61 protein-coding genes, 1 pseudogene and 1 riboswitch (2 of these 63 only partly in view) are annotated in these 52,432 nt (G+C 67.6%); of the genes and pseudogenes, 15 read left to right on the top strand and 47 right to left on the bottom strand.

Annotated elements, in window-relative coordinates; genetic code table 11:
• From CXK94_RS09045 to nifE, 9 genes are all read right to left on the bottom strand, one after another.
• Nucleotides 1-73, bottom strand: the start of a protein-coding gene (locus CXK94_RS09045; protein ID WP_102894059.1) for a hypothetical protein. 302 nt of this gene lie to the left of the window's left edge; 73 of the gene's 375 nt are visible here — the first part of the coding sequence; it begins with the start codon at nucleotides 71-73; the stop codon falls past the left edge of the window.
• On the bottom strand, nucleotides 73-570 hold the full coding sequence (locus tag CXK94_RS09040; RefSeq protein WP_102894058.1) for a hypothetical protein: 498 nt from the start codon (nucleotides 568-570) through the stop codon (nucleotides 73-75). The genes CXK94_RS09045 and CXK94_RS09040 overlap by 1 nt, the downstream gene beginning before the upstream one ends.
• Before the next feature lie 3 nt (nucleotides 571-573).
• On the bottom strand, nucleotides 574-894 hold the full coding sequence (locus CXK94_RS09035; RefSeq protein WP_037041255.1) for a 2Fe-2S ferredoxin: 321 nt from the start codon (nucleotides 892-894) through the stop codon (nucleotides 574-576).
• A 12-nt stretch (nucleotides 895-906) separates the two neighbouring features.
• A complete protein-coding gene (gene fdxB / locus CXK94_RS09030; RefSeq protein WP_020307288.1) occupies nucleotides 907-1,203 on the bottom strand; it encodes a ferredoxin III, nif-specific in 297 nt (98 codons plus the stop codon).
• Nucleotides 1,204-1,285: 82 nt separating this feature from the next.
• Nucleotides 1,286-1,495 carry a CCE_0567 family metalloprotein gene (locus CXK94_RS09025; protein WP_011912514.1) on the bottom strand — a complete coding sequence of 70 codons (210 nt, stop codon included), beginning with the start codon at nucleotides 1,493-1,495 and terminating at the stop codon, nucleotides 1,286-1,288.
• Between the two features lie 14 nt (nucleotides 1,496-1,509).
• Nucleotides 1,510-1,989: a NifX-associated nitrogen fixation protein gene (locus CXK94_RS09020; protein ID WP_037041258.1), complete on the bottom strand. Its 480-nt coding sequence runs from the start codon at nucleotides 1,987-1,989 to the stop codon at nucleotides 1,510-1,512.
• Between the two features lie 28 nt (nucleotides 1,990-2,017).
• Nucleotides 2,018-2,497 carry a NifB/NifX family molybdenum-iron cluster-binding protein gene (locus CXK94_RS09015; RefSeq protein WP_102894057.1) on the bottom strand — a complete coding sequence of 160 codons (480 nt, stop codon included), beginning with the start codon at nucleotides 2,495-2,497 and terminating at the stop codon, nucleotides 2,018-2,020.
• 3 nt (nucleotides 2,498-2,500) lie between these two features.
• The gene (nifN, locus tag CXK94_RS09010; protein ID WP_102894056.1) at nucleotides 2,501-3,880 is read right to left on the bottom strand and encodes a nitrogenase iron-molybdenum cofactor biosynthesis protein NifN; all 1,380 of its coding nucleotides are present in this window, start codon (nucleotides 3,878-3,880) and stop codon (nucleotides 2,501-2,503) included.
• 10 nt (nucleotides 3,881-3,890) lie between these two features.
• Nucleotides 3,891-5,312: a nitrogenase iron-molybdenum cofactor biosynthesis protein NifE gene (gene nifE, locus CXK94_RS09005; RefSeq protein WP_102894055.1), complete on the bottom strand. Its 1,422-nt coding sequence runs from the start codon at nucleotides 5,310-5,312 to the stop codon at nucleotides 3,891-3,893.
• A 668-nt stretch (nucleotides 5,313-5,980) separates the two neighbouring features.
• Between nifE and CXK94_RS22835 the strand changes: the two are divergent.
• Nucleotides 5,981-6,244 (top strand): annotated as a pseudogene (locus CXK94_RS22835) (REP-associated tyrosine transposase); the annotation flags it as partial.
• A gap of 236 nt (nucleotides 6,245-6,480) precedes the next feature.
• Here CXK94_RS22835 and CXK94_RS08990 read toward each other — a convergent pair.
• The 7 genes from CXK94_RS08990 to nifH form a co-directional block, all read right to left on the bottom strand.
• Complete coding sequence (locus CXK94_RS08990; RefSeq protein ID WP_102894054.1) at nucleotides 6,481-7,221, bottom strand: 4Fe4S-binding leucine-rich repeat protein; 741 nt, start codon at nucleotides 7,219-7,221, stop codon at nucleotides 6,481-6,483.
• Between the two features lie 9 nt (nucleotides 7,222-7,230).
• Complete coding sequence (locus CXK94_RS08985) at nucleotides 7,231-7,500, bottom strand: DUF6129 family protein (protein WP_042921681.1); 270 nt, start codon at nucleotides 7,498-7,500, stop codon at nucleotides 7,231-7,233.
• Nucleotides 7,497-8,231 carry a dinitrogenase iron-molybdenum cofactor N-terminal domain-containing protein gene (locus tag CXK94_RS08980; protein WP_102894053.1) on the bottom strand — a complete coding sequence of 245 codons (735 nt, stop codon included), beginning with the start codon at nucleotides 8,229-8,231 and terminating at the stop codon, nucleotides 7,497-7,499. The genes CXK94_RS08985 and CXK94_RS08980 overlap by 4 nt, the downstream gene beginning before the upstream one ends.
• Nucleotides 8,232-8,234: 3 nt before the next feature.
• Nucleotides 8,235-8,456, bottom strand: a complete 222-nt coding sequence (nifT, locus tag CXK94_RS08975; protein WP_003297996.1) for a putative nitrogen fixation protein NifT — start codon at nucleotides 8,454-8,456, stop codon at nucleotides 8,235-8,237.
• Nucleotides 8,457-8,547: 91 nt separating this feature from the next.
• Nucleotides 8,548-10,119 (bottom strand): nitrogenase molybdenum-iron protein subunit beta, encoded by a 1,572-nt coding sequence (gene nifK / locus CXK94_RS08970; protein WP_102894052.1) that lies wholly within the window; start codon nucleotides 10,117-10,119, stop codon nucleotides 8,548-8,550.
• Nucleotides 10,120-10,221: 102 nt separating this feature from the next.
• Nucleotides 10,222-11,703 (bottom strand): nitrogenase molybdenum-iron protein alpha chain, encoded by a 1,482-nt coding sequence (gene nifD / locus CXK94_RS08965; RefSeq protein WP_102894051.1) that lies wholly within the window; start codon nucleotides 11,701-11,703, stop codon nucleotides 10,222-10,224.
• Nucleotides 11,704-11,814: 111 nt separating this feature from the next.
• Entirely contained in the window at nucleotides 11,815-12,696 is an 882-nt protein-coding gene (nifH, locus tag CXK94_RS08960) for a nitrogenase iron protein (RefSeq protein ID WP_102894050.1), read from the bottom strand.
• 416 nt (nucleotides 12,697-13,112) lie between these two features.
• Between nifH and CXK94_RS08955 the strand changes: the two genes are divergently transcribed.
• On the top strand, nucleotides 13,113-13,964 hold the full coding sequence (locus CXK94_RS08955; protein ID WP_102894049.1) for an SIR2 family protein: 852 nt from the start codon (nucleotides 13,113-13,115) through the stop codon (nucleotides 13,962-13,964).
• A gap of 22 nt (nucleotides 13,965-13,986) precedes the next feature.
• Nucleotides 13,987-14,556 carry a hypothetical protein gene (locus CXK94_RS08950; protein ID WP_102894048.1) on the top strand — a complete coding sequence of 190 codons (570 nt, stop codon included), beginning with the start codon at nucleotides 13,987-13,989 and terminating at the stop codon, nucleotides 14,554-14,556.
• A 569-nt stretch (nucleotides 14,557-15,125) separates the two neighbouring features.
• Here the strand turns inward: CXK94_RS08950 and CXK94_RS08940 are convergent.
• From CXK94_RS08940 to rsxA, 9 genes are read right to left on the bottom strand one after another with little or no spacing between them, the layout of a single operon-like run.
• Complete coding sequence (locus CXK94_RS08940) at nucleotides 15,126-15,524, bottom strand: NifB/NifX family molybdenum-iron cluster-binding protein (protein WP_014596161.1); 399 nt, start codon at nucleotides 15,522-15,524, stop codon at nucleotides 15,126-15,128.
• Entirely contained in the window at nucleotides 15,521-16,252 is a 732-nt protein-coding gene (locus CXK94_RS08935; protein WP_102894046.1) for a dinitrogenase iron-molybdenum cofactor biosynthesis protein, read from the bottom strand. The genes CXK94_RS08940 and CXK94_RS08935 overlap by 4 nt, the downstream gene beginning before the upstream one ends.
• A 40-nt stretch (nucleotides 16,253-16,292) precedes the next feature.
• Nucleotides 16,293-16,553: an RnfH family protein gene (locus tag CXK94_RS08930; RefSeq protein WP_011912500.1), complete on the bottom strand. Its 261-nt coding sequence runs from the start codon at nucleotides 16,551-16,553 to the stop codon at nucleotides 16,293-16,295.
• A 23-nt stretch (nucleotides 16,554-16,576) separates the two neighbouring features.
• Nucleotides 16,577-17,296, bottom strand: a complete 720-nt coding sequence (locus CXK94_RS08925; protein ID WP_037041281.1) for an electron transport complex subunit E — start codon at nucleotides 17,294-17,296, stop codon at nucleotides 16,577-16,579.
• Complete coding sequence (locus CXK94_RS08920; protein ID WP_102894045.1) at nucleotides 17,293-17,967, bottom strand: RnfABCDGE type electron transport complex subunit G; 675 nt, start codon at nucleotides 17,965-17,967, stop codon at nucleotides 17,293-17,295. The genes CXK94_RS08925 and CXK94_RS08920 overlap by 4 nt, the downstream gene beginning before the upstream one ends.
• Complete coding sequence (locus CXK94_RS08915) at nucleotides 17,964-19,064, bottom strand: RnfABCDGE type electron transport complex subunit D (RefSeq protein ID WP_102894044.1); 1,101 nt, start codon at nucleotides 19,062-19,064, stop codon at nucleotides 17,964-17,966. The genes CXK94_RS08920 and CXK94_RS08915 overlap by 4 nt, the downstream gene beginning before the upstream one ends.
• Complete coding sequence (rsxC, locus tag CXK94_RS08910) at nucleotides 19,061-20,524, bottom strand: electron transport complex subunit RsxC (protein WP_102894043.1); 1,464 nt, start codon at nucleotides 20,522-20,524, stop codon at nucleotides 19,061-19,063. Before rsxC ends, CXK94_RS08915 begins: the two co-directional genes overlap by 4 nt.
• Nucleotides 20,525-20,566: 42 nt before the next feature.
• A complete protein-coding gene (locus tag CXK94_RS08905; RefSeq protein WP_102894042.1) occupies nucleotides 20,567-21,091 on the bottom strand; it encodes an RnfABCDGE type electron transport complex subunit B in 525 nt (174 codons plus the stop codon).
• Nucleotides 21,092-21,128: 37 nt separating this feature from the next.
• Nucleotides 21,129-21,701: an electron transport complex subunit RsxA gene (gene rsxA, locus CXK94_RS08900; RefSeq protein ID WP_037044052.1), complete on the bottom strand. Its 573-nt coding sequence runs from the start codon at nucleotides 21,699-21,701 to the stop codon at nucleotides 21,129-21,131.
• Between the two features lie 426 nt (nucleotides 21,702-22,127).
• On the opposite strand from rsxA, the gene nifL reads away from it, so the two are divergent.
• Both nifL and nifA read left to right on the top strand, forming a co-directional pair.
• Nucleotides 22,128-23,678 (top strand): nitrogen fixation negative regulator NifL, encoded by a 1,551-nt coding sequence (gene nifL, locus CXK94_RS08895; protein ID WP_102894041.1) that lies wholly within the window; start codon nucleotides 22,128-22,130, stop codon nucleotides 23,676-23,678.
• 13 nt (nucleotides 23,679-23,691) lie between these two features.
• Nucleotides 23,692-25,257, top strand: coding sequence for a nif-specific transcriptional activator NifA (gene nifA / locus CXK94_RS08890; RefSeq protein ID WP_102894040.1), 1,566 nt, complete (start codon nucleotides 23,692-23,694; stop codon nucleotides 25,255-25,257).
• Nucleotides 25,258-25,309: 52 nt separating this feature from the next.
• Here the strand turns inward: nifA and CXK94_RS08885 are convergent, their stop codons facing one another.
• Nucleotides 25,310-26,521 (bottom strand): MFS transporter, encoded by a 1,212-nt coding sequence (locus CXK94_RS08885; protein WP_102894039.1) that lies wholly within the window; start codon nucleotides 26,519-26,521, stop codon nucleotides 25,310-25,312.
• A gap of 213 nt (nucleotides 26,522-26,734) precedes the next feature.
• On the opposite strand from CXK94_RS08885, the gene CXK94_RS08880 reads away from it, so the two are divergent.
• Nucleotides 26,735-27,508, top strand: coding sequence for an AraC family transcriptional regulator (locus CXK94_RS08880; protein ID WP_014596152.1), 774 nt, complete (start codon nucleotides 26,735-26,737; stop codon nucleotides 27,506-27,508).
• Nucleotides 27,509-27,616: 108 nt separating this feature from the next.
• Here CXK94_RS08880 and CXK94_RS08875 read toward each other — a convergent pair whose 3' ends face one another.
• Nucleotides 27,617-28,018 (bottom strand): RidA family protein, encoded by a 402-nt coding sequence (locus CXK94_RS08875; protein WP_014596151.1) that lies wholly within the window; start codon nucleotides 28,016-28,018, stop codon nucleotides 27,617-27,619.
• 143 nt (nucleotides 28,019-28,161) lie between these two features.
• Between CXK94_RS08875 and CXK94_RS08870 the strand changes: the two genes are divergently transcribed.
• Nucleotides 28,162-29,085 (top strand): LysR family transcriptional regulator, encoded by a 924-nt coding sequence (locus CXK94_RS08870; protein WP_102894038.1) that lies wholly within the window; start codon nucleotides 28,162-28,164, stop codon nucleotides 29,083-29,085.
• Between the two features lie 29 nt (nucleotides 29,086-29,114).
• On the opposite strand, the gene CXK94_RS08865 is transcribed toward CXK94_RS08870, so the two are convergent.
• Nucleotides 29,115-29,594, bottom strand: a complete 480-nt coding sequence (locus CXK94_RS08865) for a VOC family protein (protein ID WP_011912486.1) — start codon at nucleotides 29,592-29,594, stop codon at nucleotides 29,115-29,117.
• A 197-nt stretch (nucleotides 29,595-29,791) separates the two neighbouring features.
• Between CXK94_RS08865 and CXK94_RS08860 the strand changes: the two genes are divergently transcribed.
• The 7 genes from CXK94_RS08860 to grxD all read left to right on the top strand — a co-directional run bounded on the left by CXK94_RS08860 (nucleotide 29,792) and on the right by grxD (nucleotide 33,960).
• Complete coding sequence (locus CXK94_RS08860) at nucleotides 29,792-30,184, top strand: GFA family protein (RefSeq protein WP_102894037.1); 393 nt, start codon at nucleotides 29,792-29,794, stop codon at nucleotides 30,182-30,184.
• Between the two features lie 267 nt (nucleotides 30,185-30,451).
• Complete coding sequence (gene nifB / locus CXK94_RS08855) at nucleotides 30,452-31,966, top strand: nitrogenase cofactor biosynthesis protein NifB (protein ID WP_102894036.1); 1,515 nt, start codon at nucleotides 30,452-30,454, stop codon at nucleotides 31,964-31,966.
• An 11-nt stretch (nucleotides 31,967-31,977) separates the two neighbouring features.
• Nucleotides 31,978-32,256 (top strand): 4Fe-4S binding protein, encoded by a 279-nt coding sequence (locus tag CXK94_RS08850; protein WP_014596147.1) that lies wholly within the window; start codon nucleotides 31,978-31,980, stop codon nucleotides 32,254-32,256.
• A 10-nt stretch (nucleotides 32,257-32,266) separates the two neighbouring features.
• The gene (locus tag CXK94_RS08845) at nucleotides 32,267-32,713 is read left to right on the top strand and encodes an ArsC/Spx/MgsR family protein (RefSeq protein WP_102894035.1); all 447 of its coding nucleotides are present in this window, start codon (nucleotides 32,267-32,269) and stop codon (nucleotides 32,711-32,713) included.
• Nucleotides 32,710-33,267: a nitrogen fixation protein NifQ gene (locus tag CXK94_RS08840; RefSeq protein ID WP_102894034.1), complete on the top strand. Its 558-nt coding sequence runs from the start codon at nucleotides 32,710-32,712 to the stop codon at nucleotides 33,265-33,267. The genes CXK94_RS08845 and CXK94_RS08840 overlap by 4 nt, the downstream gene beginning before the upstream one ends.
• Entirely contained in the window at nucleotides 33,264-33,623 is a 360-nt protein-coding gene (locus tag CXK94_RS08835; RefSeq protein ID WP_102894033.1) for a thiosulfate sulfurtransferase GlpE, read from the top strand. Before CXK94_RS08840 ends, CXK94_RS08835 begins: the two co-directional genes overlap by 4 nt.
• Before the next feature lie 4 nt (nucleotides 33,624-33,627).
• Nucleotides 33,628-33,960 (top strand): Grx4 family monothiol glutaredoxin, encoded by a 333-nt coding sequence (grxD, locus tag CXK94_RS08830; protein WP_102894032.1) that lies wholly within the window; start codon nucleotides 33,628-33,630, stop codon nucleotides 33,958-33,960.
• A 203-nt stretch (nucleotides 33,961-34,163) separates the two neighbouring features.
• On the opposite strand, the gene CXK94_RS08825 is transcribed toward grxD, so the two are convergent.
• The 12 genes from CXK94_RS08825 to btuB form a co-directional block, all read right to left on the bottom strand.
• Entirely contained in the window at nucleotides 34,164-34,901 is a 738-nt protein-coding gene (locus tag CXK94_RS08825; protein WP_102894031.1) for an adenosylcobinamide-GDP ribazoletransferase, read from the bottom strand.
• A gap of 12 nt (nucleotides 34,902-34,913) precedes the next feature.
• Nucleotides 34,914-35,498, bottom strand: coding sequence for an alpha-ribazole phosphatase family protein (gene cobC, locus CXK94_RS08820; protein WP_102894030.1), 585 nt, complete (start codon nucleotides 35,496-35,498; stop codon nucleotides 34,914-34,916).
• Nucleotides 35,495-36,544, bottom strand: coding sequence for a nicotinate-nucleotide--dimethylbenzimidazole phosphoribosyltransferase (gene cobT / locus CXK94_RS08815; protein WP_102894029.1), 1,050 nt, complete (start codon nucleotides 36,542-36,544; stop codon nucleotides 35,495-35,497). The genes cobC and cobT overlap by 4 nt, the downstream gene beginning before the upstream one ends.
• Nucleotides 36,544-37,062, bottom strand: a complete 519-nt coding sequence (gene cobU / locus CXK94_RS08810; RefSeq protein ID WP_102894028.1) for a bifunctional adenosylcobinamide kinase/adenosylcobinamide-phosphate guanylyltransferase — start codon at nucleotides 37,060-37,062, stop codon at nucleotides 36,544-36,546. The genes cobT and cobU overlap by 1 nt, the downstream gene beginning before the upstream one ends.
• A gap of 72 nt (nucleotides 37,063-37,134) precedes the next feature.
• Nucleotides 37,135-38,586: a cobyric acid synthase gene (locus CXK94_RS08805; protein ID WP_102894027.1), complete on the bottom strand. Its 1,452-nt coding sequence runs from the start codon at nucleotides 38,584-38,586 to the stop codon at nucleotides 37,135-37,137.
• Nucleotides 38,583-39,572 (bottom strand): threonine-phosphate decarboxylase CobD, encoded by a 990-nt coding sequence (gene cobD, locus CXK94_RS08800; RefSeq protein WP_102894026.1) that lies wholly within the window; start codon nucleotides 39,570-39,572, stop codon nucleotides 38,583-38,585. The genes CXK94_RS08805 and cobD overlap by 4 nt, the downstream gene beginning before the upstream one ends.
• The gene (gene cbiB, locus CXK94_RS08795) at nucleotides 39,565-40,476 is read right to left on the bottom strand and encodes an adenosylcobinamide-phosphate synthase CbiB (RefSeq protein WP_102894075.1); all 912 of its coding nucleotides are present in this window, start codon (nucleotides 40,474-40,476) and stop codon (nucleotides 39,565-39,567) included. Before cbiB ends, cobD begins: the two co-directional genes overlap by 8 nt.
• Nucleotides 40,473-41,123 (bottom strand): 5,6-dimethylbenzimidazole synthase, encoded by a 651-nt coding sequence (bluB, locus tag CXK94_RS08790; RefSeq protein WP_102894025.1) that lies wholly within the window; start codon nucleotides 41,121-41,123, stop codon nucleotides 40,473-40,475. The genes cbiB and bluB overlap by 4 nt, the downstream gene beginning before the upstream one ends.
• Nucleotides 41,120-42,412, bottom strand: a complete 1,293-nt coding sequence (locus tag CXK94_RS08785; protein WP_102894024.1) for a cobyrinate a,c-diamide synthase — start codon at nucleotides 42,410-42,412, stop codon at nucleotides 41,120-41,122. The genes bluB and CXK94_RS08785 overlap by 4 nt, the downstream gene beginning before the upstream one ends.
• A 109-nt stretch (nucleotides 42,413-42,521) precedes the next feature.
• Complete coding sequence (gene cobO, locus CXK94_RS08780) at nucleotides 42,522-43,124, bottom strand: cob(I)yrinic acid a,c-diamide adenosyltransferase (protein ID WP_102894023.1); 603 nt, start codon at nucleotides 43,122-43,124, stop codon at nucleotides 42,522-42,524.
• Nucleotides 43,124-43,699, bottom strand: coding sequence for a hypothetical protein (locus CXK94_RS08775; RefSeq protein ID WP_102894022.1), 576 nt, complete (start codon nucleotides 43,697-43,699; stop codon nucleotides 43,124-43,126). Before CXK94_RS08775 ends, cobO begins: the two co-directional genes overlap by 1 nt.
• Before the next feature lie 27 nt (nucleotides 43,700-43,726).
• On the bottom strand, nucleotides 43,727-45,589 hold the full coding sequence (btuB, locus tag CXK94_RS08770) for a TonB-dependent vitamin B12 receptor (RefSeq protein WP_102894021.1): 1,863 nt from the start codon (nucleotides 45,587-45,589) through the stop codon (nucleotides 43,727-43,729).
• A 118-nt stretch (nucleotides 45,590-45,707) separates the two neighbouring features.
• Nucleotides 45,708-45,921: riboswitch (cobalamin riboswitch) on the bottom strand.
• Between the two features lie 149 nt (nucleotides 45,922-46,070).
• Here btuB and CXK94_RS08765 point away from each other — a divergent pair.
• Complete coding sequence (locus CXK94_RS08765; protein WP_102894020.1) at nucleotides 46,071-46,877, top strand: metallophosphoesterase family protein; 807 nt, start codon at nucleotides 46,071-46,073, stop codon at nucleotides 46,875-46,877.
• A 51-nt stretch (nucleotides 46,878-46,928) separates the two neighbouring features.
• On the opposite strand, the gene nhaD is transcribed toward CXK94_RS08765, so the two are convergent.
• The 7 genes from nhaD to CXK94_RS08730 form a co-directional block, all read right to left on the bottom strand.
• The gene (gene nhaD / locus CXK94_RS08760) at nucleotides 46,929-48,191 is read right to left on the bottom strand and encodes a sodium:proton antiporter NhaD (protein WP_102894019.1); all 1,263 of its coding nucleotides are present in this window, start codon (nucleotides 48,189-48,191) and stop codon (nucleotides 46,929-46,931) included.
• Between the two features lie 154 nt (nucleotides 48,192-48,345).
• On the bottom strand, nucleotides 48,346-48,861 hold the full coding sequence (locus CXK94_RS08755; protein WP_102894018.1) for a C40 family peptidase: 516 nt from the start codon (nucleotides 48,859-48,861) through the stop codon (nucleotides 48,346-48,348).
• Between the two features lie 88 nt (nucleotides 48,862-48,949).
• Nucleotides 48,950-49,582, bottom strand: coding sequence for a C40 family peptidase (locus tag CXK94_RS08750; RefSeq protein WP_102894017.1), 633 nt, complete (start codon nucleotides 49,580-49,582; stop codon nucleotides 48,950-48,952).
• 214 nt (nucleotides 49,583-49,796) lie between these two features.
• On the bottom strand, nucleotides 49,797-50,081 hold the full coding sequence (locus CXK94_RS08745; protein WP_037039680.1) for a cyd operon YbgE family protein: 285 nt from the start codon (nucleotides 50,079-50,081) through the stop codon (nucleotides 49,797-49,799).
• Nucleotides 50,071-50,196, bottom strand: coding sequence for a cytochrome bd-I oxidase subunit CydX (cydX, locus tag CXK94_RS08740; RefSeq protein ID WP_037039682.1), 126 nt, complete (start codon nucleotides 50,194-50,196; stop codon nucleotides 50,071-50,073). The genes CXK94_RS08745 and cydX overlap by 11 nt, the downstream gene beginning before the upstream one ends.
• Before the next feature lie 47 nt (nucleotides 50,197-50,243).
• Entirely contained in the window at nucleotides 50,244-51,386 is a 1,143-nt protein-coding gene (gene cydB, locus CXK94_RS08735) for a cytochrome d ubiquinol oxidase subunit II (RefSeq protein WP_102894016.1), read from the bottom strand.
• A 10-nt stretch (nucleotides 51,387-51,396) separates the two neighbouring features.
• Nucleotides 51,397-52,432, bottom strand: partial view of a cytochrome ubiquinol oxidase subunit I gene (locus tag CXK94_RS08730; protein ID WP_102894015.1) — the 3' portion only. Its footprint extends 548 nt past the window's final position; only the last 1,036 of its 1,584 coding nucleotides appear in the window; the start codon falls outside the window, past its right edge; it ends in the stop codon at nucleotides 51,397-51,399.

Genomic DNA, 52,432 nt, shown 5'->3' with positions numbered 1-52,432 from the left:
CCTGCAGCGCGCGCTGGATTTCGCCGAACAGCGGCCGTGCCGCCTGCAGGCGTGCTTCGAACGATGGCGCCATCAGTTTTCCTCCTCGAAGGCGCGGGCGATCTGCAGGAACGCCTCGCCGCCGATCTCGTTGCCCGGATCGAGCTCCAGCAGCTTCTCCAGCACCCGCCGCGCGTTGTCCACCTTGCCACGGCGCAGGCGGATCACGCCCAGCGCCTTGAGGCTGAACAGATACAGCCGCTCGGCACCGCGGCGCGTCTGCCAATCGGCGCTGGCAGGGTGCAGGCGCCGGTAGTTGCGGCTGAAGCCGGCACAGGCCGCGGCCCGCCGCAGGGCTTCCCATACGGCGGCTTCGGCCTCCGCGTAGCGGGCCTGGAGAAAGTAGAACTTGTACAGGCCGACATGTGCGTCCGGCTCCTCGCTCCAGCGCCGCCGGGCCTCCAACAGCAGGGCTTCGACCGCCGCCGGATGCTCGAGGCCGCGCGCGCTGTTCAACAGGTAGCGCAGCCCGGTCGGCGTGCGGTCGGAAAAGAACGCCCGTTCGGGCTCCAGCAACAGCACCTCACCCATGCCTCACCAGAGTTCCGCGGGGGTGAGCTTGTCGGCGAAGGGCTCGCCTTCGAGCAGATGCGTGAGGATGGTGTCGGCGTCCGCCGGCTCCACCCAGCTGTACATCAATGCGCCCGGGTAGATCAGCACATTGGCGCCGGCCTGGCAGGGCCCCAGGCAGCCGGTGCCGGTCAAGGCGATGCGGCCGATCAGGTTGCGCCGGATCAGGGCCTGGGAGAAGGCGTCGAACAGGGCTTCGCCGCCCTTCGCAGCGCAACTGCCGCGCGGGTGCCCCTCGGCGCGGCGCTGCAGGCAGAGGAAGATGTGGTAGTCGGGTCTTGGCATGTCAGCAGCTCCTCAACCGGCCAGGGCCTGATGGGTATGGCATTGTTTCGGGCAGACCGCCGCACAGGCCTTGCAGCCGATGCAGTCGAGGCCGTCGGCGATGGCCATGACCATCATCTCGTCGTCCTCGTCGTAGAGGTCGTCGTCTTCGTCCACCATGCCGGAGCGCTCCACCAGCTCGAACACGTCGCGCGGGCACACCTTGTAGCAACGCCCGCAACCGATGCACTTCTGCGCATCGACGGCGGTGACGAACTGCGGCACCCATTCGGCGCCACCGCGCGTACGCCCGGTTATCACTGCTTCCATCTGTCATCTCCTGCCCGCCAATAGCATGGCGGCGGCCTACGGTTAGGGATACGGCGGGCTCGGGCCCGCTCTGTATTGGCGGTCAGGCGTTGCCGGCCGCTTCCAGCCGGGCGTTGGCCTCGGCCCAGTCGAGGCAGGCCTGGTGCGCCTGCGTCGCCAGTTCCGGCAATTGCCGGTAATCGATCAGCAGCCGGTCCTCGACCAGATCGTGGATCTGCGACGCCCATTCGGTGGCGATGCGCTTCTTCTGGCTGACTTCCTTCTTCAACGCCTTGAGTTCCTCTTCGGTCATCGGCTCGCCTCCCCTTACAACTCGGCGACCGCACGGTGCTCGGCGACCAGCGCGGTCGCCTTGCCCAGCAGCTTCTGCGCGTCGAGCGACAGCGCCTCGAGCGATTCGAAGCCGAAGCGGTGGACGTCGCGCAGGGTCTTGTCCAGCGCCACCAGCTTGCCGACCAGGATCAGCGCGCGGCCGAAGCCCTCGTGGGTGATGTTGATCACCGGTACCGCGAGCAGCCCGGTCTCGCGCTCGATCATCTGCGCCAGGGCGTTGTAGAAGGCCTTGACCCGCGACAGGGTGACCTCGTCCGGATCACCGACGATGGGGATCGCCCGGCGCCGCTCGCGGGTCAGCACCAGCGGGTCGAGCACCCGCGCGTCGCTCCAGGTGTCGTAGGTGCCGTAGCTGTCCATGGCGCGCAGTTGCACCACCATCTGCTTGATCACCGGGTCCTGCAGGGCCGGGTCGTCGTCGCGCACGACCGCCTGTTGTTCTTCTGCATACATAACGCTGTCCTCGATTGCGGGTGTCGGGCTATTCGTCCCAGGCCTCGCCGGCCATGGCCTCGAAACGTTGCTGGTCCGGCGTGCCACGGGTGCGCCGGATCGCCTTGGCCAGCCAGGCCGAAGGGCCTTCGCGCAGCTCGGCCTGCAGCGTTTCGATCAGTTCGGCGATGCTCTCGGCCTCACTGACCTTGACCGGCTGCACGCCGATCGCCAGCAGCTGGCGTACCGCCGAGGCGCCGCAGGCGCGGCAATACACCGCGATGCAGCCGTCGAGCAGTTCCAGCTTGGCCGCCAGCTTGTCCTCGTTGCCGTCCTGGTCGAGCTCGCCGAACTCCACCACCGATTGCAGCTCGGCCCGCTCGGGGTCGATGCCGTAGAACACGAACGACCGCGACGAGCCGAAATGCTGGTCGACCGTGCGCCGATCGGACGAGGCGAAGGCCACCTTGAGCAGCGTGCCGTCGTTCTCGCCGTCGAGTACCTGCAGTTGTCGGATGGGGCTGGCCATGGCTCAGTGGCTCCATTGCGAATGGTCGGAGGCGGGTTTCTGCGCATAGATCGAGCGATACGGCGCGATACCCTGATGGTGTTCGGTGAGCAGGTTGGCCAAGTCGAACAGCGCCTGCGCACTGGCCCGGTAGCCGCTCCAGCAGCGCTGGAAGCCGCCCAGCAGGTCGTACTGCGGAAAGCCCACGCGCAGCAGCGGAATGCCCAGGCGGTCGGCGCTGGCCAGCGCGTGGCTGTTGCCGAGCAGCAGTTGGGCACCGCCGTCGCGGGCGGCCTGCTCCAGGTCATCCAGGTCGCCGACCTGGATGCGCGCCAGCGGCGCATCGGCCAGCGCCGGCGCGCGCGCCGGCACCACGGCGGCCACCAGTTGCGCGCCCATGCCGCGCGCCAGGGTGGAGAAACCGAGCAACAGGTCGGGATCGGCGGCGATGCCCAGACGCGCGTCGCCGAGCATGAAATGGGTATCGAGCATGGCGTCCTGCAGCTGCCGGCGCTGGCGCTGCCAGCGCTCCGGCACCGGGTTGCCACTGATCTCGCTCAGCGCCATCAGCCAGGCATCCACCGCTTCCAGGCCCAGCAGCAAACCGAAACGCCGGTCCGGCACGCCGCTGCGGGCGGCCAGCGCATCGGCGGCGGCGGCCAGGCTCTGGCCGACCACCAGGGTGGCGGCGCTCTGCCCGGCGCTGGCCAGCTCGTCGAGGGTCAGCCCGCCGGTGGTCAGCGGGTTGAAGGCCGCCTCGTCGAGATGGCCGTCCAGCGAGCCGGACAGGTCGGGGATCAGCAACGGCCGCAGGCCGAAGCTCTCGATGCTCTCGGCGACGAATTCCAGGTCGCCGGGTGTCAGGCTGGCGCTGCACAGCACGTTGACCTGGCGCGGCCGCAGGCCGACCTGGTCGCGGCGCTCGGGCACCAGCGCCTCGATCATCGCCTTGAGCGCGGCGGCGAAGCCGCTTTCGAAGCAGCCACTGAAGTCCGGGCTGTTCACCGACACCACGGCCACGTCGCCGTACTCGGGATATTCGCGGCGGAACTGATGCACGGCGCTGTGCAGGTCGCAGCCCTGGGTCTCCGCCAGCGCGGTGCTGAGCAGGCCGATCACCGCTGGATGCTGCTTGTCGCAAATGGTGCGCAGCGCCTCGACCACGTTCTCGTCGGCGCCCATCACCGAGCTGACCTGGTCCATCGCCGTGGTCTGCAACGGCACCGGCTCGCGGAAGTGCCGGACGAAGAACACCTTGGCGAACGCCGTGCAGCCCTGCGAACCGTGCAGCAACGGCATGCTGCGCGCCAGGCCGAGGAAGGCCAGCGCGGCGCCCATGGTCTGGCTGGCCTTCAGCGGGCTGACCGCCAGCGCCTTGTTGCGATTGATGATCTGCGGCGCCATCACGTTCTCCTCAGGCGTTCGCCAGCACGGGAGCCGGCGCCTCGGCCGGCACGGCGCGCCGCTCCCACGGCGCCGGCTGGCGCACCGCCTGCCACACCGGGCTCTCGAGGGTCAGGCACAGCTGGCGCACCAGTTCCCGCATGCCGTCGTAGCCGGCATAGCCGAATTCGCGTTCCTGGTTGATGTCGAGGAAGGGAATGCGCCCCTTGAGCGCGGTGTACATGTTGCGACCACCGGCGATGAGGATGTCGGCGCGGTATTCCTCCACCGTGCGCAACAGCGCGCGCGGGTTGCCCTCGTCGAGCATCTTGACGTCGTCGCCCATCAGCTCGCGGATGCGCGCCTTGTCCTCCTCGGTGGATTTCTTGGTGCCGGTGGCGACCACCTTCATGCCCAGGTCCTGCAGCGCGGAGATCACCGACCAGGACTTGACCCCGCCGGTGTAGAGCAGCACGCGCTTGCCGGCCAGGCGTTCGCGCCAGGGCTCCAGCGCCGCGCGAATCTTCGCTTCCTCGCGCGCGATCAGCGCTTCGGTGCGTGCGGCGAGGTCGGCGTCGCCGATCAGCCGGGCGAAGTCGCGCAGCGCCTGCGAGGTGTCGGTGATGCCGTAGAAGCTGCCCTCGAACCAGGGCGTGCCGAAGCGCTCCTGCAGCTTGCGCGCGACGTTGAGCATGGCCTTGGAGCAGACCATCATGTTCACCTCGGCGCGGTGCATGCTCTGCACCTCGCGAAAACGCGCATCGCCCGACAGCGTGCAGAGCACGCGCAGGCCCAGCTCGTCGAGCAGCGGCAGCACGTGCCAGAACTCGCCGGCGATGTTGTATTCGCCGATCAGGTTGACGTCGTGCACGCGGATGCCGGCTCGCGCGCTGCCGGCCGGCAGCGGGTCGGGCTCGCGGGTGCCGATCACGTGCTTGACCATGGCATCGCCGGCGATGCGGTTGCCGAGGTTCTTGGTGCCGTAGAAGCCGGCGCCGTCCACCGGCACCACCGGGGTGGCGAAATGTTCGCTGGCGGCCTTGCACACGGCATCGAGGTCGTCGCCGATCAGCGCCGGCACGCAGGTGTTGTAGACGAACACCGCCGGCGGCGCGTAGCTCTCCACCGCCTGGCGGATGGCGTGGAACAAGCGCTTCTCGGCGCGCCCCATGATCACGTCCTGCTCGGAGAGATCGGTGGTCATGCCGATGCGGTACAACTGCGGGCCGCTGGAGCGGGTCCCGCGGTTGTCCCAGGAACTGCCGGCGCAGGCGATCGGCCCATGGACGATGTGCGCCACGTCGGCGATCGGCAGCAGCGCGATCTGCGCGCCGTCGAAGGCGCAGCCACCATCGGTGGCGCCCGGCGTCGGCTTGGCGCAGCCGGACTTCTCCTTCTTGTTGTGCGTGCAGGCGGGCTCGTCGAGCAGCTCGGCAATGTCCTTGGCTTTCATCGCACCCTCCGGTCGTCGTGGTCATGCGCAACGAGGTGGGTGCAATGCCTGTACCAAAAAGCAATTTATTGATTTTTAAAGGATTTCATTGAAATCGGATTGTCGCAAACATCTCCGGATGTCGGGTTCGCAACAAAGGATTCGGCAGGTGACCGTAGGTTGGGTCGGGCGGCGATCCGCTGAGCCGCGCAGCGGCGAAGCCCAACATCGCTCCGAGGCCAAGGTGAATCTCCGGAACGTCCAAAAGCGCAACGCCGTGACGAATCCGTGCCGGACGCCGCGCACGTTGGGCTTCGCTTCGCTCAACCCAACCTACAACCACCAGCCGACCGATCGGGATTACATTTTTCGCTAGGGTCTGTTGCCGTTTCATTCGCGGCCGCGCCGGAGCCTGTTTTACCGCGAGGCAAGGCACGAGATGCGAAGTTTAGTCGCCTAAATGAGCCATCGAGTAACGCCGCATCGCGGTAAAACAGGCCCGGCCCTTCGGGTTGCGCGGGAAATAGCCCCCGCTGTCGTTGCAGGACTTGGCAAGGGAATGACCATTACCTGCGTCCTGCGCCTAACCGGGGGCTATTTCTCGCAGCAACGCGGCTCGCGATGAAACGGCAACAGACCCTAACGAGTTGCCCTATATTTCGCCAAGCCAATTCATCAAGGACGATGAGATGCACTATCGACGCGCTTTCGTGCCGGGCGGCACGTTCTTTTTCACCCTCGGGCTGGCCGATCACAGCCAGTGCCTGCTCACCGAGCATATCGACGCGCTTCGCGCCGCCTTTCGCCTGGCCAAGGCCCGACATCCGTTCGAGATCGTCGCGCAGGTGGTGTTGCCGGATCACCTGCACGCCGTATGGCGACTGCCCGAGGGCGATGCCGACTACCCGCTGCGCTGGGCGTTGATCAAGAGCAGCTTCTCCCGTCGCCTGCCCGCATACGAGGCGATTCCGTTGTCGCGCCGACGCAAACGTGAGCGCGCCGTCTGGAGGCACGTAGGTTGGGTCGGGCGGCGCTCCGCTGAGCCGCGAAGCGGCGAAGCCCAACATCACGCCGGGGCCAAGGCGAATATCCGACGTGCCGAAGCTCAACGCCGTAACGATTGCGTTACCCGATGCCTCGCTCGTTGGGCTTCGCGGAGCTCAACCTCGGCGGCCCCACCCAACCTACCTCAACCCAACCTACCCAATCGCTCTTCGATCGCGCTCCGGACTTCGGGATCGTCTTCGTTCAGCTCGCGCAGGGCGTCGAGCGGGGCGTTTTCCACGGCGGCCAGGCGTACCGTCCAGTCGGGGTCGTGGAGCATTTCCAGCACGTCCTCGCCATGCAGGCGCGCGGCGACCAGGCGGCGGACTTCCGGTTCGGGGTCGGTGACCATCAACCCGAGGCTTTCCTCGGGCAGGCGCTGGGCGACGAACTTGCGCACCTGGCGGTCCTCGTCGCGGATGAAGCGGAACAGCCGCCCCGGGGCGATGCGCTGGACCACGTAGGCGCGCACCAGGTAATCCGGGTCGGCAGCCATCCGCTCCAGTTGCTCGGCCGGCAGGCGGTCGGCGACGGTGATGCGCACTTCCCGATCCGGGTCGCGCATGAGTTCGCCCAGGCGCTCGCGCGGCAGGCGGTAGGCGACGGCACGGCGCACCGCTTCGTCGACATCGTGGATCATCGGCAGCAGCGCCTCCACCGGGGCGTAGCGCACGGCGATGGCGCGCCGCTCCCAGAACGGATCGGCCAGGTAGTGCACGGCCAGCTGCGGATTCTGCCGGAAGAAACGGTCGATCTGCCGGCCGCTGTGGATCGCCACGCAGCGGTCGCCCGGCGTGCAGCGGCCGCTGGGCAGCAGGTCGCCGCGAAAGCTGCAATCGCGGCAGTCCGCCAGGGGGGTGATGTCCTCGCTACCGTCGTTGTGCATGGGTGCTCTCTAATCGGCGATGACTTCGGCCAGGACGATGCCCGAGGCGGCGTCCAGGTCGTTGCTCAGCACCGAGCAGTGCTGGCTGGAGTTGACCAGGTAGACGTTGAACCCCGGCCGCTCGGCAACCGGCTTGGCATTGACCACCACGTCGTCGTCCATGCAGCAGGTGAAGTGGATGCCAGGGTGCTCGCTGCGCAGCCTGGCGAGCAGCGCCTCGTCCAACGGAGCGTTCTCGGCCTGGCGGATGACCGCGTCGAGCTGGGTCTGGCTGATCATGGGGTGTCCTCTCTTTCAGACGTGGAAACGCGGGGAGCCGGCTCGCTGCCCATGGCCTTGGCCAGCCAGGGCGGCGGCGCACTGGCCAGTACCTGTTGCAGTTCCTCGACGATCTCGCGGGCCGGGATCGGCCGCATGACCTTGATCGGGTGGGTGCCGACGCGAATCACCTTGGCCGCCGCCGGCCCGCCGATGCTCAGGGTGTAGAGCAGCTGGCAGTCGTGCAGCAGTTCGGCGCGGCGGGCATGGCGATCTTCGTGGGGCGCGACCGGCCCCGGCTCGCGCAGGTCGACCAGGCGGCTGGCGCTCGGCGAGATCTGGTAGACGAGAAAGCGCGCGCAGCTGCCGAAGCTGCCGTCCAGGCGCTCGCCGCCGTCGGAGGTGCAGGCGATGCGGATCGAATCCGGCAGCTCGCCTTCGCGATAGGGCTCGATGGTCGGCAACGGCTCCTCGGGCATCCGTACGCCACGCCCCTTGAGCAGGCCGAGCGCACGTTGCAGTTGCCGCTCGCTGAGCGTCGGCGGCGGCCCGTCGACGCTGCTCAGCAGGCGGTTGCGCAGGCGGTTGAGGCGCAGCCTGGCCAGCCGCGCCTCGGTGATCGGCTCGCCGGTGACGCTGAGCAAGGTGCGCAGCAGTTGCCCGGTATTCACGCCGTTCAGCTCGCGCGCCGCCAGGGCGATGCGCAGGGCCAGATGAGCCGGCAGCGGAACCCGTCCGTTGCGGGGCGCCATCGTTCAGCCCTCGCCGGCCCGTTTGGCGCGCAGGGTGATCGGCAGTTTCGGCGGTGCCGAGAGGGGTTCGAGGTAGTAGCTGGAGCCGTCGGCCAGGGCAACTTCGCCGCCCCAGCGCTCGGGGCTGTCGTGTTCCAGGCTGACGACTATTTCTTCCTGGTCCTTCTTGGCGATGTAGAAGGTCAGCTGGCCATTCTTGTTGCGGCTGATCATGACACTGGGCATGGGAGGCTTCCTGAAAATAGGGCTGGCCGGCCGACGACCGTTGCGGTGCGCCGGCCGGCCAGGATGGGGAGGTCGCCCTCCCCGCTCGCGGTCAACGAACCAGGTCGTAGTTGTAGTCGGTGCTCTGCATGCCGCGGGTCTCGTCGTCGAGGCGCTCGAGCACGGCGTTGACGAGGGTGGTCAGCATCTGCATGGCGCCTTCGTAGCCCAGGGTGGTCTGGCGGTGCAGGTGGTGGCGGTCGAAGATCGGGAAACCGAGACGGATCAGCGGCACCTCGAATTCCTTGCCCTTGTGCAGCGTGTCGCGCTGGATGAACTTGCCGTAGCTGTTGCCGATCATGAAGTCCGGCTTATCGGTGAACACCAGCGAGCGCATGTGCCAGAGGTCCTTGCCGATGTACACGGTGCAGTTCTTGCCGTAGGGCGAGGACTCCAGGATCGCGTCCATGGCCTTCTTCCAGCGCTTGTTGCCGTTGTGGGCGAGGATGTGCACCGGCTCGGCGCCCAGCTCCAGGAGGAACTTGGCCATGCCCATGACGAAATCCGGATCACCCCACAACGCGAAGCGCTTGCCGTGCAGCCAGGTGTGCGAGTCGGTCATCATGTCGACCAGGCGGCCGCGCTCCTTGGCCAGGCTTTCGGGGATCGGCTGGCCGCTGATCTCGCTGACCTTCATCAGGAACTCGTCGGTCCAGTCCAGGCCCATGGGGATGCTCAGCTTGGGCGTCTCGTGCTTCCAGGTGCCTTCGACGAACTTCTTGGTCTTTTCCAGCTGCCAGGGTTGCAGCAGCAGGGTGTTCAGGGCGTTGGGCGCATCCTTGATCTCGTCCTGGGTGGTGCCGCCGGAGTACATGCGGAACTGGCCGTCGGCCGGGGTATCGAGCACTTCTTCCGGATCGGAGAGCAGGCTGTAGCCGACGTCCATTTCCTTGAGCATGCGCTTGATCACGCGGAAGTTGCCCAAGTAGGTCTCGAAGCCGGGAACGACGTTGATCTTGTGGTTGCTACCGACCACCTTGTCGTCCATGTGATTGAGGGTGAAGTAGCGGGCGATGCCCTCGAACATGTTGTCCCAGCCGGTGACGTGGCTGCCGACGAAGCTCGGGGTGTGGGCATAGGGGACCGGGTAGTCCTCGGGGATGAAGCCCTCCTTCTTCGAGTTGTTGATGAAGGCGTTGAGGTCGTCGCCGATGACCTCGGCCATGCAGGTGGTGGACACGGCGATCATGTCCGGCTTGTAGGTGGCCTTGCAGTTGGCCAGGCCGTCCTTCATGTTCTGCTGGCCGCCGAACACCGCCGCGTCCTCGGTCATGGAGTCGGACACGCAGGACACCGGCTCCTTGAAGTGGCGGTTGAAGTAGGTGCGGAAGTAGGCCACGCACCCTTGCGAGCCGTGCACGTAGGGCATGGTCTTCTCGAAGCCCAGGGCGCAGAGCACCGAGCCCAGCGGCTGGCAGGCCTTGGCCGGGTTGACGGTCAGGGCTTCGCGCTGGAAGTTGAGTTCCTGGTACTCCTGGGTGGTGGTCCACTGGAAGACTTCGTCGATCTTGTCCTGCGGATGCTTTTCTTCGAAGGCGTCGCGCTTGCGCGCGAGCATGTCCTTGTACTCTTCGTCGCGGAACAGCGGGTAGCTGGGTTTGATGTTATCGACTTGCTGGCTCATGACTCTCTCCTTCGCCTCACTCATCTGTGAACGGCGATCACGGATATCGGCGGCGACCGACCTGCGCCGGCCGCCGCGGACGTTGCGTACGACTGCGGACCATCAGGCGCTGGCGGCGACCTTCTCGGCCGATTCCTCGGCCTTCTGCCAGGGCGCCTGCAGCTTCTTCCAGCACGGGTTGTTCAGGGTCATGTCCATGTCACGGGCGAAGATGGCGAAGCCGTCGAAGCCGTGGTACGGGCCGGAATAATCCCAGGAGTGCATCTGCCGGAAGGGAATGCCCATCTTCTGGAAGATGTACTTTTCCTTGATGCCGGAGCCGATCAGGTCGGGCTTGATGCGCTTGACGAACTCCTCGAACTCGTAGCCGGTGACGTCGTCGTAGAGCAGCGTGGCGTTGCCCATTTCCTTGAGGGTGCGGTCGTAGTCGTCGTTGTGGCCGAACTCGTAGCCGGTGCCGACCACTTCCATGCCCAGGTCCTCGTAGGCGCCGATCACGTGGCGCGGACGCAGGCCGCCGACGTAGAGCATCACGCGCTTGCCTTCCAGGCGCGGGCGGTACTTGGCGATCACCGCCTCCCACTCCGGCTGGTACTTGGCGATCACTTGCTCGCACTTGGCCTTGATGCTGTCGTCGAAATGCTCGGCGATGGCCCGTAGCGACTCGGCGGTCTTGGTCGGGCCGAAGAAGTTGTACTCCATCCACGGAATGCCGTACTTCTCTTCCATGTGCCGCGAGATGTAGTTCATCGAGCGGTAGCAGTGCACCAGGTTGAGCTTGACCTTGGGCGTCAGCTCCATCTCGGAAATCGTGCCGTCGCCGGACCACTGCGCCACCACGCGCAGGCCCATTTCCTCGAGCAGGATGCGCGAGGACCAGGCATCGCCGCCGATGTTGTAGTCGCCGATGATGGAGACGTCGTAGGGCGTGGTCTCGAAGCTGGTGTCGTCGTCACGCTTGTCCAGCACCCAGTCGCGGATGGCGTCGTTGGCGATGTGGTGGCCGAGGGACTGCGACACCCCGCGGAAGCCTTCGCAACGCACCGGCACCACGGTGGTCTCGTGCTCGGCGGCCTTCTTCTTGGCGACCGCCTCGATATCGTCGCCGATCAGGCCGATGGGGCATTCGGACTGCACGGAGATGCCCTTGTTCAGCGGGAACAGCGTCTCGATCTCGTCGATCAGCTTGGCCAGCTTCTTGTCGCCGCCGAAGACGATGTCCTTCTCCTGGAAATCCGAGGTGAAGTTCATGGTGACGAAGGCGTTCACACCGGTGGTGCCGATGTAGTAGTTGCGCCGCCCGGCGCGCGAGTACTGGCCACAGCCCACCGGCCCGTGGGAAATGTGGATCATGTCCTTGATCGGCCCCCAGACCACACCCTTCGAGCCGGCGTAGGCGCAGCCACGGATGGTCATCAGCCCCGGCTGGGACTTCTTGTTGGAGGTGATGCATTTCTTGGATTGCTCAAGCGCCGGGTCGTTGGGCGACAAGTGCTTGGCGCGGTCCTTGCGGGCCTTCTCCGGATAGACTTCCAGGACTTCCTGGATGAGGGATTCCACCTCTTCGCGGGACATACCGGTCATGATTGACCTCCTCTTGCGTTCATGTGCGGGTCACGGGCGCACCGCACCGTGCCGGGCACGGTGCGACACCCCGGCAGGGCCCATCCGCCCTGCCCCGTTCTGCTGAAGCGATCAGGCAACGACTTCCTCGGCGGCGGTCTTGCCGACGATGCTCATGTCTTCCTCGTCCATGATCCCGAACTCCATGAGCAGGGCTTCCAGCTCGTCCATGCTGATCGGGGTGGGGATGACCAGTTTCTTGTTCTCGACGATCTTCTTCGCCAGGGTCCGGTACTCGTCGGCCTGCTTGGCGGCGGGGTCGTACTCGATGACGGTCATGCGGCGGATTTCGGCGCGCTGCACGACGTTGTCGCGCGGGACGAAGTGGATCATCTGCGAACCCAGCTTGTCGGCCAGGGCCATGATCAGCTCGTCCTCGCGGTCGGTGTTGCGGCTGTTGCAGATCAGCCCGCCGAGGCGCACGCTGCCGGAGTTGGCGTACTTCACGATGCCCTTGCAGATGTTGTTGGCGGCATACATCGCCATCATCTCGCCGGAGCAGACGACGTAGATCTCCTGGGCCTTGTTCTCGCGGATGGGCATGGCGAAGCCGCCACAGACCACGTCGCCGAGCACGTCGTAGAAGACGAAGTCCAGGTCATCCTCGTAGGCGCCTTCCTCTTCGAGGAAGTTGATCGCGGTGATCACGCCGCGACCGGCGCAGCCCACGCCCGGCTCCGGACCGCCCGACTCGACGCACTTGATGTCGCCGTAGCCGGTCTTGAGCACGTCCTCGAGTTCCAGGTCTTCCACGGTACCGGCCTCGGCGGCCATTTCCATGATGGTGTTCTGCGCCTTGGAGTGCAGGATCAGGCGAGTGGAGTCGGCCTTGGGGTCGCAGCCGACGATCATGACCTTCTTGCCGAGTTCGGCCAGGGCCGCCACGAGGTTCTGGGTCGTGGTGGACTTGCCGATTCCACCCTTCCCGTAAATAGCGCATTGACGCATTGCCATAATTAAGTTCCTCAGGTTTCGTTACCACTTGACGTGGGCTATAGGCACGAACAAGCCTGCGCAACAGGGCAATAGCAGCCTTTGTGCCAGCGCTTCCAAAAGAACCTAAACACTTGTTTTAATTAAAATAATTTTATTAATGGCAACATTCTCCGGCGGTTCGATAGTTAACAACCGACAGGCCTGACTGTTGCAATGGCGACAAAAAGATCGACCGGGACAAGCGCCGGTTTTTCACACTTGCGGCAACTGTTGCGAACATGACAATTGTCATGTTCGATACTTTCGGAAACACCTGAACGGCAACTATCGCCGCATTCAAAGCCCCATATATCAAGGGCTTGCATGCACGCTCCCGGCTGGCTCGGTTATTGCGATCGGCTATCGGTAAATCCACTGGCCGCAGGAGATTTGCCGTGAACGATCCTTTGCAGGAAATCGCCGATCGCCTCGTCGCCCATGAACTGGTGCCCTACTTGGGGCCCGGTGTGCTGGGCGGCGTGGTCGACCGCGACACCGGTCAGCCGATGCCGGCCGACAATGAAAGCCTGATCCTCGCCATGACCGGCGGGCAGCCGATGGCGCCGCGGCTGATGTACGAATTCCCGCGTGCCGCCATGCACCTGGAGAACAAGAAGGGCCGCAGCTTCATCGAGCGCTTCCTGACCCAGACCTACGGCGGCGACAACTGGACGCCCGCGCCGCTGCACCGCTGGCTGGCCGGGCTGAACCTGCCCTACGTCATCGACTGCAATCGCGACACCCAGCTGCAGCGCTGCTATGCCGACCGTCCGCATACGCTGGTGGTCGGCGCCGCGCGCATCGCCGCCAGCCCCTACCGCTTCGACATCTATCGCTTCGACGCAGGCCGCTACCAGCGCATCGACCAGAGCGAGGTCGACCCCGCGCTACCGGTGCTGTTCAAGCCGCTGGGCACGCCGCTGCCGAGCCCTTCCTACGTCGCCAGCGACGCCGACTTCGTCGACTACATCACCGAACTGATGGGCGGCTTCGCCATTCCCGGCTGGCTCAAGCAGCAGCGCAAGGAATGCCACTACCTGTTCCTCGGCATGCAGTTCAACCGCGACACCGAGCGCATGCTGATGAGCGACCTGATCCACGATGCCGCCACGCCCGCTGGCTGGGCGCTGATCCCCTCGCCGACCGCGAAGGACCGCAAGGTCTGCCTGCGCAAGCAACTGGAACTGGTCGAGACCGACTGGCACGACCTGCTCGGCCTGGCCCAAGGCGCCCCGCAAGTCGCCTGACCGTTTTTTTCCACGAGAGAGCATGACCATGCTGTTGAAAACCTACGAAACGCAAAACCTGCTGTGCAACGTCAGCGTCAATGGCGCGACCACGAAGCCGGACACCTATGCCTTCCGCGGCGACCTGGTGCTCGAAGAAGGCGAGATCGCCGATGCCTCCGGCCGCCGCCTGCCGCCGACCGCCGTGGTCAAGCAGGCAGTCATGCTCGAGCAGCAGGGGAAACTGGCGATGATGGCCGGCGCCCTGATCGAACTGGCGCACCTGCCGCTGTTCCTCGAGCGCTACCGCGGCGACCTGGCCGACGGCGCACCGGTGATCTTCTACGTGGAGAACCTCGGCCAGTCGCTGTACACCGAGCTCGACGGCGTGACCCTGCTGCTGCAGGCGCACGAGGAAGGCGCGGTGTGGAACACCCTGGCCGACGACCTGCGCCTGGACAAGGAAGACTTCAAGGGCCAGAGCGCCGAGGACAAGGTACTCACCGTCTACGCCGCGCTGTGCGACTACCGGCCGAAACTGGAGACGCTGAGCTACGAGGCTGCCCTTGGCTGCACCGTCGCCCATCGTCGCGAGGCGCGCGGGCCGATCTGAATCCACCCATGGGCGTATTGGGCTTGGCCAGCATGGGGCTCGCTTCCACACCCTGGGTTGCCCTGGGCTCCACAGAGCCCGGGCGCAGCCCGGGTCACGTGCAACGGTTTGACATCCCCATATTGGCGATGAGCCACTCCCCTGCGCTCCCAGGGGAGTTTTTTTGTGATCTGCCGTCCCTGGCGATCACCCTTCGGGCCGTCGCAAGCGACGTCAAAAAATAGCTCCCAACCATTTTTCTGGGGAGCCCGCTTCCGGCTTTTCAGGCTCCAGGTTTCCAGCTCCGAGCGCAGGCCTTTGGCAGTCCTTCGGCCTACATCGCCGCGAGGGCGCGCCTCCCACAGGGGGCTGTGCGGGACTTGTTGCTTTTGTGGGAGGCCCGACCTCGGGGCGATGCTTTTCAGGCTTTCAAGCTCCGGGCCTCAGGCCTCTGGCAGTCCTTCGGACTGCATCGCCGCGAGGTCGCGCCTCCCACAGGGTTCGGCGTGCGCCGGCTGCCTTTGTGGGAGGCCCGGCCTCGGGGCGATGCTTTTCAAGCTTCAGGCCTTTGGCAGTCCGCCAATCCACGATTACGGATGCCGATGCCCCTCGCCGCCGCAGCCCGGCTCCTCGTGGGGCAAGCCTGGTGGCAAGCTGCCGGCGAGCCAGGCCTGCACGGCACACGACGGATCGTTTTCGGCGGTGGTCAGCAAGGTCACGCCGCGCTCGCCCAGGCGGCGCAGCACGCCGTCGCCGGCGCTGGCGGCGATGGCCACGTCCACCGCGTGCAGCGGATGACGTTCGGGCTGGGCGCTGACATGCCATTCGTGCAGGCATGCCTGGTCGTCCAGCACCAGGCGGTAGACGGGCTCCGGCGCCTCGCCGGGCCAGATGTCGTACACCTGCCAGTGGTGTGCCCGGCCGGCATGCCCGGCGACTTTGCCGTGGCGGTCGATGGCCACGGCGACCAGCCTGCGCGCGTCGCTCATGCCCAGGCCGCCTCGTCGTCGGAGCGCTCGAAGCGCACCCGCTGCTCGGCCCGCACGCCCAGCAGCTTGGCCAGCCACGGCGGCGGATTGCCAGCCATGACGCCTTGCAGATCGGCGAGAATCTGCCGCGCCTCGCCACCGGCCTTCTTGATCGGATAGATCCCGGACTTGACCACCTTGGCCGCCGCCGGGCCGCCGATGGAGACCACGTAGAGCACCTGGCAGTCGCCGATCAGCTCGGCGCGTGCGCCATTGCGGTCCTCGGCGAACTCGGTATCCAGCGCCGAGCGCACGTCCACCAGCGCCAGGCTGTCGACGCCGACCTGGTAGACCAGGAAGCGCAGGCACGAGCCGAAGTGGCCGTCCAGCCGTTCGCCGTTGTTGGAGGCCACGGCCACCCGGATCGAGCCTTCCGGCACGACGTCCAGGGCCACCGCCTGCGGCAGGTCCTCGCCGACACCCTCGCCCCAGAGGATGCGCACCGCTTCCTTCAGCGCCGGCAGGCCGATGCCGATGTCTTCGCCGTCCTCCTCGCCGTCGGCGCTGGCGAAAGCGGTCTTCAGGTCGGTGACGGTCACGCGCTGCAGGCTCTCCTGGTCCAGTTCGCCTTCGATCCGCTGGTGCAGGATCTCCAGCAACCGGCCGACGCCCACCTCGGGCAATGCCCGGGCGGCCAGGGCGATGCGTAATGCGGTTTCACGGTTCATGCTCGGGGGCTGGCTGTTCATCGGTCGCTCCTCTCTCGGCTATGGTCATCCGCGGCGGCTGTCAGTCGTCGTCATCGTCGTCTTCATCCAGCACGCGCGTGATGCGTTGGTAGATCTCCACCCGATCGCCCTCCTTCAGCGGGCTGTCGAGTTTGACGAACTTGCCGTAGACCCCGACCTTCTGCTTGCTCAGGTCGATGTCCGGGCAGTAGCGCAGCACCCCGGAGTGCTCGATGGCCTCGGCCACGCTGGAGCCTTCCGCCACCCGGCAATCGAACAGCAGGGGCTGCCGGGGTGCGGCGTATACAACGGAAATCTTCATGGTGCGCTCGCTCCTCGGTCGGCTCACTGCAACACGATCAGTTCGCCGTGGGTCCTGACCCGCCGCTCGGCGCGGCGGCGATCGATCACCCGCTTGAACGCCAGCACGAAGCCCAGAACGATGAACGCCCCGGGCGGCAGGATCGCCAGCAGAATGCCCTGGAAGTCAGGAAAGACGGTGATTTCCAGCCAATGGAAGTGCTCGCCGAGCAGCAGCGAGGCCTGCGCGAACAGCGTGCCGCTGCCGAGGATCTCGCGTACCCCGCCGATCACGATCAGCACCCAGGTGAAGCCGATGCCCATGCCGGCGCCATCGAGGATCGAGGGCAGCACCGGGTTTCGGCTGCTGAAGGATTCGGCGCGGCCGAGCACCGCGCAGTTGGTCACGATCAACGCGATGAACAGGCCCAGTACCTTGTACAGCTCATGCATCCAGGCGTTCATCGCCATGTCGATGAGGGTCACCACGCCGGCGATGATGCCGATCATCAGCGGGTTGCGCACCGCCGGCGAGATGCTGTGGCGCAGCGCGGAGATGATCGCGTTGGTGATCATCAGCACCAGGGTGGTGGCCAGGCCCATGCCCAGGCCGTTGGTGGCGGTGGTGGTCACCGCCAGCGCCGGGCACAGCGCGAGCATCTGCACCAGGGCGACGTTGTAGTCCCACAGCGCCGAGCTGAAGTAGCTGAACAGCCCCTTGGGCTTGGGCGCTGCGACATCGGCTGATCCGCAATGGCTGCTCATGGCCGGTTCTCCTCGGTTGACTGGCGGGCCTGGAACTCGAGCGCCCGGACCACGCCCTTGACGATGGCTCGCGGGGTGATGGTGGCGCCGGCGAACTGGTCGAACCGGCCGCCGTCCTTCTTCACGGCCCATTGCGCCCTCGGCGTGTTGGCCAGCGACAGGCCGTCGAAGGCCTTGATCCAGTCGCTGCGGGTGACTTCGATCTTGTCCGCCAGGCCGGGGGTTTCCTTGTGGCTGAGCACCCGCACGCCGAGGATGCGGCCTTCGCTGTCGAGGGCGATGAACTGGACGATCGGGCCGCCGTAGCCGACGGTGCTGACCTGGAAGGCGGTGGCCGTCAGTTGCCCCGCGCGCCGCGCCGGGTACACCTCGATCAGGCCCAGCTCGGCATCCTCGACGTCGAAGGCATCGGCCAGCGGATCGTTGTCGTAGAGCGCCTGCGGCAGTACCTGGCGCAACACGGCGAGGCGGTCCTGCAGCTCGGCATCGACAATCCGCTGGTGGGTCAGCTGGTTGCCGAGCAGCAGCGCCACGGCCACCAGGGCGCAGACCAGGCCCAGCGACAGCGCCTGGTAGGAAACCCGCTCGCGCCAGGTCTCGAGCAGGCCGGGCCGGGTGAGCGGCGGTTCGTTGCCGTCTGCCACGGGCGGCGTCTGGGTCAGTTCGTTCATACCTTGTCGACCTCCTTCACCTGGCGGGTCCACTTCGCCGCCACCAGCGGCTTGCCGCGCGCGTTGCGGCCATAGGCGCGCGGCCGGCAGACGCGGTCGATCAGCGGCACCAGGGCGTTCATGAGCAACACGGCGAACGCCACGGCTTCGGGGAAATTGCCCCAGCTGCGGATGACGAAGACCAGCGCGCCGCAACCGATGGCGAAGATCAGCCGGCCACTGCGGCTGATCGGCGAGGTCACCGGGTCGGTGGCGATGAACAACGCGCCGAGCAGCAAGCCGCCCGAGGTCAGGTGGAACAGCCCGCCGCCATGAACCTGCGGGTCGATCTGGTGCGCCAGCGCCGCCAGCGCGCCCACCGTCAGCAGCATGCCCAGCGGGATCTCCCAGTGGATGATGCGCAGCGCCAGCAGCCAGAGCCCGCCGAGCAGGATCAGCAGCTCCGAGGTCTCGCCGAGGCTGCCGCCGCTGTAGCCGAGAAAGGCCGGCAGCAGGGCGAAATGCCCGTCGAGGATCTGCGCGGCACTGTGCCCCAGGGTCAGCTCGGTCTGCAGGTGGCCCAGCGCGGTGGCGCCGCTCAGGCCATCGGCCAGCGCCCCGCCGGCGAAGGTGATGCGCAGGCCTTCGAGCCAGCCAGGCGCGCCCTCCGTACCCAGCGGCAGGGGCAAGGCCCAGGTGGTCATCTGCAGCGGAAAGGCGATCAGCAGCGCCACCCGCGCCAGCATCGCCGGGTTGAACACGTTCTGCCCGACGCCACCATACAGTTGCTTGCCGATGCCGATGGCGAAGACGCTGCCACCGACGGCGATCCACCAGGGCGCCCAGGGCGGCAACGTCAGCGCCAGCAGCCAGCCGCTGAGCAATGCGCTGCCGTCCAGCAGGCGGCGCAGCGGCCGGCCGAGCAGGTACAGGCAGGCGGCCTCGCAGGCCACCGCACTGGCACAGGTCAGCAGCCACAGGTAGATCGCCGGCCAGCCGAACAGGTACAGGCCCCAGGCCGTCGTCGGCAGCAGCGCCAGGCAGACGTGCAGCATGATGCGGTCGACCGAGGAACGATCATGGGCGAACGGCCCCGCCGCGATACCCTGCGCGCTCATGGCGATACCTCGCTGGCGGCCGGCGCCGCCGTCTTGCGTTTCTTCGCCGCCTTGGCCGCCGCCTTGGCCGCTTCCTCCTCGGCCAGGCGCGCCGCCCGCGCCTCGGCAAGCTGCTTGACGTAATCGTTCTTGCGCGCAGCGCTGCGGCGCTCGTCCTGCTGGCCGACGGCGTACTGGAAGTACTGCACCAGCGGGATGTGCGAGGGACAGACGTAGGCGCAGCAGCCGCAGAGGATGCAGTCGCGCAGGCCGTATTCGCTGGCACCGTCGAAATCGTCGACGCGGGTGCGCGCGGCCATCTCCAGCGGCGCCAGGCCCATCGGGCAGGCATCGACGCAGCGCGCGCAGCGGATGCACGGCGCGCTGTCGCTGCGCGGCACTTCGCCGTGGTCGAGCGCCAGCAGCCCGGTGGCACCCTTGATCACCGGCACCGCCGTGGATGGCAGCAGCATGCCCATCATCGGCCCGCCGAGCAGCAGTTGCTGCGGCTCGCGCAGCAGCCCGCCACAACTGTCGAACAGCGCCTGCACCGGGGTGCCGATCAGGGTCTCGACGTTGCGCGGGTTGCTCACGCAGCCGCCGGCCACCGTCACCACCCGCGAGATCAGCGGGCGGCCGTGGCGCAGCGCCTGCTGGATCGCATACACCGTGCCGGCGTTGTGTACCAGCACGCCGACGTCGGTACTGCGCCCGCCGGCCGGCACCTCGCGGCCGGTGACCTGGCGGATCAGCTGCTTGGCCGAGCCCATCGGGTAGAGCGCCGGCACCGCCACCACCTCGATGGCGCCGTAGGGTTCGCTCGCCGCACGCATGGCCGCCAGCGCCGCCGGCTTGTTGTCCTCGATGGCGATGACGATGCTGTAGGCACGCAGGATGTGCTGGATCAGCCGCGCACCGTCGACCACCGCCTCGGCGCGCTCGCGCATCAGCCGGTCGTCGCAGCTCAGGTACGGCTCGCATTCGCTGCCGTTGACCAGCACGGTCTTGATCTCGTGCCGGGCGCCCTGCTTGAGCTTCACCGCGGCCGGGAAGATCGCCCCGCCGAGCCCGACCACGCCGGCATCGGCGACGCGCTGTGCGAGCCGCTGCGGGTCCTCGGCGAAGGGGTCGGCCGGTACGTCCAGCTCGATCCAGCGCTCCTCGCCATCGCATTCGAGGACCATGCCGTTGACCTTGAGCCCGGACGGATGCGGCGCGTCGATCGGTCCGATCGAGAGGATGCGCCCGGAACTCGGCGCATGGATCGGCGCCGAGAGCTCGGTGGGCGAGCCGGCCAGCAGCTGGCCCTTGAGCACCCGCTCGCCCGCCTTCACCAGCGGCAAGGCCTCGGCCCCGGCATGCTGGCGCAACGGCAGGTACAGGCGCGGCGGCAGCGGCTGCACGGCGATGCCGAGGGCAGCCGAGCGGTCCTTGTGGGCGGCGGGATGGATGCCGCCGCGAAAATGCGCGAGGTTGAACATTGTCGACTCCCGGGGTCTGACGCCCCTGTTCATCAGGCGAAATCAGGCGGCCCTGGGTTTGGCCCAGCGCCAGTGGTCCAGCGTCGGCGCCTGGGGCGCGAGGGCGATGCAGTCCTCCGGGCAGGCCTCCAGGCATTTGCTGCAGCCGGTGCAGGCGTTGCTCAGCACGCAATGGATCTGCCCGTTGGCGCCGACGATGGCGTCGGTCGGGCAGGCGCGGAAACAGCGCGTGCAGCCGGTGCACTCGGCCGCGTCGATGCGCGCCAGCATGGGCGCGGCGAGCGCACTGGCGTCCAGCGGCACGCCGAGCAGTTCGGCCAGGCGCTCGGCCAGCGCGGCCCCGCCGGGCGGGCAGCAGGTGACCGCGGCGCTGCCCTCGACCAGGGCGTCGGCCGCCGCACTGCACCCCGGGTAGCCGCATTGCCCGCACTGGCTGCCGGGCAGCAGCGCCTCGATTTCCTTGATCAGCGGGTTCTCCTGCGAAACCGCCAGGTAGCGCGCCGCCAGGCCGAGGCCGCCGCCCAGCAGCAGGCCCATCAGTGCAAGAACCAGAATTGCGCCCAGCATTGCTCCTCCTTCGCCAGCCTCGCCGGCGGCGTGCGTTTCAGATCAGGCCGGCGAAGCCCATGAAAGCCATCGCCAGCAACCCGGCGGTGACGAAAGCGATCGGCGCGCCGGCGAAGGCCGCCGGCACGCTGGCCAGCGCCAGGCGTTCGCGCAAACCGGCGAAGATCACCATGACCAGGGTGAAGCCCAGCGCCGAACCCAGGCCGAACAGCCCCGCCTCGGCCAGCCCGTGGCCTTCGCGCACGCTGATCAGCGGCACGCCCAGCACGGCGCAGTTGGTGGTGATCAGCGGCAGGTAGATACCCAGCGAGCGATACAGCGGCGGGCTGACCTTGCGGATGATCATCTCGATCAGCTGCACCAGGCCGGCGATCACCAGGATGTAGGAGAGGATGCGCAAAAAGCCGATGCCCAGCGGCTGCAGCACGTAGTGTTCGAGCAGCCAGCTGCTGATGCCGCCCAGGGTCATCACCAGGGTCGTCGCCAGGCCCATGCCCAGCGAGGGGTCGAGCTTGCCGGAGACGCCCATGAACGGGCACAGGCCGAGGAAGTAGACCAGCACCACGTTGTTGACCAGCACGGTGCCGATCAGAAACAGCGCATATTCCATAACCCCTCCCAGCCTATTGGCAGCGCTTGCACCGTTGTCGGGCAAAGGCCTCGTTGCGAGGGGTTTTGCATCAAGCATGCCACGCCCAGCCAGAGCGCCGACGGCGCCCAAAGAGCCCGGAATTCGTTGATGCAGATCAATGAATGATGCGATAGCGCCCCACCGGCAAAGGCGCCGCCTGACGGGCTTTGTGGGGTTTGCGACAGCCCGCCGGGGACGCACGCGCCTCCCTGTGGGATTTGCAACAGCCCGGGCGGCAATCGGCGGGTGAAAATCCGCCGCCATCACGCGTTCAGGGCCTCACAGGCCCGTCGACGCGGGCGGCGCTCAGCGGCACGCCCTTTGCAAAACCCCATTTACCGTATGGCTTTGCCGCGGATACCGGCGCACAGACGCCGGCTTCGCCGCATCGATGAGGAACTGCACATGACCCAGGCCACCTCCGACTTGGATGCGGGGCAATCCACTGCGTCCGACGGATTGGCGCCCGAGGTGTTCCAGCAGGCTGTGGAGCACGCGCCAATCGCCATCTCCATCACCGACCTGAAGGCCAACATCCTCTATGCCAACCGCGCCTTCAGCAGCATCACCGGCTACGACAGCCGCGAGGTGATCGGCAAGAACGAATCGGTACTGTCCAACGGCACCACGCCGCGGCTGGTCTACCAGGCGCTCTGGAGCCGCCTGGCACAGAAGAAGGCCTGGTCCGGGATGCTGGTCAACCGGCGCAAGGACGACAGCCGCTACCTCGCCGAGCTGACCGTGGCACCGGTGCTCGACGAGCACGAGCAGACCGTCTACTACCTGGGCATGCACCGCGACAGCAGCGACCAGCACAAGCTCGAGCAGCGCGTCAGCAACCAGCGCCTGATCATCGAGGCGGTGGTCGACAGCGCACCGGCCGCCATCGTGGTGCTCGATCACGCCCGGCAGATCCGCCTGGCCAATCCCAGCTTCAACCGCCTGGCCGCCGAGCTCGGCGAGCAATCCACGCCCAGCCAGCTGGTGAACCTGCTCGAGGAGAGCCTCGGCGGCGCCATCGAAGCGCTGAAGCTGCAGGGCCAGGCCTTCACCGGCAAGGAAGTCACCTTCGACCTCGGCGGCCGCACGCCGCGCTGGTTTTCCTGCCACGGCCGCGCCATCCGCATCGAGGGCGAGCACGCCGACGACTTCTTCGACCCGGGCGAGGAAAACTACCTGCTGCTCACGGTCAACGACATCACCGCGCTGCGCCAGCAGCAGCAGGCTTCCCAGCTCAACGCCCTGAAGGTGCTGATGGCCGAGGAAGAACTGCTCGACGGCATGCGCGAGACCTTCAACGGCGCCATCCACCGCCTGCAGGGGCCGGTCAACCTGATCAGCGCGGCGCTGCGCATGCTCGAACGGCGCCTGGGCGACAGCGCCGAAGGCGATCCGGTACTCAGCGCCATGCGCGAAGCCAGCCAGGCCGGCATGGATGCGCTGGAAAGCCTCAGCGGCTCGATCCCGCTGCGCCAGGCCGGCAGCTGCGTGCCGGTCAACGTCAACCAGCTGATCCGCGAAGTGGTCAGCCTGATGACCGACCAGTTGCTCGCCCAGGGCATCGTCGTCGACTGGCAGCCGGCGCTGCGCCTGCCCTGGGTGATGGGCGCCGAAGGCCGGCTGCGCAGCATGATCAAGCAATTGCTGGAAAACGCCATCGAGGCCATGAGCCAGAACCAGGACAACCCGCGCACGCTGTCGATCGTCACCCGCATCCAGGGCCAGCGCGTGGTGCGCCTGGAGATCGCCGACAGCGGCCCGGGCATCGCGCCGGAGCTGGCGCTGAAGGTTTTCGAACCCTTCTTCAGCACCAAGCCACCGCACAAGGCCGGCCGCGGCATGGGCCTGGCCATGGTGCAGGAAACCGTCACCGAGCACGCCGGCACGGTGCATATCGACACCGGCTACGAGCAGGGCTGCCGGATCGTCGTCGAACTACCCTTCTCGGCCAGCTGACAGGGGGAGCCGCATGAACGCCACATTTGCCGAACGCCCCGTCGCCCCGACCCGCAGCGAACTGCTGGATTGCCAGCTCCAGGCCCTGGCGCAGATCGCCCGCATCCTCAACCGCGGCCGGCCCATCGAGGAGCTGCTGGCCGAGATCCTCGCCGTGCTGCACGAAGACCTCGGCCTGCTGCACGGGCTGGTTTCCATCTGCGATCCGAAGAACGGCACCTTGCAGGTCGGCGCCGTGCACACCGACTCCGAGGCGGTGGTGCGCGCCTGCGAAAGCACCCGCTACCGCATCGGCGAAGGGGTGTTCGGCAACATCCTCAAGCATGGCAACAGCGTGGTGCTCGGCCGCATCGACGCCGAACCGCGCTTTCTCGACCGGCTGGCGCTGTACGACATGGACCTGCCCTTCATCGCCGTGCCGATCAAGGCCGTCGACGGCACCACCATCGGCGTGCTGGCGGCCCAGCCCGACCGCCGCGCCGACGAGCTGATGCCCGAACGCACCCGCCTGATGGAAATCGTCGCGCGGCTGCTGGCGCAGACCGTGCGCCTGGTGGTGAACATCGCGGACGGCCAGGAAGTGGCCGACGAGCGCGACGAACTGCGCCGCGAAGTCCGCGCCAAGTATGGCTTCGAGAACATGGTGGTGGGCCACACCGCCTCCATGCGGCGGGTGTTCGACCAGGTGCGGCGCGTCGCCAAGTGGAACAGCACCGTGCTCATCCTCGGCGAATCCGGCACCGGCAAGGAACTGATCGCCAGCGCCATCCACTACAACTCGCCGCGTGCGCACCAGCCGCTGGTACGCCTGAACTGCGCCGCGCTACCGGAAACCCTGCTCGAATCGGAGCTGTTCGGCCACGAGAAAGGCGCCTTCACCGGCGCCGTGAAGCAGCGCAAGGGCCGCTTCGAACAGGCCGATGGCGGCACCCTGTTCCTCGACGAGATCGGCGAGATCTCGCCGATGTTCCAGGCCAAGCTGCTGCGCGTGCTGCAGGAAGGCGAGCTGGAGCGCGTCGGCGGCACCCAGACGGTGCGGGTCAACGTACGCATCGTCGCCGCCACCAACCGCGACCTGGAGCACGAGGTGGAGCAAGGCAAGTTCCGCGAGGACCTCTACTACCGCCTCAACGTCATGGCCATCCGCGTCCCGCCGCTGCGTGAGCGCAGTGCCGACATCCCGGAGCTGGCCGAATTCCTCCTCGACAAGATCGCCCGCCAGCAGGGCCGCCCGCTCAAGCTGACCGACAGCGCCCTGCGCCTGTTGATGAGCCACCGCTGGCCGGGCAACGTGCGCGAACTGGAAAACTGCCTGGAGCGCTCGGCGATCATGAGCGAGGACGGCACCATCAGCCGCGACGTGGTCTCGCTCACCGGCCTCGACCATGACGCCACGCCGCTGGCACCGGTCCCCGAGGTCAACCTCGCCGACGACAGCCTCGACGACCGCGAACGGGTCATCGCCGCCCTGGAACAGGCCGGCTGGGTCCAGGCCAAGGCCGCCCGCCTGCTCGGCATGACGCCCCGGCAGATCGCCTACCGGGTGCAGACGCTGAACATTCACATGCGCAAGATCTGAAGGCTTCGGCGCTCAGCCCTGCCGAAGCGAGCGGGATTGCCGACACAACGCCTCAGGCGCGCCCGGTGGAAGGCAGCAGGATCGTCAGGATGCCGAGCAGCGGCAGGTAGGCGCACAGCCGGTACACGTACTCGATGCCGTGGAGATCCGCCAGGTGGCCGAGCAGCGCGGCGCCGATACCGCCGAAGCCGAACATCAGGCCGAAGAAGACCCCGGCGATCATGCCGACGTTGCCTGGCACCAGTTCCTGGGCGAAGACCACGATGGCGGAGAACGCCGAGGCGAGCACGAAACCGATGACCATGCTCAGGATGCCGGTCCAGAACAGATCGACGTAGGGCAGCGTCAGCGTGAAGGGCGCGACGCCGAGGATGGAAAACCAGATCACCTTCTTGCGGCCGATCCTGTCGCCGATGGGGCCGCCGAAGAAGGTGCCCGCCGCGACGGCGCCGAGGAACAGGAACAGGTAGAGCTGGGAGTTGGCCACCGACAGGCCGAACTTCTCGATCAGGTAGAAGGTGAAGTAGCTGGTGAAGCTGGCCATGTAGAAATACTTGGAGAACACCAGCAGCGCCAGTATCACCAGGGCGAAGCGCACCCGTCCCTTGGAAAGCCCATGGGTGGCCTGGCCGCCCTGCTTGAGCCGGAACAGGCTCAGGTGGTTGCGATACCAGCGGCTCAGGCCGTAGAGCACCCCGATCGCGAACACCGCGAACAGGCCGAACCAGGCGACGCTGCCCTGCCCGTAGGGAATGACAATGGCCGCCGCCAGCAGCGGGCCGAAGGCGCTGCCGGCGTTGCCGCCGACCTGGAAGGTCGACTGCGCCAGGCCATAGCGGCCACCCGAGGCCAGGCGTGCCACGCGCGAGGTCTCCGGGTGGAAGGTCGAGGAGCCGATCCCCACCAGGGCCGAGGCCATGAGGATGGCGGCGAAGGAGCCGACGAAGGCCAGCAGCAGGATGCCGATCAGGGTGCAGAGCATGCCGGCGGGCAGCAACCAGGGCTTGGGATGGCGGTCGGTGTGGTAACCGACCCAGGGCTGCAGCAGCGAGGCGGTGAGCTGGAACGTCAGCGTGATCAGGCCCACCTGGGTGAAGCTCAGGCCGTAGTTGGCCTTGAGCACGGGATAGATCGACGGCAGCACCGCCTGGATCAGGTCATTGATCAGGTGCGCCAGGGCGCAGGCGCCGATCACGCGCATCACCAGGGGGCTGGCTTGGCTGGCGACCGAGGCGGTCACCGAAGGGGTGGTACTGCTGGACATCGCATGTCATCCGCACAGGCAAGAGGGGCGCCGGGTCGATCAGCGAGCGGCAGCGCTCGGGGCTGCACGCGTCGCTGAAACGACCGGACATGGGAACAACCAATGGCTCGACCGCCTTCGCAGGTGCCGTCTGAGCGCTGGCGCTATCCTAGGCACCCGGTAAATTGCCTGTCTCGCTCGATTTAGGCAGACACCCTCGCGAAAAAGGAAATCATGCCCAGACCATTGGAAAAACTGCTGGCGGAAGTGGACGAAGCACCCTGGGCCGTCGTGAGCAGCGCGACCGACTACCCGGAAGGCTGGTTCATCGAACCGCACTGCCACGCCAAGCATCAGCTGATCTACGCCATCGAAGGCGTGATGGTGGTGCACACCGCATCGAGCCAGTGGACCGTGCCGCCCAGCCGGGGCATCTGGATGCCCTGCGGGCAGGTCCACTCGATTCGCTGCGTGGGTTCGCTGAAGATGCGCAGCGTCTTCGTGCGCACCGACGCGGTTCCGCACCTGCCGCACGAGACCCGGGCCGTGAGCATTTCCGCGCTGCTGAGCGAGCTGATCAAGAGCTCCATCGGCATCAGGGCGCCCTACGCCCCCGACTCGCGCGAGGCCAGGATCATGCGCCTGATCCTCGACGAGCTCAGCCTCCTGCCGGCCTTGCCCCTGCAACTGCCGCAGCCGGCCGATCGACGGATCGGCACGATCTGCTCGACCTTGCAGAACGATCCGGGCGACGGCTCGACGCTGGCGGACTGGAGCGAGCGGCTGAACCTCGATGAAAAGACCATCCAGCGGCTGTTCCGCAAGGAAACCGGCATGACCTTCGGCCGCTGGCGCCAGCAGGCCCGGCTGCTCCTGGCACTGGAACGCATCGCCGTGGGGGAGCGGATCATCGACGTCGCGGGCGCCCTGGGCTACGACAGCCCGAGTGCGTTCGCCACCATGTTCAAGAAACAGTTCGGCACGACGCCGAGCCAGTTCTTCAGATGAGGTACCGCCCGGGGATTTGCAGGAGCCAGCTTGCTGGCGATCCGCCGCACGCCGCTGATCGCCGGCAAGGACTCGGCGCGTCCCCGGGCTCCTACGGGGTCACCACGCTCACCCTGCCTCCGGCAACCTCGCGATCACCTTGACCTCGAACTGGAAACCATAGAGCCAGGTCACGCCCACGGCGGTCACCGTCGGGTGTGGCGCCTCGCCCCAATACTCGGACAACACCACCTTCCAGGCCCGCTCGAAGATCGCCTCGGGGTCGACCATGAAGAGGGTCACGTCGACCACATCGTCGAACGTGCAACCCGCTTCTTTCAGGATCGCGTTCAGGTTGTCGAAGGCGCGCCGGACCTGCGCCTCCAGTTGCGGCTCGGGTGAGCCGTCCTCGCGGCTGCCGACCTGCCCGGAAACGAACAGGAATCCGTTGGAACGGATCGCCGGCGAATAACGATTGAGCTCGTAGAGCGCCTGGCGCCCGGCTGGGAAAACGACGTCACGCTTGGCCATGAGAGTTCCTCCATCGATGGGCCGTGCCGGCCCGTGATTGACCATGGAGGGGACTGTAGGCCGGCCCAGCGCCTGGATAAACTCGCAAGCCCAGCCAACACTGTTTGCAGATTCCAAACAATCGACGGGCAACAGGAGCAGCGATGGACCGTTTCGATGCGATGCAGGCCTTCGCCCGTGTGGTGGAAACCGGCAGTTTCACCAAGGCGGCCGAGACCCTGCACATGAGCAAGACCAGCGTCACGCAGCTGGTGCAGCAACTGGAGGCGCGGCTGCGTGTCCGCCTGCTCAATCGCACCACGCGCAAGGTCAACGTCACCGCCGACGGTGCCGCCTACTACGAGCGCGTGGTGCGCCTGCTGGCCGACATGGACGATGCCGAGACCAGCCTGTCCAGCGCCTCGACCTTGCCCCGGGGGCGCTTGCGGGTGGACGTGCCCAGCCCGCTGGCGCGCATGATCCTGGTGCCGGCGCTACCGGCCTTCCACGCACGCTACCCCGATATCCAGCTCGACATGGGCGTGAGCGACCGCCGGGTCGACCTGATCGACGAGAACGTCGACTGCGTGGTGCGCGGCGGCGACATCACCGACCAGTCGCTGGTGGCCCGCCGCGTCGGCGACCTGCGCCTCGGCGTCTACGCCGCACCGGGCTACCTGGAACGCGCCGGCATGCCCCGGCACCCATGCGAGCTGGAAAACACCCACCACCGCATCGTCGGCTTCCTCTGGGCGCGCGCCGGCAAGGTCTTTCCCTACGCCATGCACGGCAACGGCGAACGCGTCGAGGTGCTCGGCCAGTACGTGCTCGCGGTCGACGACGGCAACGCCTACCTCGCCGCCGGCCTGGCCGGCCTCGGCATCCTCTGGCTGCCGGACTACATGGCCAAGGAGCATTTGGCGCGCGGCGAACTGGTGCTCCTGTTCGAACACTGGCAACTCGAGCCAATGCCCCTGTACGTGGCATTCCCGCCGAACCGGCACGTCAGCGCCAAGCTGCGGGTGTTCATCGATTGGGTCGCCGAACTCATGGCGCAACATGCGCCCATCATCGACCGGCGGCCATGAGCGAGATGAACCGGCCAGCGCTGCGCCGGTCAGCCCGCCAGGGCCGCTTCGATCGCCGCGACGTCGATCTTTCTCATGGTCATCATGGCGTCGAACGCACGCTTGGCCGCGGCTCGATCGGGATGGGCGATCGCCTCCGTCAGGACACGCGGCGTGATCTGCCACGACAGCCCCCACTTGTCCCGGCACCAGCCGCATACGTTCTCCTCGCCGCCGTTTGCGACGATGGCGTTCCACAAGCGGTCCGTTTCGGCCTGGTCGTCGGTCGCCACCTGGAACGAGAACGCCTCGTTGTGCTTGATCCCCGGCCCGCCGTTCAGCCCCAGGCAGGGGATGCCCATCACCGTGAACTCGACCGTCAGGACGTCGCCCTGATGGCCCGCCGGATAGTCGCCGGGCGCGTGCAGCACAGCGCCTACCGCGCTGTCCGGAAACGTCTCGGCATAGAACCTTGCAGCCTCCAGAGCCGCGCCGTCGTACCAGAGGCAAATGGTGTTCTTGCTGATCATCTGGGTTCTCCGAAAGGGTGGGCGACAGGGGCATTCTAGTCGCCGACGCCCAGCCCTTCCGGGTAGCCGACGTGCTGCCATGGCACGTGGCCGAGGCCGCCCCGTTCGAGCCGTGAGCTGCTATTTTCATAAGTCCGGCAAGCACGCGGCTCCCGCTCCGGGAAAGTCCGTGCCGCCTGGCCCAGAGGAGATACAACATGGCGCGATTCACGGGTGGTTGCCTATGCGGCGACGTCCGCATCGTGGCGTCGGGCCGCCCATACCGGGTCGGCCTTTGCCATTGCCTCGACTGCCGCAAGCATCACGGGGCCCTGTTCCACGCCTCGGCGATATTCCCTCAGGCGGCGGTGACGGTCACGGGCGAGACACGCGACTACGCCGGGCGATTCTTCTGTCCCCGCTGCGGCTCGTCCGTCTTCGCGCGCACCGCGGACGAAATCGAGGTGAGCCTGGGAGCCCTCGATGCCCCCGACCAGCTGATGCCCACCTACGAGCTCTGGACCGTCCGCCGCGAGTCCTGGCTGCCGGCGTTTCCGCTCACCCATCATTACGCGCGCGATCGCGACGCCAGCGGGCGCCTCGAGGAGTAGCCCGGCACCAGCGGGCCGGGGCGCTGGTGCGGATCGCGGCCCGCCATGCGCAATCGTCTGGAGCACCGGGTCGCGACAGCCCGGGAACCGGGCGTGCGCAGCTTGTCGCCTTTGCGACAGCCGCCCCGCCCGGCCCCGCCACTTTGTTCGTTGCGAAACAACGAATTCCGCCCGCTTTCTGAAAAATTCGTTCTTAAACAATGACTTGAAAACAGGCACAAGCCTTGCTGCAGGTACCGGGGACAGACCTCTATTCGGAGACCGAACATGGAACTGAACGTACTGGGCCAGAGCGAGGCCGGGCCAACCGCCGGGGGCGGTTGTTCAGCGGGTTCCTGTGGCAGCTCGGATGACCAGCTCGCGCACCTTCCCGAGCACATCCGCGAGAAAGTGCACAACCACCCCTGCTACTCCGAGGAGGCGCACCACTACTTCGCGCGCATGCATGTGGCGGTGGCGCCGGCCTGCAACATCCAGTGCCACTACTGCAACCGCAAGTACGACTGCGCCAACGAATCGCGCCCGGGCGTGGTGTCCGAGCTGCTGGAGCCGGTGCAAGCGGTGAAGAAGGTCAAGGCGGTGGCGGCGACCATCCCGCAGATGACCGTGCTCGGCATCGCCGGCCCGGGCGACCCGCTGGCCAACCCGCAGCGCACCTTCGAGACCTTCCGCATGCTGTCCGAGCAGGCGCCGGACATCAAGCTGTGCGTCTCCACCAACGGCCTGGCCCTGCCCGACTGCGTCGACGAACTGGCCAAGCACAACATCGACCACGTGACCATCACCATCAACTGCGTGGACCCGGACATCGGCGCCGAGATCTACCCCTGGATCTACTGGAACAACAAGCGCATCCGCGGGCGCAAGGCGGCCAAGATCCTCATCGAACAGCAGCAGAAGGGCCTGGAGATGCTGGTCGAGCGCGGCATTCTGGTGAAGGTCAACTCGGTGCTGATCCCCGGCGTCAACGATGAGCACCTGAAAGAGGTCAGCCGCATCGTCAAGGCCAAGGGCGCCTTCCTGCACAACGTCATGCCACTGATCGCCGAGGCCGAGCACGGCACCTTCTATGGCGTGATGGGCCAGCGCAGCCCGGAACCGGAGGAACTGCAGGACCTGCAGGACGCCTGTGCCGGCGACATGAACATGATGCGCCACTGCCGCCAGTGCCGCGCCGACGCGGTGGGCCTGCTCGGCGAGGACCGCGGCGACGAGTTCACCCTCGACAAGATCGAGAGCATGGACGTCGACTACGAGGCGGCGATGGTCAAGCGCGCCGCCATCCACGCGGCGATCAAGGAGGAGCTGGACGAACGCGCGGCGAAGAAGGCGCGCCTGGCCACCCCCAGCGCTGCGCAGCTCACCGGCACAGTGGACAAGGGCCATCGCCCGGTGCTGATGGCCGTGGCCACCAGCGGCGGCGGCCTGGTCAACCAGCACTTCGGCCATGCCCGCGAATTCCTCGTCTACGAGGCCTCGCCGGCCGGGGTGCGCTTCATCGGCCACCGCAAGGTCGAGCAGTACTGCATCGGCAACGACAGCTGCGGCGACAAGGACAGCGCACTGTCGGGCAGCATCCGCGCGCTCAAGGGCTGCGAGGCGGTGCTCTGCTCGAAGATCGGCTTCGAACCCTGGGGCGAGCTGGAAGCCGCCGGCATCCAGCCCAACGGCGAGCACGCCATGGAGCCCATCGAGGAAGCGGTGCTGGCGGTGTATCAGGAAATGATCGCCAGCGGCCGCCTCGACGCGGCAACCCAAGCGGAGCAATGCCTGATGGCATGAGGAGGTGGAGCATGGCACTGCAAATCGTCGAATCCTGCGTCAACTGCTGGGCCTGCGTGGATGTCTGTCCGAGCGAGGCAATCAGCCCCGGCACTGCGTACTTCCGCATCAGCGCGCACAAGTGCACCGAATGCGACGGCGACTACGCCGAGCAGCAGTGCGCGAGCATCTGCCCCATCGAAGGCGCGATCCTGCTGGCCGACGGCAGCCCGGCCAACCCGGCCGGCTCGCTGACCGGCATTCCGCCGGAACGGCTGGCCGAGGCCATGCGCACCATCCAGGCCCGTTGAGGAGGTTGCCATGTCCTGCATCATCTTCTACGAGAAGCCCGGTTGCGCCACCAACCGCCTGCAGAAGGAGCTGCTGCGTTCGGCGGGCATCGAGCTGGAAGTGCGCGACCTGCTGCGCGAGGCCTGGACGCCGGAGCGCCTGCGACCGTTCTTCGGCGCTTTGCCGGTGACCGAGTGGTTCAACCCCTCGGCACCGGCGATCAAGTACGGCGAGCTGGACCCCACGGGGCTGAGCGCCGAACAGGCGCTGAAGCTGATGATCGCCCAGCCGCTGTTGATCCGCCGCCCGCTGATCCGCTGCGGCATGCACTACATGGTCGACTTCGACCTGGTCGGCATAAACGCCTGGCTGCCGTGCAAGGGCCGGCTGCCGGCGCTGGCGCCGAACATCAGCGGTTGTTCGCTGGGCACCAGCTCGGCGCTCGGTTGCCGCCCCGCCGCGAGCACGCCGCAATGAGCCGGGCCGCGCTTTGCCTTGAGGTCGCGGTCGACGACAACCCGGCCTGGCTGGCGCAGATCATCCGCGCCCAGCGCGAAGGCCGCAGCTGCCTGCCGCAGCACCTCGGGCTCGACGCGGCGCAGTACGCCGAGCTCCTGGCACGCCATGGGCTGCGACCACCATCCCGTAGCGCCGACGAGGCCTTGCTCGGCGAACGCGACGCCCTGCGCGAAGAGTTGCTGGCGCTGCGCCGGGAAGAATGGCAGGCGCTGCACGACCTGCTGCTGGACGGCCAGGACGACCACGGCGAACCGGCGATGGCCGCCATCGTCGCCGCCGCCTGCCTCGGTGGCGAACACCTGTGGCGCGACCTCGGCCTGGCCTCACGGGCGCAGCTGTACGCGCTGCTGATGCACAACTTCCCGCAGCTGGCCCGGCGCAACACCCAGGACATGCGCTGGAAGAAATTCCTCTACAAACAACTATGCGAACAGGACGGCGGCTACGTCTGCCGCTCCCCTTCTTGTGAAACCTGCCCGACCTATCACGATTGTTTTGGAGAAGAGCAATGAGCGACTACCAACGCATCAGCGTCGAGCAGGCCCAGCGGCTGCTGGCGACCGAAAACACCATGCTGCTGGACATGCGCGATGCCCGCGCCTACTGCCAGGGCCACGACCCGCGCGCCACCCGCCTCAGCGAGCTGAACCTGCGCACGCTGCTCAAGAGCACGCCGAATCATGTCCACCTGATCATCTGTTGCGAACGCGGCCATGCCAGCCGCGACATGGCACAGCTGTTCAGCGACTTCGGCTTCATCAACTGCTACAGCCTGGACGGCGGCTACGAGGCCTGGAAGGCTCGCCCGCAACGGGCCCATGCCACCCCCGGCGCCTACAGCGCCCGCTACGCGCTGGCGATGGAGTGAACGCATGCACGTTCTCGATACCGAAGCACGCATCCGCCAGCAACTCGCCGAGCATCCGGTGCTGCTGTACATGAAGGGCACGCCGGAAGCGCCGGAGTGCGGTTTCTCCCGCGCCGCGGTGGCGGCACTGAAGAACAGCGGCCGGCCGTTCGCCACGGTCAACGTGCTGCTGGCACCGCATATCCGCGAGAAGCTGCCGAAGATCTCGCAATGGCCGACCTACCCACAGCTGTTCCTGCGGGGCGAGCTGGTCGGCGGCTGCGACATCATCCTCGGCCTGGAAGCCGACGGCAGCCTGGTGGCGCAACTCGATGCCGCCCTCGCGGCGGAAAGCTAGGCCGGGGCGAGCGCAGGCTGAGCGTGCCGCGGCGAAGATGATCGCCGGGGCGTGAAAAGACCGATGGCATGACGAATTCGTGGCCTGATCCCGCGCTCGTCGGGCTTCGCTGCGCTCAACCCGACCTACGGCCTGAGTAGGTTGGGTTGAGGAGCATAGCGACGAAGCCCAACATGACACGCCGAACTCAAAGCCAGCCCAACCTACCGCCCCACCTGCAGCGCCAGCCCCACCAGCACCGCGCACTCCACCAGCTCGAGCAGCGCGCCGGCGGTGTCGCCGGTGGTGCCGCCGAGGCGGCGGAGCATGACGCGGCGCGCGAGGAAGAACGTCGCCACGGCCAGCAGCAGGGCAACCAGCCCGGATGCACCGAACGGCAGGCAACCGAGGGCGGCCGCTGCCAGCACGCCGCGCGCCCAGGGCCGCGGCAGATTCGCCGCCAGCGCCTGACCGAGGCCACTGGGCCGCACGTAAGCCGTGGTGAGGAACAGCGCCAGCAGCGCCGCGCGTCCCAGCACGGGCGCCAGCAGCAGGGCTGCGTATTGCTGGGCCTGCAGCAATGCCAGCAACGCGGCGAACTTGAGCAACAGCACCAGTACCAGCACCACCACGGCGACCGGACCGCTGCGCGGGTCCTTCATGATCGCCAGGGTGCGCTCGCGGTCGCCGAAACCGCCGAGCCAGGCATCGGCGCTGTCGGCCAGGCCATCGAGGTGCAGGGCGCCGCTCAGGGCCACCCAGAGCGTCAGCAGCAAGGCCGCCTGCAACAGCGGCGGCGCGCCTGCCAGCAGGATGGCGCCGAGCCAGAGCAGCGCGCCCAACAAAGCCCCGACCAGCGGGTAGCAGAGCAGCGAGCGCCCCTGCTGCCGCGGCGTGGGCAGCGCGGGCAGGCGGATCGGCAGGCTGGTGAGAAACTGCAGGGCGATCAATAGCGGCAGCATGTCGGTTCCCGTTCAGGCGTTGCCGCCGTGCTCGCCATGCGGGCATGGCCGCAAGCGGGCCAGCGGCAGCAGCTCGCCATGCGCCACCGTCACCTCCAGCAACCGCTCGCGCGGCAGGCCCCGTTGCCGTGCCAGCAGCAGGCGCATCACCCCGGCATGGCCGATCAGCAGCAGGCGCTGGCCGACGAAGCGGCGCTGCAGGCGCAGCAGGGCAGTCAGTACCCGCCGTTCGAAGTCCGCCAGCGGCTCGCCGCCGGGCGGGGTGCAGCCGTAGGGATCGGCCCAGAAACGCTCCAGCGCCTCGGCGCTGGCCTGCATCAGCTCGGCGGCGCTGCGCCCTTCCCAGTCGCCGAAATGCAGCTCGCGCAGGTCGGCTTCCAGGTACAGCGGCAGTCCGCGGCGCCTGGCCAGTTCCCGGGCGAAGGCGGCGCAACGCTGCAAGGGCGAGCTGATCAGCGCGTCCCAGGGGCCGGCGCCGTCCACCGCCTCGCGCATCTGCTGCCAGCCGCGGGCGGTCAAGGCATCGTCGAGACTGCCACGAAAGCCGCCACCGCGTTCGGTTTCGCCGTGGCGCAGCAGATCGATGCGCGCGCTCATGCCGGCCGGTCCGAAACCGCCGCCTCGGCGAAGGTCGCCATCCCGTCGTGCAGCGCGCAGGCCTGTTGCAGCAGCGGCACCGCCAGCGCCGCGCCGCTGCCCTCGCCCAGGCGCAGGCCGAGGTCGAGCAGCGGTTCGGCGCCCATGTCGTCGAGCACCGCCAGGTGGCCGGGTTCGGCGGAGCGATGGGCGAAGATCAGCCAGGCGCGACACTCGGGGTTCAGGCGTGTCGCGCAGAGCGCGGCGACGCTGCAGATGAAGCCGTCCACCAACGCCGGGACGCCGGCCTGGGCACAGCCGAGATAGGCCCCCGCCAGCGCCGCCACCTCGAAACCGCCGAGGCGGCGCAGGGCTTCCAGCGGCTCGCGGCAGTACGCGCCATGCAGCGCCAGCGCGGCCTGGATCACCTGCAGCTTGCGCTGCAGGCCGGCGGCATCCAGGCCGGTACCCGGGCCAACCAGCAGCAGCGGCGAGCGCGGCAGCAGCACCGCGGCCAGTGCGCTGGCGCAGCTGGTGTTGCCGATGCCCATTTCGCCGCCGATGAACAGCTGCGCGGCAGCAGCCGCCGCCCGTTGCGCGCTGTCGCGGCCGGCCGCCAGCGCCTGGCGCAGCTGTTCTTCGCTCATGGCCGCGGCGCGGGAGAAATTGGCCGTGCCCGGGCCGAGGCGCAGGTGCGTCACGCCGTCCAGCTGCAACGGCTCGACGGTGCCCAGGTCGATCACCTCCAGCGGCGCATCCAGCCGCCGCGCCAACACGCTGAGCGCCGCGCCGCCGCGCACGAAATTGCGCAGCATCTGTCCCGTCACCGCCTGCGGATAGGCCGAGACGCCCTCCTCCACCACGCCATGGTCGCCGGCGAACACCGCGATGCGCACGCGTTCGGCCCGTGGCCGCTCGCAACCCTGCATCGCCGCCAGCTCCAGCGCCAGGCTTTCCAGCCGGCCAAGCGCGCCACGCGGCTTGGTCAGTTGCTCCTGCCGCGCCAGCGCCCGGGCCCGGGCCTGCTCGTCCAGCGGCCGGCACGGCGCATTCCACCACTCGCTCATCACTGCGCTCCTTTCAATATCATCGGCAACCCGGCGACCATGAAGCTCACCCGCTGCGCCCGTTCGGCCACCGCCTGGTGCAGCCAACCGGCTTCGTCGACATAGCGCCGGGTCAGCTCGCCCAGCGGCACCACGCCCAGGCCGGTTTCGTTGCTGACCAGGATGATCCGCCCCGGCAGTTGGCCGAGGCCTGCCAGCAGCGCGTCGCGCTCGGCGGCCAGCCGCGCCGGATCGTCCAGCAGCAACAGGTTGGTCAGCCACAGGGTCAGGCAGTCGACCAGCAGGCAGCGCCGGGCATCGGCCTGCTCGCGCAACACCCGCGCCAGTTGCAGCGGCTCCTCGACCAGCGACCAGTGCGCGGGGCGACGCTGGCGATGCTGGGCGATACGCGCGGCCATCTCGCCGTCCAGCGCCTGGCTGGTGGCGACATAGGTCACCGCCAGGCCGCTTTCGGCGGCGAGGCGCTCGGCCAGCCGGCTCTTGCCGGAACGCGCGCCGCCGAGGATCAGTTCAAGCATGTCGGTCTCCAATCCTGTTTCGCGGGCATGGGCCCGTCGTCCCCGCCCCTCCTACGAAGGGCGCCCGCAACGCTAGACACCGCAAAGCCTGCGCAACAGCCGGGTATCCAGGCGCGTCTCGGCCAGATCGGCCAGGCGCTCGATATCGCGCTCGCGCAGGGCGTGGTAATCCACCGTCTCGACCTCGCCGAGCCCCGCCCAGCGCAGCAGCGCGGCGCAGGCCGCCGGGCTTTCGAACAGACCGTGCAGGTAAGTGCCGAGCACCTGGCCATCGGCGCTGAGGACGCCGTCGCGGCGGCCATGGTCCAGCTCGACCGCGGCCTGGCGCAGCGCCGGCCCCTCGCTCACCCCGGCATGGATTTCGTAACCGCTGACCTCGGCGCTTTCCAGGCACAGCCGGCCACGCACGTTGCGCAACTGCTTCTCGGCATGCAGCTCGGTGGTGAAATCCAGCAGCCCCAGCCCGTCGCTCGCGCCAGCCGCCCCTTCCAACCCGAGCGGATCGGCGATGCGCTGGCCGAGCATCTGCAACCCGCCACAGATGCCCAGCAGCTTGCCACCGTAGCGCAGATGGCGCCGGATCGCCGCCTCCCACCCATTGGCGCGCAGCCAGGCGAGATCGGCGCGCACGCTCTTGGAGCCGGGCAGGATGATCAGGTCGGCCTCCGGCACTGGCTCGCCGGGGCCGACGAAGCGCAGCGCCACCTGCGGGTGCAGGCGCAGCGGATCGAAGTCGGTGTGGTTGCTGATGCGCGGCAGCACCGGCACCACCACGTTCAGCGTGTGATCGCCCTTGGCCGACTGGCGCACATCGATGGCGTCCTCGGCTTCCAGGTGGAAATCCATCAGGTACGGCAGCACGCCCAGCACCGGCTTGCCGGTACGTCGTTCCAGCCAGTCCAGTCCCGGTTGCAACAGGGCGATATCACCGCGAAAGCGGTTGATGACGAAGCCCCGCACCCGCGCCTGCTCGCTCTCCGAAAGCAGGGCCAGGGTGCCGACCAGATGGGCGAAGACGCCACCCTTGTCGATATCGGCGATGAGGATCACCGGGCAATCCACCGCCTCGGCGAAGCCCATGTTGGCAATATCACCGGCACGCAGGTTGATCTCCGCCGGCGAGCCCGCGCCTTCCACCATCACCACCCGGTAGCGTTCGCTCAGGCGTCGGTGGGATTCGAGCACCGCCTGCATGGCCACGCGCTTGTAGTCGTGATAGGCCACTGCGTCCATGCAGCTCAGGGCGCGGCCATGAACGATCACCTGGGCGCCGGTGTCGCTGTTGGGCTTGAGCAGCACCGGGTTCATGTCGGTGTGTGGCGCCAGCCCGGCGGCCTGGGCCTGCACCGCCTGGGCGCGGCCGATCTCGCCGCCGTCGGCGGTCACCGCGCTGTTGAGTGCCATGTTCTGCGGCTTGAACGGCGCCACCGCCACGCCCTGGCGCGCCAGCCAGCGGCACAACGCGGTCACCAGGGTGCTCTTGCCGGCATCGGAGGTGGTGCCCTGCACCATCAGCGTGGTCATGAATGTTGCTCCCGGTAGCATCGAAGGGCCTGCTCCAGCCGGGCCCAGCCCGCCTCCTCGCCCGGCAGGCCGAAGCGCAGGCCGAAAGGCATGAACAAGCGCGTGAGAATACCGCTGTACGCCAGGTGCTCGTACAGCGGTTCGGCGACCACGTCGAACACCGTCTGGAACAGCGCACAGCCGCCAACCGGCGGCAAGCCGTACGCCGCCAGCAGCGCCGCGAGCCGCGCGCCATCGGCGTTCAACCGGCGGCGCTGGCGCTGCTGGCCTTCGTCATCGGCGAGCAGGGTGCTGCCCAGCCAGCGCGCCGGACCGCCGATCGCCCAGGGCCCGAGCAGCTCCTCGAGCACGCGCAGCAACTCGGCATGCGCCAGCGCGAAGCCCAGCCGCGCACCGGCCAGGCCGAAGAACTTGCCGAACGAGCGCAGCACGACGAGCCCCGGCAGATGGCTGTGCGCGGCCAGGCTGTGCTGCGGCGTGCAGTCCATGAACGCCTCGTCGACCAGCAGCCAGCCACCGGAAGCAGCCAGCCGGGCATGCCACTGCAGCAGTTGCTCGGCGGCGATCAGCCGGCCGGTGGGGTTGTTCGGATTGACCACCACCAGCACGTCGAGCCGATCCAGCGCACCCGGCACGCTGGCTTCGCAAAGCTCGACCAGCCGATGGCCCGCGCGCCGCCAGGCCTCGGCGTGTTCGGCATAGCAGGGCGAGACGACACCGACCCGCGCCTGCCGGCGCAAGCGCGGCAGCGCCTGGATCGCCGCCTGCGAACCGGCCAACGGCAGCAGCGAGCGGGCACCGTAATAGCGCTGCGCCGCGGCTTCCAGCCCGTCGCCGGGTTCCGGCAGGCGCCCCCAGGCGCTGGCGGGAATGCTCGGCAGCGACCAGCCATAGGGGGCGATGCCGGTGGACAGGTCGAGCCAGTCCGCCAGCGGGATGTCGTAGCGCTGCGCCGCCGTACGCAGCCTTCCACCATGCTCAAGCATGCAGCCAGCCTCCGAGCAGCAGCACCAGCAGCCAGACGCCGACGCCGGCCCAGACCAGATCCAGCGCGCGCTCGATATCCCGCGCCCGTGGCGGCTCGCCCTCGCCCAGCGGCGGCCGCGCATGCGGCTCGCCGTGATAGATCGCCGGCCCGCCCAGCACCACGCCCAGCGCACCGGCACCAGCGGCCATCACCGGCCCGGCGTTGGGGCTGTCCCACAGCGGCGCCTGCCTGCGCCAGCAATACAGGGCCTGGCGGGTCCGCCCGAGCAGCGCATAGGTCAGCGCCACCAGCCGCGCCGGAACATAGTTGAGCGCATCGTCGATCCGCGCCGCGGCCCAGCCGAAGCGCTCGAAACGCGCATTGCGGTAGCCCCACATGGCATCCAGGGTGTTGCTCAGGCGATAGAGCACGACACCCGGCGCACCGGCGACGGCGAACCAGAACAGCGCGGCGAACACCGCATCGCTGCCATTCTCCAGCACCGACTCGGTGGCGGCGCGGGCCACGCCCGTTTCGTCCAGCGCCGAGGTCTCGCGACTGACGATACGGCCGACCCGCCGCCGCGCCTCGGGCAGGTCGCCCAACCACAACGCCCGCGCCACCGGTAGCGCATGTTCGCCCAGGCTGCGCAGCCCCAGCGCCAGGTACAGCAAGCCGATGTCCACCAGCCAGCCGACACCCGGTAGCAGGCCGAGCAGCCAGGCCAGCGCGGTCGGCGGCAGCACCGCCAGGCACCAGGCCGTCACGCCGTGGCTGCGCCAGCCGCGCGCGTCGGGTCCATTGAAATGCCGCTCCAGGCGATCGGCCAGCCGCCCGAAGGCGACCAGCGGATGCGCACGCCTCGGCTCGCCGAGCAGCGCATCCAGGCCGACGCCGGCCAGGCAGCTCAGCGCCAGGCTCATGGCCGCCGCCCCCACTGGTCTTCATACAGCAGCTCGGCCAGCGACCGCCCGCGGGTCCAGCCTTCCAGTTCGAGCATCGGCGCCGGATAGAAGTCGTGCACCGGCCCGAGGCAGAGAACCGCCACCGGCTTGGCGCCAGCCGGCATGCCCAGCAGCGTGGCCAGCGCCTGCGGTTCGAACAGCGACACCCAGCCCATGCCCAGCCCTTCGGCGCGGGCGGCGAGCCAGAGGTTCTGGATGGCGCAGGCCAGCGACGCCAGGTCCATTTCCGGCAGGGTACGGCGGCCAAACAGGTGCGCCTCTCGGCCCTCCATCAGCGCGGCGACCAGCAGTTCGGCGCATTCGCCGATGCCCTCGACCTTGAGCCGCATGAATTCGGCGGAGCGCTCGCCCAGGGCCTCGGCGGTACGCCGGCGCTCCTCCTCGACCAGCGCCCCGATGCGCGCGCGCAGGTCCCTGGCCGTGATGCGAATGAAGCGCCAGGGCTGCATCAGACCGACGCTGGGCGCCTGGTGCGCGGCCTCCAGCAGCCGCGCCAGCAACTCCGGCGCCACCTCGCCGCCAGCGAAGTGGCGCATGTCGCGACGCTCGCCGATGGCGCGGTAGAGCGCCGCGCGCTCCTCGGGGGTGAAGGCGTGCGCGGTCATGGCCGTAGCAGTGCCGCGGCTGCCGCCGGATCGGACGGCAGGTAGAAATGAATATAGGAAGCCGTCATTCGCCCCTGCCGGTAGACCGCCTCGGCGGTGCGCTTGTAGTTCGGGCACTGCCCGCGCGCCAGCGGTTCGAGCGGCGACGCCAGCGACGAATGATGGAAGGTGTGCCCACGCAGGTGCCCTTCCGGCAATGCCACCTCCTGCAGCGCCAGGGCGGTCAGGCGGTTCTGCATCCGCGCCTTGCCGGGCAGCAGGCCGAGCATCGCACCATGCTCGCCCGCCTTATCGACGAGGCCGTCGAGCAGGTAGAGCATGCCGCCGCATTCGGCGAGGATCGGCTTGCCGGCGGCATGATGGGCACGGATCGCCTCGGCCATCGGGCGGTTCCGGCCCAACGCGCGCAGATGGAGTTCGGGATAGCCGCCGGGCAGGTAGAGGCTGTCCACGGCCGGCAAGCGGGCGAAACGCAACGGCGAGAAGAACAGCAGTTCGGCCCCCAGCGCCCGCAGCAGGTCGAGATTGGCCTGGTACAGGAAGGCGAAGGCGGCATCGCGTGCCACGCCGATGCGTACGCCCTGCAACAGCGGTTCGAGCACGTGTGGCGCCGGCGCGGCGAAGCTCATCGCCGGCGGCAACGTCACATCGGCGCTGGTCGCCAGGGCATCGGCCGCGGCATCCAGGCGGGCGTCCAGGTCAGCCAGTTCCCCGGCCGGCACCAGCCCCAGGTGCCGGCTCGGCAGTTCGATCCCGGCGCTGTGCGGCAAGGCACCGTACCAGCGGATCGTCTCCGGCAGGCTGTCGCGCAGGATCTGCCCGTGCCGCTCGCTGCCGACCCGGTTGGCCAGCACTCCGGCGAACGGCAGGTCCGGCTGGAAGCTCGCCAGGCCGTGGGCCAGGGCGCCGAAGGTCTGCGCCATGGCCGCGCCGTCGATCACCGCCAGCACAGGCACGCCGAAGCGCCGCGCCAAGTCGGCGGCGCTGGGATTGCCGTCGAACAACCCCATCACGCCTTCGATCAGGATCAGATCGGCTTCGCCGGCGGCCTGCCAGAGCAATCGGCGCGACTCCACCTCGCCGACCATCCACAGGTCGAGCTGGTAGACCGGCTGGCCGCTGGCGCGGGCGAGGATGGTCGGGTCGAGGAAGTCCGGGCCGCACTTGAATACCCGCACCCGCTTGCCCTGGCGCGCATGCAGCCGGGCCAGGGCGGCGGTGACGGTGGTCTTGCCCTGCCCCGAGGCCGGCGCGGCGATCAGCAATGCCGGGCAGCTTCGGCTATTCATCGCAGCCTCTCATCATCGTAGGGTGGATGACGCTCTACCCATCCACCGACAACTCCGGTGGTGGATGAAAAAGGCGTCATCCACCCTACACAATCCTCGAGCGCCGGCATCAGAATTCCACGCCCTTCTGCGCCTTCACGCCGGCCTTGAACGCGTGCTTGACCAGGCCCATCTCGGTGACGGTATCCGCCGCCTCGATCAGCCCGGGCGGTGCGCCGCGGCCGGTGACCACCACATGCTGCGGCAGCGGCCGCGCCTCGATATCGGCGAGCACCGGCTCCAGCTCCAGGTAGCCGTGCTTGAGGGCGATGTTCAGCTCGTCCAGCACCACCAGGCCGATACTGTCGTCGGCCAGCAGTTCGCGAGCCACCCCCCAGGCCGCGCGGGCCTTGGCGATGTCGCGCTGGCGGTCCTGGGTCTCCCAGGTGAAACCTTCGCCCATGACGTGGAAACGCACCTCCTCGGGGAAGCGCCGGAAGAATGCCTCCTCGCCCGTGCTGGCCGCTCCCTTGATGAACTGCACCACGCCAACCTTGATGCCATGGCCCAGCGCGCGGGCGACCATGCCGAAGGCCGAGCTGCTCTTGCCCTTGCCGTTGCCGGTGTGCACCAGCAGCAGGCCGTATTCGTCCTGGGCCTCGGCGATCTTCGCGTCGACCACCGCCTTCTTGCGCTGCATGCGCGCCTTGTGTCGTGCGTCGCGCGCGTCCATCAGTGCACCCGCCGCGGCTGGCCCAGGCGCAACGCCGAGACGATACCGAGGTGCAGCACCAGCGCCGTGCCGACGTAGAACGCCAGGTTGCCCAGGTGACGCGGCAGATACTGGGCGATGCGCGGCAGGAAGCCGGCCAGGGTCGGCTCCGGATAGCGGCCGGAGAAGAAGTAGAAGGCCCCGCCGGAGATCAGGTAGGCGGCGAAGCCCGCGACCAGCAGCGTCGACGCGAGCACGGCCAGGCTGCGCAGATCGTCGCGCTGCCAACCGGCGAACAGCCGCCCGGCCAGCCACAGGCTGCCGTAGGCTGGCAGCAGCGCCCAGTAGGCCGGCGACAGGCACCAGTCGCTGATGCTGCCGCTGGCCAGGGAGCCGAAGTCCAGCGCCGAGGCCTCGGCGAACAGCAGCGCGAACGCCCAGCGCGGACGCAGGTAGAAGCCGGCGAGGAAGAAGATCGACCAGCTGGCGCTGGGCAGGTTCTCGACGCTGGCGAAGTGCTGGCCGCGGGTCATGGCCATCAGCAGGATCAGCGCGACGCCGATTGCCGACTGGGCGCGCATGGACAGGACGTGCATGATGAAACTCCTCGGATGGGTTGCCGGTTACAGGGCCTGGTAGCGCACGGTGAAATACAGTGCGCGGCCAGGCTGTTCGTAGGTCTGGGTGGTTTCGTATTCGCGGTCGAACAGGTTCGCCAGCCTGGCCTGCAGGCGCCAGGCCTCGTCGAGGCGGTACTCGCCGCGCAGGTCCAGCAGGGCATAGCCGGGCATGCGGGTGTCGGGGGCATTGCTGGCCTTGTCGAAGCGCTCGCTCGCGGCGTACAACGAGGCGCCCAGGCCGACGGCGCCGAACTGGCGATCCAGGTCCAGGTTGAACTGGCGCTTGGCGCGGCGTTGCAGCAGGTGGCCGTGGTTGGCCTTGCTGCGGTCCTGCGGGTCCATGAAAGTCAGGTTGGCGGCCAGGTCCCAGCCGGCCAGCACGGTGGCGACGCGGGTCTCGATGCCGCGGATGCGCGCCACGTCGACGTTCTCCGGACGCATGGGGCTGCTGCCCGCCCAGACGATCAGGTCCTCGATCCGGTTCTCGTAGGCGTTGACGCTCCACTCGCCCCAGCCGTGGCTGCCGCGAATGCCCAGCTCGTAGCTTTCCGACTCCTCCGGTTTGACCTCCGGATTGCCGGCGGTATAGGCGCTGGCCGGGTAGTACAGGTCGTTGAAGGTCGGCGCGCGGTAGGCGGTGCCGTAGGCGGCGGTCAGCGTCAGCGCCTCGCTCAGCTCGAAGCTGTAGCCGAGGCTGCCGGTATCGTGCGAGCCGAAGAACTCGTCCTTGTCGCGGCGCAGGCCGGCCTGCACGCCGTGGCGGCCGAAGGCGGCCTGGTACTGGATGAAGTAGCCACGGTTGTAGCGGCTGTCCTCGACATAGCTGTCGCTGCTGTCGATGCGGTCCTGCTGGTAGTCCATGCCGAGCGTCAGCAGCTGCGCCTCGCAGACATGGAAGTCGTTCTGCCAGCTGGCGCTGTCGCGGCGGGTGTCGAAGCGCGAGTAGAAGCGGCGGTCCTGGAAGTTGTCGCCCAGGTCCTCGCTGTGCCCCGCCTGCAGAGTGACGTCCCAGGAAGCCAGCGGCGCGAAGCGCGCGCGACCGCTGAGCGCCTGCAGCGAGCCGTCGCTGTAGGCGTGGCGGCCGCTGGCGCCGCTGCTGGAGCGGCTGTCGAAGTCGCTGTGGTTCTCGCTCTGCAGCCAGCTGCCGTCGAGTTCCAGGCCGTTGTCGAAGCGATAGCCGGTGCGCAGCTGGGCCGACAGCTCGCGGTAACCGTCGGCGTCCGGCTCGAAGGCCCCGGGCGCACTGCTGCGGTAGGCACGGGCATTGATGCCGTCGGTGGACTCACTGGCCACGCCGAGGTTGAACCAGCCGTTGCCCTGGCCACCCGCCACGCCGGCCGAGCCGCTGTAGCTCGAGCGCGAGCCGGCACCCGCCGAGAAATAGGGCTTGAAGCCGTCGCCGCCGCCGCGACGGGTGAAGATCTGGATCACCCCGCCCATGGCCTCCGAACCGTACAGGCTGGAACGCGGCCCGCGGACGACCTCGATACGCTCGATCTGCTCGACCGGGATGCTCTGCAGCGCGGCGCTGCCGGAGGTGGCCGAACCGACCCGGATGCCATCGATCAGCACCAGCACATGCTTGTCGCTGGTGCCGCGGATGGACACCGAGGTGCTCTTGCCGCGCCCGCCGTTGCTGGTGACGCTGACCCCGGCCAGGCGTTGCAGCAGTTCCGGCACGCTGCCGGCCTGCTGGCGCTCGATGTCGTCACGCGTGATCAGGCTGCTGGAGGCGATGGATACCGGCGACGTGCCGGTACGGCTGGCGGTGATCAGCTGCTGGCCCAGCAGCAGGGCGCCCTCGTGGGCCAGGACACAGGAAGGCAGGCCCAGCAGCACTGCAGCCAGGGAAAGGGACTTGCGCATTGGTTCGAGATTCTCCGTCGTGCCCACCCGCACGACACAAGGTCGCTGAAGACAGACGGAAGAACCCGGAAAGAGAGAGTACCCGCAAGATACCCGCCCGCTCAGCGCCCGCCGCACTGTCAGTGAAATGCGACAGGCCGGTCTCCGGGCTTGCGAGCGGATGCCGCGGCATCCCGAAACCACGCCTTCCCATGCTTGAGCACAGTGGCCGTTGCGGTTTCTCGACTCGCCTACCGTTGCGGGGGCAGCGCCGGAATCGTCGTTGCGACTGGACCGGCTTCCCTGTTTCACCCTGGCATTGAGCCAGTGGCACCTGAGGCGACGCGGAGGTTAGTCCATGGCCAGGGCACGGTGCAACCGTGGGGTTGTCGCAGCGCTTGCGTTTCTTGCCCGCAGGTGGCGGCAATAGCCCGGAACGGCGGACGCCGACAGGCTTCGAATGCAACAATGCCCCGATCAGCCAGGACCAACGTAGCCGCCCATGACCAGCATCCTGCAGATTTCCGACACCCATTTCGGCACCGAACAACCGCCCGTGGTCCAGGCGCTGGAGGCTCACGTGCGCGAGCACGGCGCCGATCTGCTGATCTTCTCCGGCGACATCACCCAGCGTGCCCGCCGTGGCCAGTTCGCCGCGGCGCGGGCGTTCGTCGAGCGCCTGCGCGGCCATGGCATCGGCGAAACCCTGGTGATTCCCGGCAACCACGACATCCCGCTATACAACCTCTTCGCCCGCTTCCTCACGCCCTACGGCAACTACCGCCGGCACTTCGGCGAGGAGCTGGAACCGGTCTTCGAGAATGAACAGATGCTGGTGATCGGCCTCAACACGACCCACCCCCGGCGCCACAAGGACGGCCGGGTGACGGCCGAACAGGTCGAGGCCGTGGCGCAGCGGCTGGCGCGCACGGACGGCGACAAGGTGCGCATCGTGGTCGCCCACCAGCCCTTCGGCGCCATGCTGCAGAGCGACCTGAGCAACCTGCAGCACGGCGCCGAAGCCGCCCTCCGGCGCTGGGCCGAACTCGGCCTGGACCTGGTGATGGGGGGGCACATCCACCTGCCCTACGTACTGCCGCTGTCCGGGCAGTATCAGGGGCTGGCGCGCGAGATCTGGATGGTGCAGGCCGGCACCACGCTGTCCTCGCGGCTGCGGGGCACTTCGCCGAACTCCTTCAACCGGCTGAAACTCACGCCCGGCGCGCAGAAGAAGGTCTGTGTCGAGCGCTGGGACATGCTCGACGGCCATTTCGCGCTCGGTTCGCACTTCAACCTGGGCTGGCCGTGAACGGCCGCCCCGCCACCCGGCGCCTCGGGAGCAGCCGGGACGGGCGGCACCTCAAGCCGCGCCGGACATGAGCAAGCCGACCAGGTAGACGCCGGCGAAACCGATGTTGAAGGCCACGAACAGGTAGAGCGCATATTTGAGATAGCTGCCGAATGTCAGCCCCTGCACCTTGCTCATGGCGACGATCCCCGCCGCCGAGCCGATCACCAGCAGCGAGCCGCCCACGCCGACCGCGTAGGTCAGCACCATCCACTCGGCCACCCCCATCTGCAGGCCGGACTTGAGCAGCGCGGCGGTCAGCGGCACGTTGTCGATGGCCGCCGAAAGCACGCCCATCAGGTAGTTGGCCATGATCGGCGGCACTTGGTCGTAGATGCGCACCAGTCCGTCGAGCACGTGGATTTCCTTGAGCATGCCCACCAGCAGCAGGATGCCGAGGAAGAAGAACAGGGTCTCGAATTCCACCTGGCGAACGTACTCGAGGATCGGATCGGTGTCGTTGTCGTCGCTGAAGAAGCGCGCCACCAGGAACATGATCGACAGGCCGGCAAGGAAGGTCAGCACCGGCGGAATCTGGAAGAAGAAGTTGCCGGCGATGGTGAACAGAATGGTGCTGAGGAAGATCAGCGCGATCGCGACATCGACGCCGCGCACGTCCTTGCGGTGGGCCTGCACCCGCACCTCGCCGCTCATGCCGATGGAGAGGATCGCCGCCAGCACCATGACGGCGAGGAAGGCAGGCAGCGCCAGGGCCAGCAGCTGCAGGATCTGCACTTTGCCGGCGAGGAAGATCATCAGTGTGGTGACGTCACCGGTGATCAGCGCGACACCGCCGGAGTTCACCGCAAATACCACCAGGGTGGCGAACTTGATGGTCTTGGCGCGCTCCAGTTGCAGCGACAGGATCAGCGTGATCGATACCAGCGTCGCGGTGATGTTGTCCGCCAGCGAGGAGAACACGAAGCAGAACGCCGCGGTCAGGAACAGCAGCGCCCGCTCGCTGATCCGCTGCGGCAGCACCAGGTAGATCAGGTTCTCGATCATGCCTTTCTTGTTCAGATAGGCGACGAAGGTCATCGCGGCGACGAGGAAGATCCACAGCCCGGCGATCTCGGCGATGTTCTCGTTGAGGCTGGTGAGCACCAGATCCCGCTCCTCGCCCACGGGCGAGAAGATGAACAGCAGCAGCCAGGCCAGCGTACCGAAGAACAAGGTCACCTTGGCCTTGTTGACGTGGGTTATTTCTTCAAGCACCACACCCAGTAGCGCAGCCACGGCGAGTGCAATGAGCACGAGCGGAAGTATTTCAGGCATAAATCACCCAAAGCGAAGGTTAGGAAATCTGGCGTGTGCGCGGGACCGCGCACGTGAGGAAGTGAGGGCGCCGATCTTAACCAAAGCCTCAGGATTGAGGAATCGCGACGTGTCAAATTCATACCATTGCAGGATGTGTATGCATCCGGAAGGCTCAGTTGCTGGCGAAACGCGACTCGTCGAGCAGGCGCTTGGCGCCGAGGTAGTTCTTCTGCCAGTAGTTGTTCGCCAAGCTGTCCAGCCGCACGGTGCCGCCGCTCGACGGCGCATGGACGAAGCGCCCCTCGCCAACGTAGATCCCGGCATGGCTGACGCGGCGCCCGCCGCTGGTGGCGAAGAACAGCAGGTCACCGGCACGCAGGGCTTCGCGGCCGACGTCGGTGCCGCGCATCCGGCTCATCTCGGTCGTGGTACGCGGCAGGTTCATGCCAGCGGCACCGCGGTAGACGTAGCCGATCAGGCCGCTGCAATCGAAGCCACTGTCCGGCGTATTACCGCCGTAGCGATAGGGCGTGCCGACCAGGCCCAGGGCACTGAAGAGAACGTCTTCGGCCGCACCGGCAGCCGGCGGTTCGACCGGCGCGATGACCGGCGGTTGCGGTGCGGGGCCGGTGCAGGCGCTGAGCAGAGCGATCAGCAGGATGATCGAGAGACGAGCCGGAAAAGGCATGGCAGAGCGGTCCTGGCGGTCGAGCCATCACTCTGCCGGCAGGCACGCGAAGACGCAAGCCCGCGGCGTCAGCGAATATGACCGGGAATCAGCGATGCACCGTGCTCGGCGCCAACGGCGGGGCCAGCGCCAGCACGCGCTTGGCTTCCAGGTAGCTGGCCCGCCAGTACTTGTCGTCCAGGCTATCGACCCGCACTCCGCCGCTGCGGCTGCTGGATGCGTGAATGAAGCGATCGTCGCCGATATAGATGCCGGCATGGCTGACCCGGCCACGGCCGCGGTTGTTGAAGAACACCACATCCCCGGGCGCGAGTTCGCCGCGCTCGATCACGGGCGCATCGAGGTTGATCAGCTCGCGGGTGGAGCGTGGCAGTTCGAGGCCCGCCTCCTTGCGGAACAGGAAGCCGACGAAGCCGCTGCAATCGAAACCGGTCTTCGTCGAATTGCCGCCATAGCGGTATGGCGTGCCGACCAGGGTGAAACCCCGCTCGAGAATGCTGTCGGCCAGGTGCGGCAACTGGTAGTCGTGCTCGTCGGTGAGCGCGTCCAGCGAGTCTTCGCTCGCCTTGCCAAGGGCAGCGAAATCGAATTCGGCCAGGGGATGATGCTGTGCCAGACGAGGCGATACGAACTGCCGTTCGGTCTGGACGGGCTGGCCGGCACAAGCGGTCAGCAGGGCAATCAGTGCGAGGGGCACGAGGGGTGCGAAGCGTTGGCGCATGGGCACGACCGTGTCGGTGATTTCAAAGTGCCGGCGACTATGCCTGCTCTCGCGCCGATGATCAAATTCAATCGGACGAAATGTGACGAATCGACTGCGGCAAAACGTCTGGCCCAGCCACCTCAGCCCGACGGCCCTTGCATGAGCCCCGGCGGCCTGCCCGGCTGGTTCGTTCAATTGGTCGTGGATTCGGCTGGCACAGCGGCAACGGCCGCTAGCGTTGCGCCTGCCACAGGATCAGATAGCCCAGTGCCGCCAGCGTCCAGCCCGGCAGCGGCCCGAGCAGCCAGCGCCAGAGCCAGAATTGCGGAACGAAGCCGAGGCCGTGCACGAAGCCCGCGGAGATGCCCCACATCACCAGCATCAGCAACGGATGGCTGTAGCCACCCTGGCTGTCGAGCATCGCCGCCGGATGGATCAGCAGCAGCAACGCCAGCGGCGCGACCAGCAGCAGCGACAGTGCGCGGCTGGCCGGCCGGTAGAGCCAGTCAGCGGCCATGCCGATCCCGGCCCGGCTCCGCATCCAGATCCTGCGTGGCTTCGAGCCACAGCGCGTTGATGATGCCGAAGCTGCAGGCGAGCAGCACACCGAGAATCCAGGTGAAGTACCACATAGTCGTTTCTCCTTGGCGAGGCGGGCCAGGACGGCCCGCCTGCGCGATCAGTACAGCCCGTGGGGGTTGGCCTCGATGCTCTTGTCGTTCAGCCGGCCCCACATGCGCACGTAGCTCCACAGCGTGTAGCAGAGGATCAGCGGCACGAAGATGCAGGCCACGACGAACATGATGCCCAGGGTCTTGCGGCTGGATACCGCATCCCACAGGGTCAGGCTCGATGCCGGGTCCAGGCTCGACGGGAAGACGAAGGGAAACAGCGCGAAGCCCGCGGTGCAGATGCTGCCGACGATCATCAGGCTGGTGCCGAGGAAACTCGCGGCGCCGCTGTTGCGGCTGGCGCCGAGCAGGGCCAGCAGCGCGCCGGCGATGGCGATGACCGGCGCAACCAGGGTGAGCGGATACAGGCGGTAGTTGGCCAGCCAGCCGGCATTGTCCTGTGCCACCTGCTTGTGCAGCAGCGGATTGAGCGCCGCCCCCGGGTCGGTGACCGACAGCTGGCTGAAGCCCTGGATGCCCAGCGCCAGCCACAGCCCGGCCGCCACGAAGCCCAGCAGGAACACCAGCGCGCACAACCGGGTCGCCTGCCGCGAGCGCTCGCCCAGCGCGCCGTCGGTTCGCATCATCAGCCAGGCACCACCGTGGGCGCTGAGCATGCTCAGGCTGACGATGCCGCACAGCAGCGCGAAGGGGTTGAGCAGCGCGAAGAAGGAGCCGTGGTAGGTGGAGCGCATCAGCTCGTCGAGCTGGAACGGCAGGCCGAGGAACAGGTTGCCGAAGGCCACGCCGAACACCAGCGCCGGCACCGCGCCACCGACGAACAGCGCCCAGTCCCAGGCGTTGCGCCAGCGCGGGTCCGCCACCTTGCTGCGGTAGTCGAAGCCCACCGGGCGGCAGAACAGTGCGAACAGCACCAGCAGCATCGCCCAGTACAACCCGGAGAAGGCCACCGCGTAGACCATCGGCCAGGCAGCGAACAGTGCACCACCGGCGGTGATGAACCATACCTGGTTGCCATCCCAGTGCGGCGCGATGGTGTTGATCGCCACCCGCCGCTCGTTGTCGGTCTTGCCGACGAAGGGCATCAGCGCCATGGCGCCCATGTCGAAGCCATCGGTCAGGGCGAAGCCGATCAGCAATACACCGATCAGCACCCACCAGATCAGCTTGAGTACCTCGTAATCGAACATGGTGATTTCCTCAGGCTTGCGACGGGGCATCGGCCACTGCGACCGCGCCCTGCTCGAAGTGATAACGACCGGTGTGCAGGCTGCTCGGGCCGAGCCGCGCGAAGCGGATCATCAGGAACATTTCCACCACCAGCAGCAGGCTGTAGAAGCCCACCAGGGCGATCAGCGACCCCCAGATGTCACCCGCGGCGAGCGTCGAGGTGGACAGATGGGTCGGCAACACTTCGGCGATCGACCAGGGCTGGCGGCCGTGCTCGGCGACGTACCAGCCGGTCTGCGCGGCGATCCACGGCAGCGGCAGGCTGAACAGCGCGAACTTCAGCAGCCAGGGCTTGTTCTCGGCATTGCGCTTGATCGAGGCCCAGCTCGCCAGGGCGAACAGCAGCAGCATGAGGAAGCCCGCGGCGACCATGGCGCGGAAGGTCCAGAACAGGCTGGGTACGTCGGGGATGGTATCCAGCGCAGCCTGCTTGATCTGCTCCTCGCTGGCGTCCAGTACATCCGCCGTGTACTTCTTGAGCAGCAGCCCGTAGCCCAGGTCCTGCTTGACCTCGTCGAAGGCGGCGATGGCCTCGGGCGACTTGTCGCCGGCGCGCAGTTGCTGCAACCGCTCATAGGCGAGCATGCCATTGCGGATGCGCAGCTCATGCTCGGCGACCAGTTGCTTGATGCCCTTGATCTCCTCGTCCACCGAGCGGGTGGCGATCAGCCCCAGCGCATAGGGGATCTTCACCTCGAAGTCGGTGCGCATCGCCTCCTGGTCGGGCAGGCCGAACAGCGTGAAGCCGGCCGGCGCCGGATGGGTCTCCCACTCGGCCTCGATGGCGGCGAGCTTGACCTTCTGCACCTCGCCGATCTCGTAGCCGGACTCGTCGCCGAGGATGATCACCGAGAGCGTCGAGGCCAGGCCGAACACCGCGGCGATGGCGAACGAGCGGCGGGCGAAGCCCAGATCGCGCTGCTTCAGCAGGTAGTAGCTGGAGATGGCCAGGACGAAGATCGCCCCGGTGACGTAGCCGGCCGACACGGTATGCACGAACTTCACC

The sequence above is a fragment of the Stutzerimonas stutzeri genome (assembly GCF_002890915.1).
Taxonomy (GTDB): Bacteria; Pseudomonadota; Gammaproteobacteria; order Pseudomonadales; family Pseudomonadaceae; genus Stutzerimonas; species Stutzerimonas stutzeri_AF.
Note: the sequence above shows the minus strand (reverse complement) of the source record. Positions and strands in the feature narration are given on the sequence as shown.

What these genes read in the sequence shown, in the direction of transcription:
- CXK94_RS09040 (WP_102894058.1), bottom strand. Translation starts at nt 570, where the DNA reads ATGGGTGAGGTGCTGTTGCTGGAGCCCGAACGGGCGTTCTTTTCCGAC.
- CXK94_RS09035 (WP_037041255.1), bottom strand. Translation starts at nt 894, where the DNA reads ATGCCAAGACCCGACTACCACATCTTCCTCTGCCTGCAGCGCCGCGCC.
- fdxB (WP_020307288.1), bottom strand. Translation starts at nt 1,203, where the DNA reads ATGGAAGCAGTGATAACCGGGCGTACGCGCGGTGGCGCCGAATGGGTG.
- CXK94_RS09025 (WP_011912514.1), bottom strand. Translation starts at nt 1,495, where the DNA reads ATGACCGAAGAGGAACTCAAGGCGTTGAAGAAGGAAGTCAGCCAGAAG.
- CXK94_RS09020 (WP_037041258.1), bottom strand. Translation starts at nt 1,989, where the DNA reads ATGTATGCAGAAGAACAACAGGCGGTCGTGCGCGACGACGACCCGGCC.
- CXK94_RS09015 (WP_102894057.1), bottom strand. Translation starts at nt 2,497, where the DNA reads ATGGCCAGCCCCATCCGACAACTGCAGGTACTCGACGGCGAGAACGAC.
- nifN (WP_102894056.1), bottom strand. Translation starts at nt 3,880, where the DNA reads ATGGCGCCGCAGATCATCAATCGCAACAAGGCGCTGGCGGTCAGCCCG.
- nifE (WP_102894055.1), bottom strand. Translation starts at nt 5,312, where the DNA reads ATGAAAGCCAAGGACATTGCCGAGCTGCTCGACGAGCCCGCCTGCACG.
- CXK94_RS08990 (WP_102894054.1), bottom strand. Translation starts at nt 7,221, where the DNA reads ATGCACAACGACGGTAGCGAGGACATCACCCCCCTGGCGGACTGCCGC.
- CXK94_RS08985 (WP_042921681.1), bottom strand. Translation starts at nt 7,500, where the DNA reads ATGATCAGCCAGACCCAGCTCGACGCGGTCATCCGCCAGGCCGAGAAC.
- CXK94_RS08980 (WP_102894053.1), bottom strand. Translation starts at nt 8,231, where the DNA reads ATGGCGCCCCGCAACGGACGGGTTCCGCTGCCGGCTCATCTGGCCCTG.
- nifT (WP_003297996.1), bottom strand. Translation starts at nt 8,456, where the DNA reads ATGCCCAGTGTCATGATCAGCCGCAACAAGAATGGCCAGCTGACCTTC.
- nifK (WP_102894052.1), bottom strand. Translation starts at nt 10,119, where the DNA reads ATGAGCCAGCAAGTCGATAACATCAAACCCAGCTACCCGCTGTTCCGC.
- nifD (WP_102894051.1), bottom strand. Translation starts at nt 11,703, where the DNA reads ATGACCGGTATGTCCCGCGAAGAGGTGGAATCCCTCATCCAGGAAGTC.
- nifH (WP_102894050.1), bottom strand. Translation starts at nt 12,696, where the DNA reads ATGGCAATGCGTCAATGCGCTATTTACGGGAAGGGTGGAATCGGCAAG.
- CXK94_RS08950 (WP_102894048.1), top strand. Translation starts at nt 13,987, where the DNA reads ATGACCATGCTGTTGAAAACCTACGAAACGCAAAACCTGCTGTGCAAC.
- CXK94_RS08940 (WP_014596161.1), bottom strand. Translation starts at nt 15,524, where the DNA reads ATGAGCGACGCGCGCAGGCTGGTCGCCGTGGCCATCGACCGCCACGGC.
- CXK94_RS08935 (WP_102894046.1), bottom strand. Translation starts at nt 16,252, where the DNA reads ATGAACAGCCAGCCCCCGAGCATGAACCGTGAAACCGCATTACGCATC.
- CXK94_RS08930 (WP_011912500.1), bottom strand. Translation starts at nt 16,553, where the DNA reads ATGAAGATTTCCGTTGTATACGCCGCACCCCGGCAGCCCCTGCTGTTC.
- CXK94_RS08925 (WP_037041281.1), bottom strand. Translation starts at nt 17,296, where the DNA reads ATGAGCAGCCATTGCGGATCAGCCGATGTCGCAGCGCCCAAGCCCAAG.
- CXK94_RS08920 (WP_102894045.1), bottom strand. Translation starts at nt 17,967, where the DNA reads ATGAACGAACTGACCCAGACGCCGCCCGTGGCAGACGGCAACGAACCG.
- CXK94_RS08915 (WP_102894044.1), bottom strand. Translation starts at nt 19,064, where the DNA reads ATGAGCGCGCAGGGTATCGCGGCGGGGCCGTTCGCCCATGATCGTTCC.
- rsxC (WP_102894043.1), bottom strand. Translation starts at nt 20,524, where the DNA reads ATGTTCAACCTCGCGCATTTTCGCGGCGGCATCCATCCCGCCGCCCAC.
- CXK94_RS08905 (WP_102894042.1), bottom strand. Translation starts at nt 21,091, where the DNA reads ATGCTGGGCGCAATTCTGGTTCTTGCACTGATGGGCCTGCTGCTGGGC.
- rsxA (WP_037044052.1), bottom strand. Translation starts at nt 21,701, where the DNA reads ATGGAATATGCGCTGTTTCTGATCGGCACCGTGCTGGTCAACAACGTG.
- nifL (WP_102894041.1), top strand. Translation starts at nt 22,128, where the DNA reads ATGACCCAGGCCACCTCCGACTTGGATGCGGGGCAATCCACTGCGTCC.
- nifA (WP_102894040.1), top strand. Translation starts at nt 23,692, where the DNA reads ATGAACGCCACATTTGCCGAACGCCCCGTCGCCCCGACCCGCAGCGAA.
- CXK94_RS08885 (WP_102894039.1), bottom strand. Translation starts at nt 26,521, where the DNA reads ATGTCCAGCAGTACCACCCCTTCGGTGACCGCCTCGGTCGCCAGCCAA.
- CXK94_RS08880 (WP_014596152.1), top strand. Translation starts at nt 26,735, where the DNA reads ATGCCCAGACCATTGGAAAAACTGCTGGCGGAAGTGGACGAAGCACCC.
- CXK94_RS08875 (WP_014596151.1), bottom strand. Translation starts at nt 28,018, where the DNA reads ATGGCCAAGCGTGACGTCGTTTTCCCAGCCGGGCGCCAGGCGCTCTAC.
- CXK94_RS08870 (WP_102894038.1), top strand. Translation starts at nt 28,162, where the DNA reads ATGGACCGTTTCGATGCGATGCAGGCCTTCGCCCGTGTGGTGGAAACC.
- CXK94_RS08865 (WP_011912486.1), bottom strand. Translation starts at nt 29,594, where the DNA reads ATGATCAGCAAGAACACCATTTGCCTCTGGTACGACGGCGCGGCTCTG.
- CXK94_RS08860 (WP_102894037.1), top strand. Translation starts at nt 29,792, where the DNA reads ATGGCGCGATTCACGGGTGGTTGCCTATGCGGCGACGTCCGCATCGTG.
- nifB (WP_102894036.1), top strand. Translation starts at nt 30,452, where the DNA reads ATGGAACTGAACGTACTGGGCCAGAGCGAGGCCGGGCCAACCGCCGGG.
- CXK94_RS08850 (WP_014596147.1), top strand. Translation starts at nt 31,978, where the DNA reads ATGGCACTGCAAATCGTCGAATCCTGCGTCAACTGCTGGGCCTGCGTG.
- CXK94_RS08845 (WP_102894035.1), top strand. Translation starts at nt 32,267, where the DNA reads ATGTCCTGCATCATCTTCTACGAGAAGCCCGGTTGCGCCACCAACCGC.
- CXK94_RS08840 (WP_102894034.1), top strand. Translation starts at nt 32,710, where the DNA reads ATGAGCCGGGCCGCGCTTTGCCTTGAGGTCGCGGTCGACGACAACCCG.
- CXK94_RS08835 (WP_102894033.1), top strand. Translation starts at nt 33,264, where the DNA reads ATGAGCGACTACCAACGCATCAGCGTCGAGCAGGCCCAGCGGCTGCTG.
- grxD (WP_102894032.1), top strand. Translation starts at nt 33,628, where the DNA reads ATGCACGTTCTCGATACCGAAGCACGCATCCGCCAGCAACTCGCCGAG.
- CXK94_RS08825 (WP_102894031.1), bottom strand. Translation starts at nt 34,901, where the DNA reads ATGCTGCCGCTATTGATCGCCCTGCAGTTTCTCACCAGCCTGCCGATC.
- cobC (WP_102894030.1), bottom strand. Translation starts at nt 35,498, where the DNA reads ATGAGCGCGCGCATCGATCTGCTGCGCCACGGCGAAACCGAACGCGGT.
- cobT (WP_102894029.1), bottom strand. Translation starts at nt 36,544, where the DNA reads ATGAGCGAGTGGTGGAATGCGCCGTGCCGGCCGCTGGACGAGCAGGCC.
- cobU (WP_102894028.1), bottom strand. Translation starts at nt 37,062, where the DNA reads ATGCTTGAACTGATCCTCGGCGGCGCGCGTTCCGGCAAGAGCCGGCTG.
- CXK94_RS08805 (WP_102894027.1), bottom strand. Translation starts at nt 38,586, where the DNA reads ATGACCACGCTGATGGTGCAGGGCACCACCTCCGATGCCGGCAAGAGC.
- cobD (WP_102894026.1), bottom strand. Translation starts at nt 39,572, where the DNA reads ATGCTTGAGCATGGTGGAAGGCTGCGTACGGCGGCGCAGCGCTACGAC.
- cbiB (WP_102894075.1), bottom strand. Translation starts at nt 40,476, where the DNA reads ATGAGCCTGGCGCTGAGCTGCCTGGCCGGCGTCGGCCTGGATGCGCTG.
- bluB (WP_102894025.1), bottom strand. Translation starts at nt 41,123, where the DNA reads ATGACCGCGCACGCCTTCACCCCCGAGGAGCGCGCGGCGCTCTACCGC.
- CXK94_RS08785 (WP_102894024.1), bottom strand. Translation starts at nt 42,412, where the DNA reads ATGAATAGCCGAAGCTGCCCGGCATTGCTGATCGCCGCGCCGGCCTCG.
- cobO (WP_102894023.1), bottom strand. Translation starts at nt 43,124, where the DNA reads ATGGACGCGCGCGACGCACGACACAAGGCGCGCATGCAGCGCAAGAAG.
- CXK94_RS08775 (WP_102894022.1), bottom strand. Translation starts at nt 43,699, where the DNA reads ATGCACGTCCTGTCCATGCGCGCCCAGTCGGCAATCGGCGTCGCGCTG.
- btuB (WP_102894021.1), bottom strand. Translation starts at nt 45,589, where the DNA reads ATGCGCAAGTCCCTTTCCCTGGCTGCAGTGCTGCTGGGCCTGCCTTCC.
- CXK94_RS08765 (WP_102894020.1), top strand. Translation starts at nt 46,071, where the DNA reads ATGACCAGCATCCTGCAGATTTCCGACACCCATTTCGGCACCGAACAA.
- nhaD (WP_102894019.1), bottom strand. Translation starts at nt 48,191, where the DNA reads ATGCCTGAAATACTTCCGCTCGTGCTCATTGCACTCGCCGTGGCTGCG.
- CXK94_RS08755 (WP_102894018.1), bottom strand. Translation starts at nt 48,861, where the DNA reads ATGCCTTTTCCGGCTCGTCTCTCGATCATCCTGCTGATCGCTCTGCTC.
- CXK94_RS08750 (WP_102894017.1), bottom strand. Translation starts at nt 49,582, where the DNA reads ATGCGCCAACGCTTCGCACCCCTCGTGCCCCTCGCACTGATTGCCCTG.
- CXK94_RS08745 (WP_037039680.1), bottom strand. Translation starts at nt 50,081, where the DNA reads ATGGCCGCTGACTGGCTCTACCGGCCGGCCAGCCGCGCACTGTCGCTG.
- cydX (WP_037039682.1), bottom strand. Translation starts at nt 50,196, where the DNA reads ATGTGGTACTTCACCTGGATTCTCGGTGTGCTGCTCGCCTGCAGCTTC.
- cydB (WP_102894016.1), bottom strand. Translation starts at nt 51,386, where the DNA reads ATGTTCGATTACGAGGTACTCAAGCTGATCTGGTGGGTGCTGATCGGT.